Origin of the sequence: Mesorhizobium sp. B2-3-4 (assembly GCF_006442315.1) — a bacterium.
Classification (GTDB): Bacteria; Pseudomonadota; Alphaproteobacteria; order Rhizobiales; family Rhizobiaceae; genus Mesorhizobium.
Genome location: NZ_VFVY01000002.1, coordinates 512,512 through 553,426 on the forward strand (window position 1 = coordinate 512,512; position 40,915 = coordinate 553,426).

The window sequence follows — 40,915 nt, forward strand, 5'->3', positions numbered from 1 at the left end:
TCAGCAATATGGGGCTGGTCGCAATATCGCATGGCGAGCGCGCCAAGGTGCTGCAACTGACCGCAAAGTCGATCATCAGGCAGGTCGACGGCGCAGCCAAGATCATCCTGTCCTCGTCACGGGATACGCTCGAGCACCTGAAGACCGCGCGCATCTTCTTCGAGCGCGGCATGGTCAGGGAAGCCGCGGAAAAAGCCACGTCGGAGGATGTGCAGTTGCTGAAGGCGACCGTCGCCGAGCAGCGCGCTGCGCGCGGCGATTCCGAGGCCTTCATTTCGGCCGACATGAAATTCCATACCCAAATCGCGTCCATCTCAGGCAATCCGATCTACGTCGCGGTCAGCGAGGCCACGCTGGGCTGGCTGAAGGAATACCACACCGAAATGCTGATCTGGACCGGCAAGGAAAAATACACGCTGACCGAGCACGAAGAGATCATCGACCGTATCGAGCACCGGGATGCCGATGGCGCCGAGAAGGCGATGATCAAGCATCTTGAACGGTCCCGTGCGCTCTATGTGATGAATTCCGAGAAGTAGCCTGTTTGCCTAAACGAGCCTGGCAATCGCATAGGGCGACATGACGAGATCGCCCTGGCCAAGCGCGGAAACATCGACCGGGACATGGTCCGCCGTCAGGTTAGCCAGCCAGACGATGGTTTCCCCGGAGGCAGTGCGGCCGGCCAGCGCCAGGACCCGCGTCTCGTCGCTCGTCGTGGCGGAGAGATGCGTCAGCCCAGCCAGCTCACAAAGCCCTTCGATGGCCCGCAGGATCGGCCGCGGCGTTCCTTGCGCGAGGGGTTCGCCTGATCCGGCAACCACGCCGAACGGGCCGGCAAAACTCGAAAGCGTCAGCATTTCCAGTCCCGCCGGCGCAACGCGCGCGGCATAACCGATCGTCCACGCGGCGGCGAACTGCGCGGCATGGCGCGGATCGCGGTTCGCCATGGCAATGCGTTGTCCCTGCGGATTGTCCTTGGTCGCGCCGCCATAGGGGTTCTGGCGCATGGCGATTGTCGATGGTCCGATCCGGTACGGCTTGTTGCCGAAGATCGCCCGGGTGGACCGGGTGATGAAGGGCAGCGCCTCCAGCGACTGCATGACGCTGAGATCGTCCGCGGCATGCACGATCGGGTTGGTGCAGTGGGTGACGAAGTCGAGCAATCCGGCCGGAACCCGCTTGCGGTTGAGCTCGGTGAAATAGCTGAACATGCCGCCGCCGAGGCGGATGTCGGGAAAGGCCCGTCGCGCGGCGGCGTAGACATCCTCCAGCGGCGGGCATGCCGGCCAGGCGCTGCCCGGCGGTGTCGACTGGCGGTCGACCGAGGGCGACACCGCGATGGCGTCGAGCCGCAGGCCGGACTGCCGCACCATGTCGGCAACCTCGGAGAGTTCGGTATCGAGATCGCCGTTGCAGGCGACAACGCATTCGAGCGTTGTCGCCGCCGGCAAGGCGGCGGCGAGCCTGGCATGGGCACGCAATGCATCCATGCCGTGACCGCGCGTCGGATCGAAGTGGAGTAGCAATTGCTGTGGGCCGAGCCCGGCCAGTTCCGGCAGCTTGGCAAGCGACGCGTCGACGTCTTCGGGATAGATGACGACACCGATGTCAGGCAGTCGCGGTCCGGCCTCGCCGAGCTCGATGCGGACAGGCCCGATATCGGCCGTGGCGGCCGGCGTCCTTGCCTCGCCGGCAATACGCAGGCGGATCGTCTGGCGCACCGGTTCGCCTGCCGGCAAGACATAGGGCCACGGCAGCGCCAGCGGCCGCACATAGGTCTTGTAAGAGGCATCCGACCAGTTGCGCTGGTCTTCCATCTCGAATGTGTCGCCCTCCATCCGGCACTCGGCGGTAACGCCGGGCCGCACCTGATGCGTGATGGCGCGCAAATCCTTGAAGGGTTGCCAGGGGTCGATCAGATCGGGCAGTTCCGTCTCCACAACGCTGCCATCGGTGTGCTCGACGGTCACCGGACTGCCGGCGAGTCCGGCGATCGGGTGCAGGATACAGAAGCCGCAGCGGTTGGTCTCGAAGTCGCTGTCAGGCAGCGCGGTGACGTCGAAGCTGAGGCTGCCGTCGGCGGACCCTTCGATCGTCGTGCGGAAGTCGAGCCGGCTACCGCCCGGACCGGCGCAGCTTGCCGTATAGCTGACGCGGAAGCCGTCGTCGCGCTGGTCGATTGTGAGATCCGTCAGAGCGGGCTCATAGGTGCCCCAGTCGCGGTCGCGCACGATATAGGCGATGGCGCGCAGTACTTCGGTGCCGCCATGGCGGATGGTGCGCAGATTGCCGTTGACCAGTTCGGCATTCAGCGCACCCGCCTGCAGCAGGATCGGCGAAGCTTCGGTCGCCCTGGTGCCGTAAAGATCGAAAGCGTCGGCCCTCATTTCAGCAGGGCATCGATCTGCACCGGCTCGCGGCTGGCGGCACCGGCATAGGCGGCTTCGACGAGCGCGAATGTTTTCAGATTGTCCGCGCCCGAGGTTGCCGGCTCCTTGCCCGATGCAAGGCTGTCCACCCAGTGCTTCTGGATCGCCAGCACGCTTTCCTGGATGTTGTGCCATGGCCGCGAGGCCCAGGCGAGCAGTGGCGGCGACACGTCGCTGACGGTGGTGCCGCTCTTGCCAGCGACGGTGAGCTTGTAGCCCTGCGTCAGACGGATCGTGCCGTCGCCGCCGTCGAGTTCGATCAGCGTTTCCGGAAAAGGCTCCACGGCAAGCTTCGTCGCATAGCTGCAATCGACGACGGATGTGGCGCCGCCGGCATGGTCCATCAACATGGTGGCGACGTCCTCGCCGGCAATGGCCGGATTGATGCGCGCCGTGCGGGCGGTGAGGCTGGTCACGTCACCCAACAGGAAGCGGGCGATGTCGAGAATATGGATGCCGAGATCCTCGATGATGAAACGCTTGCCCGTCGCCAGATAGGGCTGGCCGGAAAACACATCATAGCCGGAGCGGAAGGAGATGCGGCCGAAGAAGGGTGTGCCGATCTCACCGCTGTCGAGCACGGCGCGCACCGCCTGGATCGGCGATTGCCAGCGAAAGTTTTCGTGGACCATCAGCGGCACGCCGGCTTCGGCGCAGGCCCTCACCATCGCCTTGGCGTCGGCCAGCGTCGGCGCGAAAGGTTTCTGGCAAATCACCGGAACGCGGTTCCCGGCAGCCATCTCGACCAGCGGCCTGTGGCTGCCCACCGTGGTGGCGATATCGACGAAGTCGAGCTTCTCAGCCGCGAACATGGCGGCTGCGTCGGTGTAGCGCCGCGCCACGCCGAACTGGTCGCCGACGACCTTGAGCCGTTGCGGATCGCGGTCGCAGATGGCGACGATCTCAGCGCCTTCTATGTCGCGCCAGGCATGCATCTGGTTGACGGCGAAGAAGCCGCAGCCGATCAGCGCTCCACGCAATTCAGCCATCCTCAACCCGCCTTTGCCATCTGCATCAGGGTAACACGCTGCTGCAGCCGGCGCTGCGCCTGGTCGACGACAACGGCGACGATGATGACGAGGCCCTTGATGACCATCTGCCAGAAGGAACTGACCCCCATCATCACCAGCCCGTCCGACAGGATGCCGATGACGAAGGCGCCCACGATGGTGCCGCCGATCGTGCCGCGGCCGCCCGACATGGAGGTGCCGCCGAGCACCGCCGCGGCGATGGCGTTCAGTTCGAAGCTCTCGCCGGTCGCCGGGTGCGAAGCCATCAGTTCCGATGAGATGATCAGGCCGACGATCGCCGCGCAGAAGCCGGAGAACATGTAGACGAACATCTTGACCATGTTGACGCGGACGCCCGAAATCCGCGCCGCGCGCTCATTGCCGCCGACCGCGAAGATGTGGCGGCCGAGCGGGGTGTAGCGGGCGAGATAGGCCGCCCCCAGCGCCACCACGATCAGGATCCAGATCGACACCGGCAGTCCGAGCAGCCGGCCGGCGCCGAGGAAGCCGAAGCCCGTGGTGCCGAGTTCCGGCTTGCCGACCAGATTGGGGAAGGTACGACCGTCGGACGACAGCAGCGCCATGCCGCGCGCCACATAGAGCACGCCGAGGGTGGCGATGAAGGGCGCGACATTGAGTCTGGTGATCAGCAGTCCGTTGACCGCACCGATCAGGATGCCGACCGCCAGCGTGATCAGGATGATCTCGACCACGTTGAAATAGACGGTGTAGCCGATCTGCAGGTCGATACCGTTGAGCACGAGATAGCCGGCCACCATGCCGCACAGGCCGACGATCGAACCGACCGAAAGGTCGATGCCGCCAGTGATGATGACGAAGGTCATGCCCATGGCGAGGAAGGCGTTGAGCGCCACATGCTTGGCCATCAGGATCAGGTTCGCCGCCGACAGGAAGTTGGGCGCCGCGATCGAGAAGAACACCAGAACCGCGATCAGCGCGATGAAGGTCCTGAGCTTCATCAGTGTCAGCAGTGCCGAGCCACTCGAGGCCGATGGGGCGGCCGCCTTGGCCGGAATGTCAGTCATCAGCGTTGCTCTCCATCCGAGGGGGCAAGATGTGCGGCGGGACCATGTCCAAGCGCCGACGCCGCGACGATCGCGGCTTCCGTCGCTTCGGCACGGTCGAACATGCCGGTCAGCCTGCCATTGCTCATCACCGCGATACGATCGGACAGCGCCATCACCTCGTCGAGATCGGAGGTGGCAAACAGGATGCCGAGCCCGTCGCGCGACAGCTTGCGCATGGTGCGGAAGACGTCGGCCTTGGCGCCGACATCGATGCCTCGGCTGGGCTCGTCCATCAGCAGCACCTTGGGTTCGGTGAGCAGCGCCTTGCCGATCACCACCTTCTGCTGGTTGCCGCCCGACAGCGAGGAGACCTCTTGCGCGGGATCGGCGACCTTGATCGCCAGCTCCCGAACCATCTGCGTCACCGCCTGCCGTTCCGCGGCACCGCGAATGTGAAACAGGCTGACGAAGCGCGATAGGCTGGCCAGCGTCAGATTGCTGGCGACCGAGAGGATCGACACCAGCCCCTCGCGCTGCCGGTCCTCGGGTATGAGGGCCAGTCCGCGCTGAATGCGGCGCGTCGTGTCGCGCTCCTTCACCTGGCGTCCGGCGATGAAGATCCTGCCGCTGGCATGGCCATGACGGCCCATGATGCAGTCGAACAGTTCACTGCGGCCGGCGCCCATCAGTCCGTATATGCCGAGAATCTCGCCGGCGCGCAGCGACAGCGAGAGATGGTCGACCGCCAGTCCGCCGGTGACGCGCGGCAGGCAGATTTCCTCGGCACGGAAGATTTCGTCGCCCGGCTGATGGCCGTCGGCCTTGGCGAAATCCTTGGCGTCCGAGCCGATCATCTGCCGCACGATCCACTGCGTGTCGACGTTGCGCATCTCCTCCTGGCCGGTGATGCGGCCATCGCGCAGCACGGTGATGTAATCGCCGATGCGGATCAGCTCTTCCAGCCGGTGCGAGATGTAGACGATTGCGACGCCGCGCGCCTTGAGGTCGGCGATCACCTTGAACAGGATCTCGACTTCGGCCGCGCTCAGCGCCGAGGTCGGCTCGTCCATGATCAGGATCTTGGCGTCGAGCGAAACCGCCTTGGCGATCTCGACCAGCTGCTGCTGGCCGATGCGCAGATCCTCGACCAGCATGTCGGGCCGGATGCCGGCTTCGAGCCGGTCGAGAAATTCGCCCGCCCGCCTTTCCTGCGCCTTGCGGTCGATCTTGCCCAGCCGGTTGGTGATCTCACGCGTGGCGAAGATGTTCTCGGCGACGGTCATGTTGCCGAACAGGTTCAACTCCTGGAACACCATACCGATGCCACGGTTCACGGCGTCGCCAGACGAGGAGAAGGAAACCGCTTCTCCTTCGAGCAGGATGCGTCCGGCGGTCGGCTGTTCGACGCCGGCGATGATCTTCATCAGCGTCGATTTGCCGGCGCCATTCTCGCCGACCAGCACATTTACCGCGCCCTTGCGTACCTCGAAGTTCGCCTGTTTGACCGCGACCGTGCCGGCATAGACCTTGGAGACGTCTTCCAGCTTGAGGATGACATCGTGGCCCGAACTCATGGCTTCGGCCCGATCTCGGCCTCCGCCGGCGTCACCAGCGGCAGGTCCTGGCCGGCTTCGATCGTATAGGCGCCGAGCACCTTGGCGGTGCGGCCCTCGAGTGCCTCGCGCGGCAGCTTGGACAGCATCGTCTTGTCGGCATAGGCGTTGAAGGCCTTGCCGAACTGGGCGAAATCGATCTGGTTGGTGAAGTCGTTGAACTGGACGAAGTCGAGGCTGTCGCGCAGTGCCGTGCCGCGCATGGCCGGCCCGATCTGGACGCGCGCATCGGCCTTGCCGTCGCCATCCACGTCGATATCCATCGTGCCCGCGCGCGACTGCGTGTTGGCGGCGACGATCTTGCCTTCGACACGCACCGCGAAGGTCCATGGCGAGTTCGCCTGCTTCTTGGGATTGCCGTATTTGGCGCCGGCCGCCGCCGGATCGGTTTTCGCCAGCGCATGAACCTCGGCGAACGGCCCGGCCTTCTGGCTGAGATAGGGGATGACTTTCGAGGCCCAGATGTCCTCGACCATCTTGTCCGGGTTGAAGGCAGGCGCGCTGTTTTCGCTCTGCGCCACCGGCGTCGGCAATATTTTGCAGCCGCCGAGGCCAAGGCCCGCGAGCGCGGCAAGCGTCAGCCAACTAAAAGGGGTCAGCCAGGTCAATGTCTTCGGCATGACGGTCAAAAGCACCCGGAACGTGAACTCGGGCAATTCCGGGAAAAATGTGAAACGGTTTCCCGTCCGGAATTGCGGCGAAACAAAGAGTTGGGCGAGGGGCGAACCCTGAGGTCGCCCCTCGCTGTCCAATTGCGCCGGGTCAGTTCTTCAGCGCGAAGGTTTCCAGCTTGGCGGCATTGTCGCCGTTGATGAGCACGCAGTCCATCAGCTGCTTTTCCTTCTCGGGCGACTTCTTGTTCTTGATGAAGTCGTTGGCCTGCTCGACCGCCATCTGCGCCTGGGCATAGGCAGGCTGCAGCACCGTCGCCTTGATACCGCCGGAGGTGATGGAATCGCGCACGTCGTTCGAACCGTCGAAGCCGACGACGATGACATCCTTGCGGTTCGCCGCGGCGAGCGCCGCATAGGCGCCCATCGCCATCGTGTCATTGCCGGAAATGACGCCCTTGATGTCGGGATTGGCCTGCAGGATCGATTCCATCTTGGAATAGGCCTCGGTCTGGCTCCAGTTGGCCGATTGCTGCGCGACCATCTTCAGGTCCGGATAGTCGTCGATGACGTCGTGATAGCCCTTGGAGCGGATGCCGGCATTGGTGTCAGATTCCTTGCCTACCAGCTCGACGAAATTGCCCTTCTCGCCCATCAGCTTGACGAACTCCTGCGCGCCGAGCTGGGCGCCCTGGTAGTTGTTGGAGACGATCTGGGCCACCGCGACGCCGGTGGCGTTGATCTCGCGGTCGATGAGGAAGGAGGGGATGCCGGCGTCCTTCGCCTTCTGCACGGCGGCGACCGTGGCATCGGCGCCGGCATTGTCGAGGATGATCGCCTTGGCGCCGCGGCCGATCGCGGTGTCGATCAGTTCGGACTGCTTGTTGGCGTCGTCGTCATGCACCAGCACCAGCGCTTCGTAGCCGAGCTCCTTGGCCTTGGCCTCGGCGCCGACGGCTTCCGCCTTGAAGAACGGATTGTCGTGCGAGGGGGTGATGATGGCGATGAGGTCGGCGGCGTAGGCGGGCATCGCCGTGCCGAGTGCCAGCACGCCGGCGAAGGCGGCGAGCGTCATTCTGCGTGTCAGTTTCATGAAGTCCTCCCGTTGAAAAAATGCCTCGATCGATCAAGGCCGCTGTCTGCGTCTGAATTCGTCAGGCCGCGGAGAATGCGGACCACTTCGGCTCAAGCCGTCGATCGGCCTCTTCAGAGCCGATCCGCGCTCCCGTTCCCCGCCATCCTCCACTCGTCACGGCTTCGAATTTCCAGCGAAGCGTGCCCGGTACGAGCCGGAAACAGCTTAGCCAACTGGTATAATGAGTCAACCACAAATTCAGGTGATATGTACCTGAGAGGGCCGTGCCTTCTGCCACGGGAGCGGAAGGGAAACGCTTTCGCTCTCAGGTGATGCGCTGAATGCTGGCCGCGATCTCTTCGGGCTCGAAGACGCGCTTCCAGTCGTCGCGCATCAGCACCGGCTTGCCGAATTCGATCGCTTTGTTGCAGGCATCCGAGAACACGCCCTTGGTTTCGCCGAAGATGACGGCGCCGAGCACGTTCATGTGGCCAAGCAGGAAGTCGAGCGCCGCCTGCTGGTCGACGCCGCGCGCCACAACCTCGTCGACTGCTTCCTTCATGACGACCAGCAGCGAGGCGCACACGGTTTCCGAAAGGCCGGGCTCGAGCAATGCCATCTGTTCGACGGAGACGCGGTGCGAGCGCATGACCGGCGCCCAGATGATCTTGGCGATGGCCTCGCCCTTGGCGTAGTCGGCTTCCGGTCCCTGCATCAGCGCGCTGACCATGTGCTGCTTGGCTTTGACGCCGCCGAAATAGTCCTTCTTTGCCGCCATGTCGGTCTCGTCGTTGAAGATCGGCGGATGGCAGGGATGGGTGACGAAGTAGGTCAGGTCGGGACGGTCTGGCAAATGGCCGGCGAACGGCGCGGCGGCGTCGAGCACGATGACCATCGTGCCCGGCGCGAGCTTGCTCTCGATGCCTGCCGCGACCTTGCCGATATGGGTGTCCGGCACGGCCAGGATCACCACGTCGGCGCCTTCCAGCGCCTCGTCGGCACCGACCGTGTCGAAGCCCAACCCGGTCTTCAGTCGCTCACGGCCGGCCTCGCTGACCTCGACATGGCGGATCGTATAGGGCGAGCCGCGGAAATTGGTGGAAAGGCGGTAGCCCATTTTGCCGCCGGCACCGAACAGCGCGATCGTCGTCATCTAGCCCTTGCTCCCTGGTCCTTGGACGACGGTCTGACCAATCGTCACCTTGTCTACTGGTATGATCACTCTACCATGACTTGGCAAGAGAAATCGTCACCGCTTTGTCATTCCGGCCGGATCGCGATCCCGCCAGTCTCGGGTTTCACCGCGTCGGCGTCGCCCGCGCCGTTGACGGCGGCTCGCCGCGACAGCACCTGCCGGCCGGCCAGTGCCAGAACGAAGATGACGACGATGCCTTGCACGATGTCCTGCGCGCCCGGCGGCAGGCCGACGATCTGCATGGTGGTGACGATCAGGATCAAAAGGATGCTGGCGAACAGCGTGCCGACGGCACTTGCCGAGCCTCCGAAGATCAGCGTTCCGCCCAGCACCACCGCGGCGATCGACTGCAGGAGGTAGGGCTGGCCCATTTCGAGGAAGGCGCCGCCTATATAGGCGCCGAGCAGCAGTCCGTTCAGCGAAGCCAGCACCGACGAGATGATGAAGGCCGAAGCGATGACCCGGTTGTTGCGGATCGCCGCCAGCCGCGCCGCGGTGCGGTTCTGGCCGACCGCCGACAGCAATTGTCCGAACACCGTGTAGCGCAGCACGAAGGCGGTTACGGCCACGCCGGCAATGGCAATGACCGCCATGATCGGCACGCCGGAGACGCGGCCCGTCGCCAGTGTCTTCAGCAACGGACTGACGGCGAAACCCGATATGGCGCGGTTCGACAGCAGCGTTGCCGTCGCCAGCACATAGCCTGTCGCCAGCGTCGCGATGATGGCCGGTATGTTCAGTCCGACGACGAGCAGCGAGTTCAGCGCGCCGACCGCAAGGCCGAGCAGGATCGCCGCCCCGACGCCGATGGCGAGGTTGGCGTCCTGCCCCTTGATGGTGAGCAGCGCCACGAAGGCGCTGAGCGTGATCACCGAGGCCACGGAAAGGTCGATGTTGCCGCGCCCGGTGGTGACGACGAACATCTGGCCGATGCCCACGACTGTCAGGAACGAGGCCGACAGCATGATGCCCGAAAGACTTGAGAGGCTGAAGCGGTTGGTGACCACCGACAGCACCAGCCAGAGCACCAGCACGCCGATGGCCGACCACACCCAGCGGTTCTTCTGCGCCCAGAGGCTGAAGGCGGCGGCGCCGTTCATTGTTCGCTCCTGCGGTCGGCGGTCAGGCTGCGCAACGTCAGCAGGGCGATGAGCACCAGCCCTTGCGTTGCGGCGTTGAAATCGCTGCTCACATTCAGCGTGCCGAGCAGGGCGCCGATCAACGACAAGGTGACCGCACCCGCGATGGCGCCGACCGGAGAAATGACACCGCCCAGCAGCGAGCAGCCGCCCATCACCACGGCGGCGACGCTGAGCAGCGTGAATGAACTGCCGGAATTGATGTCGCTTGCCGTGTTGATCGCTGTCAGCGACAGACCGGCGGCGGCCGCGAACAGCCCGGCAACGAGGTAGCGCACCAGCGCATAGCGCGTCGGCGACCAGCCGGAGCGGATCATGGCGGTCGGATTGTTGCCGAAGCCGCGCAGCACCACGCCGAGCGGCAGCCGGTCGATCACGAACACCACCAGCGCGACCGCGGCGATGAGGATGATGGAAGTGGGCAGGAAGCCAAGCGACCAGTTGAACATCGCCGACAGCCATTCGGGGCTGGCGCCGCCCGGCGTCGGCTGCAGCGCATAGCCCAATCCCATCCAGATGAAGGAGGCGCCGAGCGTGACGACGATGGCCGGGATCTTGCGTGCCTGGATCAGGCCGCCGAGCCCGGCATAGGCGGCGACCGCCGCCGCCAGCGCCAGCGCGCCGAGCCATGGCTGGTCATAGAGCAGCGTGGCGGAGAGCACGCTGACCAGGCCGGCAAAGGCGCCGACGCCAAGATCGATCTCGCTGCCGCCCACGATGAACATCTGCGCCGCCGTTACCAGCACCAGCGACAGCGCCGGCATCAAGAGCAGGTCGAGCCCGAAGATCGAGGCGACCGCCGGGTTGGCCGAGATCATTACCGCCAGCACGGCGGCGAGGCCGATGAAGGGCGCCGCGTTGACCAGCCGGCGGGCAAGTCCGACGCCGCTGGCGCGGTGCCCGGAACCGACGCCGGCGTCTGCCTGCTGGGCGAAGGATGCGCCGACGACGGCCGATTCCGTGATCGCTTCGCCACTCAGCTCCTTGACGATACGTCCGCCCGAAAACACCAGCACGCGGTCGCAGGCCAGAAGCTCGGCATCTTCGGTCGTGTGCCAGACCAGCGTGCGTCCGCCGCGCGCGATGTCGTTGCAGAGCCTGTAGAAGTCCTGCTTGGTGGCGATGTCGACGCCGCGCGTCGGATCGTCGAGCAACAGGATCGGCGTGTCGGCGACGAGGGCACGGGCGACCAGCGCCTTCTGCTGGTTGCCGCCGCTGAGTTCGAGGATGTTGGAGCCGAAGCGTTTGTCGTCGAGCCGCAGCCGGCCGGCAGCATCGGCCGCGGTGTCGCGGTTGGCGCGCTCCGAAACCAGGCCCAGTGCCGGACGGCGGGCAAGGCTGCCGATGCTGATGTTTCCAAGCACGCTCCACAGCGGGAACACGCCTTCCTTCTGGCGGTCGCCGGCGATGAAGCCGGCGTCAACGCTTCTGGCGACGGCGGCATCCCTGGCGGTATCCGGTTCGAAGATGGCGTGCAGCAGCTCCTTCTGGCCGCTACCCTCGAGCCCAGCCAGTCCGATGATCTCGCCGCGGCCGATCGCGATGTCGTGGCCGAGCCCTGCCGTCAGGAAGCCGGACAGCTTGACCAGCGTCTCGCCGCTGCTCTGCGTGGCGGCGCTGTGCTGGTGGATTGAGTTGGCGTCGCCGCCCATGAGTTGCACCAGCCGGCCGATCGAGGTGTCGGCGGCGTCGCCGCGCCAGGCGGCGCGGCCATTGCGCAGCACCATCACCTGCGTGGCGATGTCGATGATTTCCTGCAGCTTGTGGCTGATGAAGATGAAGGCGAGGCCGGATCTGGCCCGCTCGCGGATAAAGGTCCGCAACTGCCTGGAGCGGTCGAGGTCGAGCGAGGAGGTCGGCTCGTCGAGCACGATCAGCTTGACGCCGGGCGTGGCCGCGGCGCGTGCGATCTCGACCATCTGCCGCTCGGCGATGGAGAGGTGGCCGACTTCGGCATTCACATCGATGCCGTTGGCGGGAAAGACGGCGTCAAGCGCCGCACGGGCTCGCGCCCGGTAGAGTGCCCGCCAGCCAGGCCGGTTGACCGCGTCGCCCGGCGTCTCCAGAAAGAAGTTCTCGGCGACGGAAAGGTTGGCGCACAGCGACAGTTCCTGGTGCACCATGCGAATGCCGCGCCGCTGCGCCTCCGCCGTGTCGTAGTCTACGAAATTTACGCTCTGGCCAGCGAACGAAATCGAGCCCAGCGTCGGCGACGTCGCTCCGCACAGGATGCGCATCAGCGTCGACTTGCCGGCGCCGTTGCCGCCGACCAGGCCGATGATGTCACCGGACGAGACGGCGAGGTCGATCTCCGCATTTGCCAAGGTCGGCCCGAAACTCTTGGTGATCTTGGCCAGCGAGACGACGTCTGGCCGTACGGCCGGCATCGTGGCGGCACCTTCCGGGTCGGCTACGGCAAGATGGGACATTCGTCCTCCGTTTCTGTACGGGCAAGGACCGGGCGCGGCCGTTTGGCGGCGCCCGGTCCTTTGGGCATTCGCGACTTACTTGCTGAGCAGGTTCTGCTTGACCCAGTCGAGCGAATAGCTGGGGCTGATGATCTGGCCGCCCGGCAGCTTTGCATACTCCTTGAGGTTGCTGGCATCGACGGTCGCCACCGGCATGATCATCATCTTGGGCGCCTTGGCGCCCTTGACCAGCGACAGGCCGAGCCAGAACGCCGCCCCGCCAATGCCCGGCGTGGTGTTCATCGACACGGTCTGATAGCCGTTCTTGGCATTCTCCTCGGCCCACCATTTGACGAAGTCGGTGCCGCCGCCGCCCTCGATGATCGGCATCTTGCCGGCATAGTCGCCGCCATACTGGACGAAGGCCTGGGCAATGCCGACATCGTCGCTGCCGCCCTGGCCGAGCACGGCGTCGACATGCGGCAGCGAGGGCAGGACGTTGGCGATCGCCGCCTGCGCGACCGAGGCGGTGGCCTGGCCGTAGACGGTGGCGACGACCTTGATGTCGGGATATTTGGCCAGCACCGACTGCTGCGCGTTGAACATGTCATTGTCGGGCGCCGAGCCCTTCACGCCACGCACCTGGATGACATTGCCCTTGCCGCCGATCATCTTGAAGACGGCTTCGGCCTGGGCCGCCTTGTAGCCCTTGAAGTCGAAGTTGAGCTGGTAGTTGCAGGGCGCCGAAGCAACCGAATCGAAGGAAACGACGATGATGCCGGCGGCACAGGCCTTCTCGATGATGCCGTTGACCGCAGTTTCTGAGGCGGCGTCGACAGCGAGCACGTCGACCTTCTTGAGGATCAGCTCGGCGATCTGGCTGTTCTGCTGCGCCACCGAGCCGTCGCCGTTCATGATGATGTAGTCGGCGATCTGGCCACCCGCCTTGGCTTCCTTGGCCGATGCCTCGAAAGCCTCCACCATCTGGTGGCGCCAGGTGTTGCCGTAATAGGCGTTGGCGAGCGCGATCACCGGCTTGTCCGACGATGCCATCGCCGGCAGAACCGAAACGCCGGCCAGCGCGGCGGCGGCAAACGCCGCCACAATTGCAAACTTCATGGATATCTCCTCCCAAAAGACCGCCCAACACGGTCGGTTGTCTGCCATTCCCTTATAGCGTCTCTTCCGAAAGATGCCATACCATTTACATGTTATACCAGCATACCAAATAGGCAAGCCGATAGCGGAACTCGTTCGATCGGTCGTCGGGAACGAAATGCGACCTTCCGGCCGCGTCTCTCCTTGCCCCTGTCCAGTCGGGCCTGGGTTGGTTCCGGTGGCTTCGGCAGCTTTGCCCAACGGGTTCGTGGCGCCAATCGCCGGTGGACGTTAGGTCATCATATATGTAATGTCAATTGTCGAGCGGGGCTTGTTTGCCGGCGCGACTCGCTTCGATATGCCGAAGAGGAATGACGGAGATGCGGATGGAACCGGTCCAGAAGAAGAAACTGTATGTCGAGGTCCTCGACCGGCTGATGGCGGCAATCTCGACGTCCGAGTTTCCCCCAGGTTCGCAATTGCCGTCTGAAAAGGAACTGATGACGATGATCGGCGTCGGCAGGCCGTCGATCCGCGAGGCGATGCTGACGCTGCAGCAGATGGGGCTCATCCGGATTTCGCATGGCGAACGGGCGCGCGTCATCAATCCGACCCCCGAGGTGATCGTCGACCAGGTCTCCGCGGCGATGGTCATGATGCTGGCGACGAACTCGCGCGGCCTGGAAGAACTCAAGGAAGTCAGGCTCTTGCTGGAAACCGGCCTGGTCCGGATCGCCACGCGGCGCGCCACGGCCAAGAGCCTAGAGCGGCTTGCCGAGACCTTGCGCCACCTGCGCGACGCCAAGGGCGACCAGGCGCGATTTGTAACCGCCGACATGGAGTTCCACGCCGTCATCGCGGAGATGAGCGGCAATTCGATGATCGCGGCGGTGGCCAAGGGCATGCTCGAATGGCTGTCCCGCTTCAAGCGCGATCTCGTGGCCATGAAAGGCGCCGAGCGCCTGACGGTCGAGGAACACGAGCGCATCTACAAGGCGATTGCCGGCGGCGATGCGGAAGGCGCCGCCGCCGCCATGGCCGATCATATTGGCCGCGCCAACGAACTCTATTCGAAACTGGCCGGCGGCAGCGGAGGCTGACGACGAAAAATTTTTTGCCCGAGAAAACTCATGTGATGACATGATATCTTTTTGGTGCTATCGCTCGCCACCTCGAAGATCATCCCAACCGGAAACCCTGCATTGACCGGTCGACTGCGCGCCACCTATCTGATCGAAACCCGCTATCCCGTGGCAATTGCCGCCGCCGCGATGGCGGGCGAGCAATCGAGCGGCACGTTCCGCCCGATACCTGGCGAAACGCCCGAATTGCTGCGCAGGTTCGGCGCCAGGGTCGAATTCATCGAGGATATTGGCGAGGCTGACGGCGAGGCCCTTCCGTTTTCACGCGCGCCCGCAGATGCGGCCGCCGTCAGGCCGCGCCGGGCCAAGGTGGGTCTTTCCTGGAACATCGAGAACACCGGCACCGTGCTGGCCTCGGTCTGGTCGACGGTTCTCGGCAATCTGTTCGAACTGCATCATTTCTCGGCCATGCGTCTGCTCGACGTCAGCTTCCCCGATGTCTTCACGGAAGCCTATCCGGGGCCGGCTTTCGCTGTTGAAGGGACGCGCCGTCTGACCGGCGTCGAAGGGCGGCCGCTGATCGGCACCATCGTAAAGCCGAGCGTCGGCCTCTCGCCGGACGAGACGGCCGCACTTGCCGACACGCTGATTTCGTCCGGCCTCGATTTCATCAAGGACGACGAACTGATGGGAGATCCCCCGCATTCCCCGTTCGGCCACCGGTTCGAAGCGGTCATGGCTGTCATAGACCGGCACGCTGACAGGACCGGGCGCAACGTGATGTACGCGGCCAACATTTCCGGGGACATCGACGCCATGCGCCGTCAGCTTGACCTGATCGAGCGCCGTGGCGGCACCTGCGCTATGCTGGTCCTGAATTCCGTCGGCCTGTCCGGCATCATCGAGATGCGCCGTCATTCCGGCGTTGCGCTGCATGGCCACCGGGCCGGCTGGGGCCTCTACAGCCGCTCGCCTGATCTCGGTATCAGCTATCTCGCCTACCAGAAATTCTGGCGCCTGGCCGGCATCGACCACATGCATGTCAACGGGCTGTCCAACAAATTCTGCGAGCCCGACGATTCGGTGATGGCCTCCGCCCATGCCTGCCTCACCCCGATGTTCGGCCGGGCCGACCGTCCCGATACGGTGATGCCGGTGTTTTCTTCCGGGCAGACCGCGGTCCAGGCGGGCGAGACCTATGCAAGGCTCGGCTCAAGCGATTTCATCTATTGCTGCGGCGGCGGGATCATGGCGCATCCCGGCGGTCCGGCCGCCGGCGTTCGAAGCCTGCATGACGCTTTCGAAGCCGCGGCCGCCGGCATTCCGGCGCGCGCCTATGCCGCCACGCATCCTGAACTCGAAGCCGCGCTGCTGACGTTCGGCTGAACCGGCGCCAAGGCGCGCCATCACCATGGAACGGGAGAAGAAAATGACGATATCCGTAGCGGTGCTTGGGGCCGGCGGGAAGATGGGCTTCCGCGTGACCGGCAAGCTGATCGGGGCGGGCTATGATTTGCGCGCCGTCGAGGTCGGCGAGGCGGGCCGCAAGCGTTTGGCCGAGGCCGGCATCGCCGCCGTCGCCATGGAGGAGGGCATTCCCGGCGCCAGGGTCGTGGTGATGGCTTTGCCGGACAATATCATCGGAGAGGTGACGCGGCAGATCTCGCCGATGCTGGCCAAGGGCACCATGATCCTCGTTCTGGATGCGGCCGCACCCTATGCCGGTGACCTGCCGAAGGACCGGCCGGATCTCACCTATTTCGTCGGCCATCCCTGCCATCCGCCCTTGTTTGGCGAGGAGACGGAGTGGGCCGCGCGTCGCGACTATCATGGCGGCATCGCCAGGCAGTCGATCGTCTGCGCCCTCATGCAGGGCCCGGAAGAAGACTACGCGCTTGGCGAAGAAGTGTGCAAGGCGATGTGGTCGCCGATCATCGACAGTCACCGCGTCACGGTCGAGCAACTGGCGATCCTTGAGCCAGGCCTGTCCGAAATGGTCGCCATGCCTTTCGTCGACACCATGGTCGAGGCGGTCGAGGAGTGCGAGCGCAAATACGGCATCCCAAGGCAAGCTGCGCTCGACTTCCTGATCGGCCATCTGAACGTCGAGATCGCCATGTGGTTCGGCTTCTCGCCGAAAGTGCCGTCCGATGCAGCGCTGCGCCTGATGCGCTTCGCCAAGGGCGTCGTGGTTCGCGACGATTGGCGCGAAGCGCTCTCGCCGGCCAAGGTCAAGGAAGCCTCCGAACTCATCGTTTACGGCAAGGGAGCCTGAGTCCTGCCTTCGCGCATCCTATCGGTATCGACCGCGCTCTTCGACGGCTATCCCCTGGAGTTGGCCGTCGAGGAGATTGCGCAAGCGGGTGCCACCCATGTCGAGCCGGCCTTCATCCGTGGCTATGTCGATTTCGACGAGCATATGTTCAGCGAGGCGTCGGCATTGAAGCTGCGCCGGACGGCGCGAAATGCCGGACTGGGCATCAACGCCGTGTCGGCCCATCTCGACCTGTCGGGGCCGGATGCGATCGGCGCATTGTCCCGGCGCATCGGCTTTGCCGCCGGTCTCGGCGCTTCTTTCCTGATCACCAATGCCGGTCCGGCGGTAAACCGGGCCGCCATCCGCGCGACGATCGACGCCGCTCTGCCAAGCCTGGAACAGGCCGGCATCGTCCTGGCGCTCGAGAACCCCGGACACGGCAGCGGTGATTTGCTCGGCGGCGCGCGGTCGGGGGCCGGCTTCGTCAGGGAAATCGGATCGCGGCATGTCCGCATGAACCACGATGCCGGCAACATCTTCACCTATAGCGGCGAGACGCTGCAGCCCGCGCAAGATATCGCCGATGCCATCGACGTGGTCGGCCATGCGCATCTGAAGGATGTCGTCAGCACCGGTACGGGATGGGTGTTCTGCGCCGTCGGCGACGGCTCCGTCGACTATGCATCCTATTGGGCGATGCTGCCCGCCACGATGCCGGCCAGCATCGAACTGCCCTTGCGGCTGGAACGCCCGGGGCGCGGCGATCCCCAGCGCGGATCTGCACCTGTCGGTCTCGCTGTTATTCGAGACACGCTCAAGCGTTCGCTGACCTTCGTCAACGCGCTGGAGGCCGCGGCGAGCGGCATGGCTTGAGCCGAGTTCGAGCAGGCCCCGGGCAGGCGCCTATCCCCGCTCGGGGAACATCGCCTTCAGCCCCTCGCGCGATGCCTTGGCGACGCCGCGCTCGGTGATCAGACCGGTGACCAGCCGTGCCGGCGTCACGTCGAAAGCCGGGTTTGCCGCCGGCGTTGCCTCGGGCGAGACGCGCACCTGTGCAATTCTGCCGTCTGATGTCTTGCCCCAGACCAGCGAGACCTCGTCGCTCGAGCGCTCCTCGATCGGGATTTCGGCAAGACCGTCACCCACCGTCCAGTCGATGGTCGGCGAGGGCAGTGCGACATAGAACGGCACGTCGTTGTCGGCGGCGGCGAGCGCCTTGAGATAGGTGCCGATCTTGTTGCAGACATCGCCATCGGCCGTCGTGCGGTCGGTGCCGACGATGACCATGTCGACCGCGCCATGCTGCATCAGATGGCCGCCGGCATTGTCGACGATCAGCGTATGCGGCACGCCGTGGCCAGCCATTTCCCAGGCAGTGAGCTGGGCGCCCTGATTGCGCGGGCGGGTCTCGTCGACATAGACATGGACGGGAATGCCGGCTTCGACGGCGAGATAGATCGGTGACGTGGCCGTGCCGTAGTCGACCGTCGCCAGCCAGCCGGCATTGCAGTGGGTGAGGATATTGACCGTCTCGCCCGGCTGCTTGCGCGCCGCGATCTGCTTGATGATTTCCAGCCCGTTCTCGCCAATGGCGCGATTGAGCCCGACATCCTCGTCGGCGATCGCGCTGGCGCGCTCATAGGCGGCCGCGGCGCGTTGTGCCGTTGGCAATGGCTTGAGGAAACGCCGCATCTCGTCCAGCGCCCAGCGCAGGTTGATCGCCGTCGGCCGCGTCTCGTGCAGTTTTTCCCAGACGTCGTCGAGGGCTGCGTCGGAAGGATCGACGGCCATCTGCATGGCGACGCCATAGGCCGCGGTGACGCCTATCAGCGGTGCGCCGCGCACCCACATGTCGCGGATCGCGATGGCGATGGCGGCGACCGTACCGAGCGTCTCGATGCGGAATTCATGCGGCAGCCAGCGCTGGTCGATGATCTCCACCGAGCGACCGTCGTCGCTCAGCCAGATGGTCCGGTAGTGGCGGTCGCCGACGTTCAAATGCTCTTCTCCTGTTCGATCAGCGCGGCGAGATGGTTGACCTCGTCGATGCTGTGTATCTGGCGCCGGTTGACGGCGATGTGACGGCCGAATTTCAGCGCCTTCGCCTCGCAGGCGGCGCGCACATCCGCATCGGCAATGGTCTCGAAATCGGCGTTGTGGGCGAGCCCAAGGATGCGCCGGTGCACTTCGATGCCGGCGAAGCCGAGCAGATCGTCCCAGATCTGGTGCAGCACATTGTCCAGCGCCTGCTCGGAGCCCAGCCTGTCGCCCTGAACCTCGAACAGGCTTTTCTGGTAGAGCATGCCGGTGCGCTCGGTGCGCCACAACACGGAGAATTCGGCGCGGAACACCGCCCAGGTCTCTGTCGTGACATCGAGCAGGTAGGCGCGCATGGCGTCGCGGCTGCCTTTCTGCTCGTGCCCGCTTTGCGAGAAGAAGGACATCCAGAAATTGGCGAGCAACATGCCGACATCGAAGGCCATCGGGCCATAGAAGGCGAACTCCGGATCGATCATCCGGGTCTCGGTGTCGGTGACCATGATCGAGCCGGAATGCAGGTCGCCATGCAGCAGGGTCTCGGCATTGGCGGCGAAGATGTGTTTCAGCCGCTGCGCCTCCACCTTGAGGTCGCGGTCGGCGCGCAGTTCGGCGACGAGGGCATCGAGTTGCGGCGATGTATGCCGGTTCAGTTTGGCATCGAAATAGGGATCGGAAAAAACCAGATTCTCGGTGATGTCGCAAAGCTCGACATTGTCGGCGAACAGCGCAAGGTCGGCCTTGCGCTCCCGGGCCACCATCGACAGGTCCGAGCCGCGGAACAGGGTGCGGGCCATGAACAGGCCGATATCCCTGGCGATGTTGGGCAGTTGCCGGCCCTCGATCAGGGCCCGCCGCAGGATGATGTGCGGCGGCGCCAGATATTCCATGATGATCAGCGCCTGCCCTTCGTCGAAATGATAGATCGCCGGCACCGAGCCGGGCGCCCTGCGCTCTTGCCGGGTCAGCGCGTGGTACTCGAAGAAGGAGCGTTTGAGCGGCAGCGGCCAGCTGTCGCCGACGAGGCGGACATAGGGCAGGGCCTGCTTGACGATGGCGCCGCCATTGGCGCCTTCGACGATGAACACCAGGTTCAAATTGCCGTCGCCGACCTCGCGGACCTTCCAGGCGCCAGTGTCCTTGCCGATCTTGGCGCACAGCGCCTCGTTCGTGCCGAGGCGCGTTGCGAGCGTCTCCACCGACAGTGCTTCGAACGGCAATTTCTCAGTCATCCCTGTCCCTCCCGCCTATCGGCTCCGATCATAAGGGAGCCTGAGCGGCGGGGCCAAGCTAGGAAGCTGTCTGGCAATTGTCAATCGTGTTGACAATTGCCGATATTGACCATAGCGTCATCGTCAGGGAGGAACGCATGGTCGGCAATGCCGTGTTCCGCGTAGAGGGACTGAGGAAATCCTTTGGCCGCAACGAGGTGCTTGGCGGCATCTCGCTCGAACTGCATTCCGGTGAAGTGACCGTGCTGATGGGCGCCAACGGCGCCGGCAAATCCACCCTGGTCAAGATCGTCAGCGGTGTCTACGAGCGCGGTGGCGGCACCATGACGCTGGCCGGTCAGGATTTTGCGCCGAACACGCCGGCGGAGGCGATCCGCGCCGGCGTCGTCACCGTGCACCAGAACATCAATGACGGTGTCGTCGCCGACCTCGACGTTGCGACCAATCTCACGCTCGACCGGCTGAGCGGCCGGGGCGTGCCGACCCTGTTCAATCCCGCCCGCGTGCGCCGCGAGGCTAAGGCGGTCGCCGACCGCATGGGACTGGCCATCGATTTGAAGGCGCGGGTCAGCGACCTTTCGCTGGCCGACCGCCAGATGGTGGCGATCGCCCGTGCGCTCGCCCACCAGCCGAAAGTGTTGATCCTCGACGAGCCGACGTCCTCGCTCTCCAGTGTCGAGGCCGACCGTCTGTTCGCGCTGGTCGACCGGCTGCGCGAGCAGGGCGTGGCGATCCTCTATATCTCGCACCGCATGTCCGACATCAGGCGGCTCGCCGACCGCATCGTGTCGATGCGCGACGGCGTCGTCTCGGGCGCCTTCGATGCCAAGCCGCTCGACTATGAAGGCGCGGTCAACGCCATGCTCGGCCGCAAGGTCCATCTCGACCGGATCGTCGTCAGGAGTTCGGCCAAGGCGGTCCTGACCGTCGACGGCCTGCGCATCGCGCAGGGTGCCAGGCCGATCTCGCTGACGCTTGGCGATGGCGAGATCGTCGCCGTCACAGGCCTCGTCGGCGTCGGTAAGACAGCCCTTGCCGAAACGCTGTTCGGCGTGCGCCGGCCGCTCGCCGGCGCCATGACGATGAACGGCAAGCCTTACGCGCCGCGCTCGGCGGGCGACGCCATCGCAGCAGGCGTGTTCCTGGTCGCCAAGGATCGCGCGACCAGCGGCATCGTCGGCGGCTTCAACATCGAGCGCAATGTCAGCCTGCCCTTCCTCAGGCGCATGTCTAGCCTGAGCGTGCTGAAACGCCGTCTCGAACGCGCCACCGCGCGCCGGCAGATCGAGGAACTGGGCATTGTCTGCCGCTCCGAGAAGGATGAGATGTCGGCGCTGTCAGGCGGCAATCAGCAGAAGGTCATGGTCGCCCGCTGGATGGCGCAGAGCGCCGCGCTGTTCATCCTCGACGAGCCGTTCCAGGGCGTCGACATTTCGGCGAGGCGCGATATCGCCGCCAAGCTGAGGGCAAGCGCTAATGGCCGCGCCACGCTTGTGTTCGTCACCGAACTCGACGAAGCGCTGGAGACGGCGGACCGCATCCTGGTGATGTCGGAGCACACGATCGTCGGCGAACACCGCAATGCCGATATCGACCTCGACCGCCTGTTGGCCGAGGTCGCCGGCGGACCGCTGCACAGCGCTGCCTGAGCGCGGTCGATGGAATTGGAATGGAGAGACCATGGGTTCGAGTTGGGTAAAGACGGCAGCGGCGCCGGGGTGCGCTGAATGACGTTGCGCGACTATGCCATCCGCTATGGGTTCATCGTGCTGCTGTTGGGACTGGTCGCCTATTTCGCGATCGCCGCCGACGGGTTCGTGTCGCCGCAAAGTGCTGTCTTCATCTTCCAGTCGGTTGCCATCACCGGCGTGCTGGCGCTCGGCGTCACCGCCACCCTGGTTGTCGGCGGCTTCGACCTGTCGATCGGCTCGGTCGCGACCTCGGCCATGATGGCGGCGGCCTATGTTATGGTGGTGCTGGAGCAGAATGCGCTCGTGGCGGTCATCGCTTGCCTGCTGATCGGCGCCCTCGTCGGCCTGATCAATGGCTGGCTGATCGTCTACATGCGCGTGCCCGATCTCCTGGCGACGCTCGGCATGATGTTCCTGCTGGTCGGCCTGCAGCGCATCCCGACCGAAGGCCGCTCGATCGCCACCGGCATGACCATGCCCGATGGCTCGGTCGCCAACGGCAAGTTCTCCGACGCCTTCCTGGCGCTCGGCCGCCACCGCTTCGATTTCTTCATCCCGAACCTCATTCCGGTGTCGGTGGTCGTGCTTCTGGTGCTGGCGCTGCTGATCTGGTTCTTCCTCGAATACACGCGCTTCGGGCGCATGATGTATGCCGTCGGCTCCAACGAGCGCGCCGCCGAGCTCGCCGGCGCGCCTGTCAAGGCATACAAGATCTGGGCCTACGTTATTTCAGGAGTTTTTGCCTCGATCGGCGGCATTTTGCTCGCCGCCCGGCTTGGACGCGGCGACATCGCCTCGGGTAATAATCTGCTGCTCGATGCGGTCGCCGCGGCGCTGATCGGCTACGCGGTGCTCGGCGGCGCCAAGCCGAACGCCTTTGGTACCGCCGTCGGCGCGCTGTTCGTCGGCATCTTGCTGCAGGGCCTGACGATGATGAACGCGCCTTACTACACGCAGGATTTCGTCAAGGGCGTGGTTCTGGTCGTCGCCCTTGTCTTCACCTTTGCCCTTTCGGGCAGGGGCCGGAGATAGTTTCGGCCGGATAGGATTTTGGGCTCAACAAGAGTGGAGGAAAACAAGGTGAACATCACAAGAAGACTTCTGGGGAAAGTGGCGCTCGGGCTGGCCGGCGCAACCATGCTGATGCCGGGCGCATTTGCCGCTGACAAGCCGGCGCCGTTCGACAAGCCCGGCGTCAAGATCGCGCTGGTGCGCTATCTCTCGACTGGCGACTTCTTCCAGGCCTATCTCTCGGGCGTCGAGGCGCAGTCGAAGGCGCTCGGCATCGACCTGCGCGTGCTCGACAGCCGCCAGGACGCCGCCCTTCAATCCGACATGGTCGACCAGGCCATCGCGCTCGGCGTGCAGGGCATCATCATCCAGCACGGCCTGACGGAATCGATGAAGGATGCCGCCCAGCGCGCCGTCGATGCCGGCATCAAGGTGGTGGCTTTCGACGTCAATGTCGAAAACCCCAAGATCCCGCAGATCGAACAGTCGGACAAGGACCTTGCCCGCCTCGCCCTCGAACAGGCCGTCAAGGACAATGGCGAAAGCTGGAACGCCGGCTATGTCTATGTCGCCGGCATTGCCCCGCTCGACCGCCGCAACGAGACCTGGGTCGACGTCAAGAAGAAGTATGCCGGCATCAAGGAAGTCGCGATGTTCGGCACGCTCGACAATCCGATCGCCAACTCCGTCGCCAACCAGGCACGCTCGGTGCTGTCGGCCCATCCCGACATCAACGTGATGTTCGCCCCCTATGACGAGTTCGCCAAGGGTGTGAAGATCGCCGTCGATGAAGCCGGCCTGAACAAGAAGATCAAGATCTATTCGGCGGACATCTCGACCTCCGACATCGCGGCGATGCGCGAGCCCGACAGCGCCTGGGCGGCGACCGCCGCCACCAACCCGGCCGTCGTCGGCCAGGTCTCGGTACGCGCCCTGGCGCAGTTGCTCGCCGGTGAAGATCCCGGCCACAACGTCATCGTGCCGCCGACCCTGATCACGCAGAAGGAACTGATCGACAAGGACATCAAGAACATGGAAGACCTGTCGGCCAAGCTGCCGCAGTTCGCCCATGCCGATGTCGCCATGCCGGCCTGGATGCCGAACCCGAACGCGAAGTAGGCGCGGTTATCCAAGATAAAGAGGGCCTCGCCGTTCGCGGGGCCCTTTTTATGACATGGGGCCGATATCAGGGCCTCGCAGCCAGCCGCCTGACTTGGAAGCCGGTCTTGTTCTGCTCGAATCCGGCGCCTCGATAGAAGGCAAGTGTCGCCGGCTCGGTCGAGCCGGTGAGCAGCATGGCCTTGTAGCAGCCATGCTCCCACGCGATCGAGACCGCGCGTTCCAGGAGTGCGCGGCCGAAGCCGCGTTTGCGGCGGGACGCGGCTGTCACCACATTCTCGATCAGCGCGTAGGACATCCCGCCTCTGGTCAGGTTGGGAATCACGATAAGCGTGCAGGACGCCACCAGTTCGCCGCCATGCCAGCCGCCAAGCACGACACTGCCCGGATAGGCTGCAAGCCGTTCGAGGATAGTCTCTGCCTCTTGCGGTGACACGACAGCATCACCGGGGTTGAGGTGCTGGTAGAGAGCGGCCAGCGCAGGCAAGTCGGCGGCCTGGACAGCCTTGATCTCAAGGCCGCCGGACACCTTCTCGCCGGGCGCTGCCGCATTCATGACCGCTACCGCAGCGCCGCCGCGATGTTGCCGCCGTCGACCGTCGTCACATCGGCGGTCGTGCGGTCGGCCAGCGCGTGATGCAGGAAGGCCTGCGCCACGTCCTGCGCCGTCACTTCCTGGCCGAGCAGGTTGCCGGACATGTACTCCTTCTCCGATACGCCACGCGCGCCCGAACGGCTGGCGATCATGGCGTCCGTCAAAAGCCCCGAGCGGATGCGGTCGGCGTTGACCGCGTTCGAGCGGATGCCGTACGCGCCGTAGTCGAGCGCGTACTGCCTGGACAGGAACAGCGTTGCCGCCTTCGGTATGCCGTAGGCGCCGAATTTCGGGCCGGGATTGATCGCCTGCTTGGAGGTGTTGAACAGCAGCGCGCCACCGGTGCCTTGTTCCAGCATGATGCGCACCGCGTTCTGCGCCGCCGACTGATGGGCGAAGAAGTTGAGCTCGAAACTCTTTCGCAGCAGCGCGTCGTCGAGTTCGCCGATCCGTCCTTCCCAGGCGGCACCCGCATTGGACACCAGTATGTCGACGCCGCCGAACACGGCGACCGCTCTGTCGAAGGCTGCGCGCACCTGCGCCGGGTTGGTAATGTCGGCGCCGACGCCGATCGAGTTGTTGCCGGCTTTCTTCGCCGCGTCTGCCGCCTTCTCGCCGTCGAGATCGACGACGACGGCATGAGCGCCATTGTCGGCAAACAGCTTGGCGGTCGCGGCGCCGATCGCGCCCGCGCCACCCGTGACCAGCACAACCTGGCCGGTCAACGGCTTCGGCTTGTTCGAAGCGAGCTTGGCCTGTTCCAGCGACCAGTATTCGAGCGGGAACAGGTCGGCCTTGGACAGCGGATGGAAGTGGCCGACGGCCTCGGCGCCGCGCACGGCCTCGATCCACATCTCGCCGACATCGGAGGCGATCCTGGCATCCTTCAGCGTGCGCCCATGGCCGAACATGCCGAGGCCTGGAACCAGTGTGAGCCGCGGCATCGGATCAAGCATGGTGCGCTTGACGTCGTCGAGCGCGTCATTGGTCTCGAAGTAGGCGCGGTAGTCGCCGGCGAAGGCGTCGACATGGCTCTTGATGACAGCCTTGTAGTCGCCGGCCTTGTCGGCGTCGGGCGCCGGCACCGCCATCGGGCCGGTCTTGATGCGGATCGACAGGTCCGGCGTCGAGACGCCACGCCCCGCAAGGTCGGCGATCTCGGCGGAGTTGATGAAATCCACGATCGCGTCGGAGGTGCGGAAGTCGCTGATCATTCGGTCGAAGCGGCCTTCGCCGCGTGGCGCCGCGACAGCGCCGCGCAGCATGGGCGAGATCGCTCCCGGCGTCGCGAGCTTTGCCGGTAACGCCGCCTTCGTCGCTGCCGGCTTGGCATGCTTGGCGACATAATCCTCGGCGACGTTCACATAGTGGATCATCCGGTCATAGGCCTGCCTGGCGTCGTCGCCGAAGGTGAAGATACCGTGTTTGTCAAGGATCAGGCCGTCGACGGTAGGGTCGGCGTCGAAGACGTCGGCCGCCGCCTTGGCGAGGTCGAAGCCCGGCATGATGTAGGGCACATAACCCATCTTGGCCCCGAACACCTTGGCTACCAGCGGCTTCGAGTCCTCCTGGTCGACAATGGCAAGGATCGCGGTCGAATGGGTGTGGTCGACGAATTTGTGCGGCAGGAAGGCGTGCAGCAGCGTCTCGACCGACGGGTTGGGCGAGGAGGGATCGATGAGGTTCGCCCGCTGCAGCGCCACCATGTCCTCGTCCGAAAGCTTGTCCAGCTTACGCGCCTTGAGCAGGGCGCCCATCTTCACGGCGGGCAGGCCCTGCGGCTCGATGACGGCCATGTCCCAGCCGCTGCCCTTGACGCACAGCACGTCCCACTCATCGCCGACGAGGTCGGTCGCCTTGATCTTGCAGGAGGTGTTGCCGCCGCCGTGCAGCACCAGCTGGGGCACGCCGCCGAGCAGCCGCGTCGTGTAGACACGCAAGGCGAGGTCGCGGCCGATACCTTTCTTGGCGTAGTCGGCAACGAGTTTTTCGGCCACGTCGTCGTTCCACAAATTCTTCATGTTCGCTTCGTCCAGTTGCTGTCTTTTGATGGTGAAACAGGAATGCCGCGACGCCTTGATGACAATGCGTCGGCAAAGGGTTGGTTTTTCAGGATGCCTTTTCCGCTGATGCTCCGGCATGGTCGAGCAGCCGCTGTGCCATGTGCGCGCCGACCACGAGATGCGTGCAGAGGCCTCCGGCGATCGCCGCGAGCAGCGGCTCGAACTTGCTGTCTTCCTGCACGACCATCAGCCGCTTCTCGATGACGCGCAGCGAAGCGAGCCCGGCTGAGATGACCCTGCGGTTGTAGCTGCAGTCGAGCAGCTCGCCACTGGCATCGATGATCTGCCCGGCGATGACGCCAGCCGCGCCGTCCTTGCGCAACGCAGCCATCTCGACCGCCGTCAGCGCGCCGCATTTCACCAGATGGCTTTCGGCATCGACGGCGCCGATGGAGTAGAGCGCGAGGTCGCAGTCGCTGATCCCGGCAAGCTGGTCGCGGATCACCGGCTCGGAACGCAGGCCCTGCGCCAGTTCCTCGGTCGAGAGCACCAGGGGGGCGTAGAAATTGAGGCCCTTGGCATTGAGCCGCCGCGCGATTTCCATCGTGCACTGATCGGGCCGGTAGGAATAGGGCGCGCCGAGATTGCCGCAAAGCTGCACCACGGTCACGTCCTGCAGGTCGGCATAGGACATGATGTCGGCGATGGTGTAGACGGTGCGGCCCCAGGCGACGCCGATGCGGTCGCCTTTCCTGACGAGCTCCAGGAAGACGCTTGCCGCCAGCACGGCGATATCGGTCGAAGGGTCGGCGAGATAGGCGTTTTCGGGCGCAATCCAGACGGCGTCGAGCTTCAGCGCATCTTCTAGCCTGCGCGCCATGACGTCGTCGGTGAAGAGTTGCGTCGAGGTCGAGATGTTGACGATGCCGGTCTCGCGCGCCTTGCGCAGATACATGGCCACGGACGCGCGCGAAATGTTGAGTTGATTGGCCACTTCGTCCTGGCGAAGCCCATGGGCATAGTAAAGCCAGGCCGCCTTGTGGATGAGCTGTTCTGCCGGTCGGATCGCCATGCCGCCTCCTCGGCTGACATTAGTCACGGCTCTCGACAAAAGTCAAATTTGGATGCGCGGGAAGCGATCATCCGCCGACACGGCTCAATAGAGATCACCGTTCCACCAAGCCGGCGCAGCATAGCATTTTCGGCCATTGAGGGGGATGGCCTGATGAGAGGCCTGAGGTTAGAAAGCTCGAAAGGACTTGGGGAGGACGGGATGGCAAATCCCTACGAGCAGGATCTCGACCGGAACGCGGCCAACCATCAGCCGCTGACGCCGCTCACCTATCTGCAAAGGGCGGCCAAGACTTATCCCGATCATGTCGCCATCATCCATGGTAGCCAGCGCCTCACCTATCGCGATTTCTGGCGCCGCTCGCTGCGGCTTGCTTCCGCGCTCGCCAGTCATGGCATCGGCAAGGGCGATACGGTGACGGTGATGCTGTCCAACACGCCGCCGATGCTGGAAGCGCATTTCGGCGTGCCGATGACCAAGGCGGTGCTGCATTCGCTCAACACGCGCCTCGATGCCGCCGTCATCGCCTTCCAGCTCGACCATGCCGAGACCAAGGTGCTCATCGTCGACCGCGAATTCTCGGGCGTCGTCAAGGAGGCGCTGTCGCTGGCCAAGGTGACCCCGTTGGTCATCGACTATGACGACCCCGACTATGCCGCCGACGCGCCCTATCCCAAGGGCGAGCGGATCGGCGCCGTGGATTATGAAGCCTTTGTCGCCGATGGCGACGAAGAGTTCGCCTGGTCGATGCCCGACGACGAATGGGACGCCATCTCGCTCAACTACACCTCAGGCACCACGGGCAATCCCAAGGGCGTCGTCTATCATCATCGCGGTGCCGCGCTGATGGCCTACACCAACACCATTCATGCCGGCATGGCCAAGCACGCGGTCTATCTCTGGACCTTGCCGATGTTCCACTGCAATGGCTGGTGTTTTCCATGGACGCTCGCCGTCCAGGCCGGCACCCATGTCTGCCTGCGCTGGGTGCGGCCGAAGCCGATCTATGACGCCATCGCCGACCATGGCGTGACGCATCTGTGCGGCGCGCCGATCGTGATGTCGGTCCTGATCAACGCCAGGGAAGAGGACAAGCGCGCCTTTGCGCAGACCGTCACCTTCAACACGGCGGCCGCCCCGCCGCCGGAGGCGGTGTTGTCGGGCATGGCCGACGCCGGCTTTGCCGTTACCCATCTCTACGGCCTGACCGAAACTTATGGTCCCGCTGTCGTCAACGAATGGCATAGCGGCTGGGACGCGCTCGACAAGGGGGCGAGGGCGGGCAAGAAGGCGAGGCAGGGCGTGCGCTATGCCGCGCTCGAAGGCCTGACGGTGATGGACCCCGGGACGATGGCCGAAACGCCCGCCGACGGCGAGACCATCGGCGAGGTCATGTTCCGCGGCAACATCGTCATGAAGGGCTATCTGAAAAACCGCAAGGCGACCGACGAGGCTTTCGCCGGCGGCTGGTTCCACTCCGGCGACCTCGGTGTCATGCACGCCGACGGCTACATCCAGCTCAAGGACCGCTCCAAGGACATCATCATCTCGGGCGGCGAGAACATTTCCTCGATCGAGGTCGAGGACGCCCTCTACAAGCATGCCGCCGTCGCGTCGTGCGGCGTGGTGGCGCGCGCGGACGAGAAATGGGGCGAGGTGCCTGTCGCCTATGTCGAACTGAAACCGGGCAGGGCGGCGACGGAAGCCGAGATACTTGAGCATTGCCGCACGCTGCTCGCCCGCTTCAAGGTGCCGAAGGCGGTGGTGTTCGCGGAAATACCGAAGACCTCGACGGGCAAGATCCAGAAGTTCCGGCTGCGGGAGATGGCGAAGAGCCTCTGACTTCGTCATCCTAGGATGAAGCAGCCGCGAAGCGACGTCGCGGAAACCCTGGGATCGATGCCGTGACGTTGCGGCAATGCTCTGGCGGCGTGGAATGGCGGCGCCGAATGGTGTGCCGCCGATCCGTGTAACATCTTGATCCGCCTCATTCTTCGATTGACGTTGCGGTATGGATTTTAGGGTCTGCGCGCGTCGCTTTGCTCCTTGCTTCTCCCTAGAATGACGACTGGGTCAGCGCCATCGGCCAATTGCCAGCGCACTGCGACAGCCATCCAACACTGTCACCATATGTCACCAATTATACGTGTACGTCGATTTCGCGTTGACTCCTCGATGCTTTCGATTTACGAGTGACGAAAATTAAAATTCGTCACTCATCAAACGAAAGCACGATGTCCGAAGCTGCCAACATCTTGGCCGATGCCGCCCGACAGGAGAATGTGACGCGCATTCTCGACTGCGCCGAGCGCCTGTTCCGGCACTATGGCTACAGCAAGACCAACGTTGCCGACATTGCCCGCGAGCTCGGCATGTCGCCGGCCAACATCTACCGTTTCTTCGCCTCCAAGGTCGAAATCCACCAGGCCGTCTGCGGCCGGATGCTCGGCGCCAGCTACAAGATGGCCTACGAGATCATGCATCTGCCGATCAGCGCCGAGGAGCGGCTGCGGCGCTACATTCATGCTCAGTACAAGATGACGATGGAAGTCATGCTCGATGACCAGAAGGTCCATGAGATGGTCATCGTCGCACTCGAGCGCGACTGGGCCGTGATCGACAAACACGTCAACAGCATCCACGATCTGTTCGCGCAGGTGATCCGCGACGGCGTCGAGGCAGGCGAGTTCAGGCAGCAGGATGCTGAAGTCGCCTCGCGCTGCTTCGGCGCGGCGACCGTCATTCTGTGCCATCCGCAGATGGTCGCTCAGTGCCTCGCCAAGACCAACCGGGCGATGCCCGACGAGCTCATCGATTACGCCATCAGAGCCTTGAAATAGCCTCGGCCAGCCGGCCGCCGGTGTCGACAGTCCGTCTCCAGTCGGGAGTACCAAGATGTTTTTGTCCCGTTCCATCCTTCGCAAACTGCCGGCAGCCGGCCTGGTCGTCGCATCGCTTGGACTTGCCGGCTGCTCGCAGGAAAAAGCCGAGGTGAAGGACATCATCCGCCCGGTCAAGGTCGTCGAGATCGCAAAGGCGCATGACACCCGCACGCTGTCCTATTCCGGATCGGTACGCGCCCGCACCGAGAGTGCGCTGGGTTTCCGCGTCAACGGCAAGATCACCGAGCGCCTCGTCGACATCGGCCAGCACGTCGCGCCTGGCGACGTGCTGGCCCGCGTCGATCCCTCCGACTATGAACTGTCCGTCAAGAGCGCGCAGGCAGCGCTCGATGCAGCCGAGCGGCAGGTCGAGACCGTCGAGCTCGCCCGCAAGCGCGCCGAGCAGCTCTTCAACAGGAGTTTCGCGCCGAAGTCGCAACTCGAACAGGCGACGCTGACCTATGACCAGGCCGTCGCGACGCGCGACTCCGCTCGCTCGACGCTCGCCCAGGCCAGGAACCAGGTCGGTTATACCGATCTCAAGGCAGACAGGGACGGCATCGTCACGGCGGTCAATGCCGATGTCGGCCAGGTGGTCGGCTCGGGCACGCCGGTGGTCACCGTTGCCGTCGACGGCGAAAAGGAAGTGCTGATCGCGGTTCCGGAAATGGAGATCGCGCAGTTCAAGCCGGGCAAATCAGTCAAGGCGGGCTTCTGGTCCGACGCCGCGCTGGCGCTCGAAGGCAAGGTTCGCGAGGTCGCCGGCAGCGCCGACCCGCAGTCGCGCACCTTCGCCGTCCGCGTCAGCTTGCCCAACGACCCGCGCGTGCTCCTCGGCATGACCGCCAATATCGAGGCATCGGCGGCCAACGAAAAGCAGCTTGTGTCCATCCCGCTGAGCGCGTTGGCGCAGAAGGACAGTCAGTCCATCGTCTGGACGGTCGATCGCGGCGCCGACACGGTCCACGCCCGCACGATCAAGGTCGCCGAATTCGCCGCCGATGGCGTGCGCGTCGCGGAGGGATTGAAACCCGGTGATGTCGTGGTCGCCGCCGGCACGCAGTTCATGACCGAGAATCTGAAGGTGAAGCTCGCGGGCGGCATGCAACAGCAATCCGCCTCCGCCGAGAGCGACGACGCCAGCCAGCTGCGCTGACGACAGACAGGTCGGCCGCGCGTTCCCGCGGCCGCAGGTTTCCGGGCGGCGTGCCCGAAGGTCGAGACGTCAAGGCCGATGTACCCCCGCATCGATCCTCGCGTCCCACCGCGATGAGTGTCTCCGCGCTCGGAAAAGCTCGCCGCCCGGAAGCCAGTATCGAACGCAGATGATTTCGTTCCGCGCCAGGGCTCTCGCGAACCCATGCGCCGGCAACCAAGCAAAGTGGACCAGCACCGATGACGACCTCCACTGAAGAAAAGCGGCCTTTCAATCTGTCGCGTTGGGCCATTGGCCATCCTTCCATCGCGCGCTTCCTGTTTGGGTTGATCATCATCGCCGGTGCGCTCGGCCTGATGCGCATGGGCCAGAAGGAAGACCCCGACTTCACCTTCCGCGTCATGGTTGTGCAGGCCATCTGGCCGGGCTCCTCGATCCAGGAGATGGAGGACCAGGTCGTCAACAAGATCGAGCGCAAACTGCAGGAGACGCCGCATCTCGACTTCGTGCGCTCCTTCACCCGCGCCGGCAGCGCCATCATCACCGTGCAGATCAAGGGCGACACCAACGCCGCCGAGGTGACGGACGCTTTCTACCAAGTGCGCAAGAAGGTCGGCGATATCGCGGGCGACCTGCCGCAAGGTCTGCTCGGCCCCTATTTCAACGACGAGTTCGGCGACACCTTCATCACGCTGCATTCGATCAGCGGCGACGGTTTCTCCTATCCCGAGCTGAAGAAGTTCGCGATCCAGGCGCGCGACATGCTGTTGACGACGCCTGGCGTCGAGAAGGCCGTCATCATCGGTGACCAGCCGGAGAAGCTTTATATCGACGTCTCGTCCAAGGCTCTTGCGGAACGCGGCCTGACGCTGACCGACCTGCAGAACGCGATCAAGGGCCAGAACAATGTCGACCCCGCCGGCTCCGTCGACACCGGCGTCAATTCAGTGCGCATCTCGGTCGAAGGTGACGTCGCCAAGGCCGCCGATATCAGGGAATTGCGCCTGCGCGCCGGCGGTCAGGTCACCCGGCTGGGCGACATCGCCACCGTCACTTCGGGACTGGAAGACCCCTTCCAGCGCAAATACCGCTTCAACGGTCACGACAGCGTGCAGCTCGGCGTCGTCATGGCCAAGGGTTTCAAGGTCACCGATGTCGGCCAGGATGTCGAGGCGACCTACAAGCGCTTCGAAGAAACGCTGCCCTACGGCGTCTCGGTCGATCAGATTTCCGACCAGCCTGAAGTCGTCAGGGATGCCGTCAGCGAGTTCATGCATGCGCTCGGCGAAGCGTTGCTGATCGTGCTTGTCGTGTCGTTCCTGTCGATCGGCTGGCGTTCGGGCCTGGTCATCGCCATCGCCATACCGCTCGTGCTCGCCGCCACCTTCGCCATCATGTACGAGCTCGGCATCGACCTGCAGCGCATCTCGCTGGGTGCCTTGATCATCGCGCTTGGCCTGCTTGTCGACGACGCCATGATCGTCGTCGAGATGATGGAGCGAAAGCTGGAGGAAGGGCTGGTCAAGATCGAGGCCGCGAGCTTCGCCTATTCCTCGACCGCCTTCCCGATGCTGACCGGCACGCTCATCACCACCGCCGGTTTCATCCCGGTCGGCTTTGCCGCGTCGACCGCCGGCGAATATGTGCGCACGCTGTTCTATGTCGTGGGTATCGCGCTGATCGTGTCCTGGTTCGTGGCGGTCTATTTCACGCCTTGGCTGGGCAACATGATCCTCAAGCAGCGCAAGCATGCCGGCAGCCACCACGATGTCTTCGACACGCGCTTTTACCGCCGGCTGCGCTCTACCGTCGGCTGGGCCGTGCGCCACCGCATCATCGTGCTGGTCATGACGCTGATGACCTTCGCTACCAGCCTGTGGGCCTTCCAGTTCATTCCGCAGAACTTCTTTCCGCAATCGTCGCGTCCGGAAATCCTCGTCGATCTCTGGCTGCCGGAAGGCACCTCGATCAAGGAGGTCGAGAACCAGGCCAAGGCGCTCGAAGCCAAGATGATGGACGACAAGGACAAGCGCTTCATCGCCACCTATATCGGCGAAGGCGCGCCGCGCTTCTTCCTGCCGCTCGACCAGCAATTGCGCAATCCGAACTTCGCCCAGATGCTGGTCATGGCCAATGACGAGCCGGCCCGCGAGCGGCTTATCGTCAAGCTGCGCACCATTCTGGCGCAGGATTTCCCCTCGATCCGCGCCAAGGTCGATCGCCTTTTCCTCGGCCCGCCGACCGGCTGGCCGGTGCAGATGCGCGTCATGGGTCCGGATCGCCAGGAAGTGCGCCGCATTGCCGATCAGGTGAAGGCGAAGTTCCGCGAGGATCCGCTGCTGGGCGCCGTGCATGACGACTGGCTGGAGCCGGTGCCGGCGATGAAGCTGGTCATCGACCAGGACCGCGCCCGTGCGCTCGGCGTCACCTCGCAGCGCATCCGCCAGATGCTGCAGGCCGCGATGTCCGGCGCGCCGCTCGACGACTTCCGCGACGGCGAAGAGACGGTGTCAATCGTCGCCCGCGAGCCGGATGTCAGCCGCAGCCTGCTGTCCTCGGTCGACTCGGTCTATATCCCGACCGATTTCGGCGGCTTCGTGCCGCTGTCGCAGGTCGCCAAGGTCGTGCCGGTGATGGAGCAAGGCATCGAGTGGCGCCGCGACCGCCTGCCGACGATCAGTGTGCGCGCCACGCTGCCCGACGGCGTGCAGTCCAACGACGTCGTCACCAAGATGTACAAGGACATGCAGGGCCTGCGTGACGGCCTGGCGCCCGGCTACAAGATCGAGATCCAGGGTGGTGCCGAGGATTCGGCTGAAAGCCAGGCCTCGATCGCCGCCAAGGCGCCGATCATGCTGGCCATCATCGTCGTGCTGCTGATGATCCAGCTGCAGAATTTCGGCAAGGCGATGCTGGTGCTGGCAACCGGTCCGCTGGGCATCATCGGTGCGGCCGCGGCACTGCTGATCAGCGGCGCGCCGTTCGGCTTCGTCGCCATTCTCGGCGTCATCGCGCTGCTTGGCATCATCATGCGCAACTCGATCATCTTGGTCGATCAGATCGATCAGGACATCGCCACCGGCATGGACCGGTCCGAGGCCATCATAGGCTCGGCGGTTCGCCGCTTCCGGCCGATCGTGCTGACGGCGATGACGGCGGTGCTGGCGCTGATCCCGATCTCGCGCGCCGTGTTCTGGGGCCCGCTCGCCTACGCCATGATGGGCGGCATTCTGGTCGCCACCGTGCTCACCATCCTGGTGCTGCCGGCGGGCTACGCTCTCTTCTTCGGCCGTGAGCCGAAGAAGGTGAGCGCGCCGGCGGGCGAGGCCGTGCAGGACAATGAAAGGCCGCCAATCGCACTCGCGGCCGAGTAGGACAGAACGGGGAGGCAAAGCGCTCTCCGGATTGCGCCCTGCCGGGCATACCCCTAGGGATAGTGCTCGCGCGGTGATTGCCACTGCGCCGGGCTCTCCTTGGGGATTTCTATGAAGCTGTTGCATTTGCCTGTCGTGATCGCCGTGCTCGCGGCACCCGCCATTGCGCGGGCTGGTTCGATCGAGGGGGAGTGGCGGACAGCCGATACATCCATCGCCCGCATCGCTGCGTGTGGCGACCGTTTCTGCATCGTCATGAAGACCGGCGACTGGCCGGGCAAGGAGATTGGCCGGCTCGAGGCGGTGGGGTTTGACAATTACGTAGGCACGGTGACCGATCCGCGTGACAACAAGACCTATTCCGGCCGTGCAACGCTTGCTGGCAACACGCTCAAGCTCACCGGCTGCGCGCTCAAGATCTTCTGCCAGACCGAAGTCTGGTCTCGCCGATAGGCTTGTCGCAAAAAGCAAAAGCCCATCCCGCATTTGGCGGAATGGGCTCGTATCGGATCGTCAGGGCGTGTCGAAGTTTGGACGCGCCCATCCTTCGACCTGCCTCAGATGACGAAAAACCAGTTGGCCAGCAGCATCACCGCGACGCCGGCGACCAGGGTCAGGTAGGGCAGCATGCCAGCCTTCTTGACCGAGAGATCGGCTCCCGCCATGCCGAGGTCGGCCAGCATGTGCTCGGGGAATTTGCCCTTGTCTTGGACATAGTGGCGGAAGCAGAACACCGGGATGATCAAGGCAGCCGTGATCAGCCCGGCCCACAGTGCCATCGGGTTCCACACCTTGGCGCCGGCGCCCATGAAGATGGCGTTGACATAGGCGAAGACCGCCCCGATGCCCAGCAGCCAGGTCGGTGCCTTCCAGGGACGGTTGATGTGGCCGTTGTCGATGCGATGGATCCAGCCGGCATTGAGGTTGAGGAAGTTGAAGATGATGTAGCCGCAGTTCGATACGGCGAGGATGAAGAAGAAGCTCGTCGCGTCGGCCGAGGCGATGGCCAGCACGATCAGGTTGAAGCAGAGGTCGGTCCACATTGCCCGCGTCGGCGCGCCATGTTCGTTGACGTGGCTGAGATAGCGCGGCAGCCAGCCGTCGACCGATCCCTGGTAGAGCGTGCGCGAGGAGCCGGCCATCGCCGTCATGATGCACAGCACCAGCGCCAGGATCATCAGCATGACGAGCAGGCTGTGGATCAGCCTGCCGCCGCCGACCATGCCGGCCAGCGCGTCGGCGACGCCGGAGCCGTCGACGATCGGCGTTGCCAGCATGCCGTTCAGGCCCAGCACGCCCTGGAAGGTGAAGGGCACGAGGATGAACAGAAGCATGCACAGCAGACCGGAGTAGAAGATGGCCTTGAACGTGTCGGTGCCGGGGTTCTTGAACTCCGACGTGTAGCAGACGGCGGTCTCGAAGCCGTAGGTCGACCACGCGGCGATGAACATGCCGCCGAGCGCCAGCGTCCAGCCGGCGATGTTCCAGGAGCCGGGCTCGGGGGCATAGGCGGCGGCAAGCGGTACCAGCGGCGAGAAATTCGCCCAGTCGATCTGGCCGGTGAAGATCGGCACCACACCGACGATCAGCATCGGGATGATGACCAGCAGGCCGATATATTTCTGCACGCTGGCCGTGCCGAGGATGCCGCGATGCTGGATCGAGAAGATGATCAGCATCAGCACAGCACCGATGAAGAAGGTGGCGTTGAAGGTGAAGGACACCGGGCCGAGCGTATGGCCCCACAGCGACCAGGTGCGGATGGCGGGCGTCGCTGCCGCCGTAACCGCGGTGATGGCGTCGGCGGGCGCGGTTCCGGCATGCGCGGCGATATACGCCACCACTTCGGGCGAGGTGTCGGTGAAGATCGGCACCGGCGCAAGCGCGTTGAGGATATAGGCCGCCGCGATCGAGCAGCCCAGCGACAGCACGGGCGTCCAGGCGAACCAGTTGCACCACACCGAAAGCGGCGCGATGAACTTGGAATAGCGCAGCCACGCCGTGGCGCCGTAGATCGAGGCGCCGCCCGACTTGTTCGGGAACAGGCCGGCGATTTCGGCATAGGTGAAGGATTGCAGGAAGCCCATGATCATGGACACCGTCCAGATCAGGAAGGCCAGCTTTCCCGTCGTGCCGGCAATGCCGCCGATCGAGAACAGGACCAGCGCCGGAACGCCGCTCGCCACCCAGAAGGCGCCACGCCAGTCAATATGCCTGAGCAGCTTGCTTTCCGCAGACTGCTCCATGGCCGTGCTTATCGTGCTCATGTCGATGAGTTCCCCTTTTCGATGTTCCCCGCCAGCGATGCCTCGGCTGCGCGAAGCTTGCTCCCCGGCAAATGACCGTCCAACCGCGGTGTTTCCACTCAGTCGTATTTTTTTCTTAAGAGTGAAGATTGATCCGACGCGCTTTCACGTCAAGCGATTTGTGAAACAGTGCACATCACGCTTGCGAAACATCGATCCAACCACCCGCCGGTGGCGGCCGGCGGGAGGTCGGACCAGCCTTGGGAGGCTTTTCAGGGCAGGTCCAGCGGACGCGGTCTGGCGTCTGCTTGAACCGTTCTAGGAGCGCGGTTTGGTCTTCTGCGGATCGTAATGCGCGAAGCCCACGACCCGCGCCGGCAGCCGCTTGGCATGGCCGTCGAGCTTGCCGATCTCGACCTCGGTGCCGATCGCGGCGTGGGTAACGTCGAGCCGCGCCAGTGCGATGTTCTTGTTCAGCACCGGCGAGCGCATGCCCGAGGTGACGACGCCGATCTGGGCGCGCCCGACATGGACGCAATCGCCATGGCCGACGGCGACATTGCCGTCGATGTCGAGGCCGACCAGTTTCGTCTGCGGATGCTCCTTGCGCCGGATCAGTGCTTCACGGCCGATGAAATCATCCGTCTTGGTCTTCAGCGGCACGGTGAAGCCTATGCCGGCCTCGAACGGATCGGTCTGGTCCGAGAATTCGTAACCGGCAAAGATCAGGCCGGCTTCGATGCGCACCATATCGAGAGCCTGCAGGCCCATCGGCTTCAGCCCGTGCGGCCGACCGGCTTCCCAGATGGCGTCGAACACTTTTTCGGCGTCGCGCGGATGGCACCAGACCTCGTAGCCGAGCTCACCGGTATAGCCGGTGCGCGAGACGACGACGGGAATGCCGTTGCCGCCGCCGATGCGCGCGACCGCGAAGCGAAACCACTCGAGTTCCTCTATCGAAGGCTGCAACGGCGAGGTCCAGATGACTTCCTTCAGGATGTCGCGGCTCTTCGGTCCCTGCACGGCGACATTGTGCATCTGGTCGGTCGACGAGCGCACCAGCACGTTGAGGCCAAGCTTCTTGGCCTGCTCGCGCAACCATTCGCCGGACAGATCGTCACCGCCGACCCAGCGGAAATTGTCCTTGCCGAGCCGCAGAAGCGTGCCGTCGTCGATCATGCCGCCATGCTCGTAGCACATGGCTGAATAGACGACCTGGCCGACGCCGAGCTTCTTGACGTCACGGGTCAGCGTGTATTGCAGCAGTGCTTCGGAATCCGGGCCGGTGACCTCGAACTTGCGCAACGGCGACAGGTCCATGATCACCGCATCCTGCCGGCAGGCCCAGTATTCGGCGATAGGTCCTTCCTTGGCGAAGGAATTGGCCAGCCAGTAGCCCCTGTATTCGGCGAAGTTGCGTGTGTGCTTGGCAAAGCTCTGGTGAAAGGCTGTCTCGCGGGTCATTTTCGGTTCCGAATCGGGCGTCATGCGTCTGGCGATCGCTCGCGAGAATTTGTGCTGGCCGGAATAGGTCCGCACGTGGATGTCGGTCAGGTCCCAGCCATTGGCCGGGGTCGTATCGTCGGGGCAGGCGGACGAGACGCAGACGATGTCGGTCAGCGCGCGCAGCAACACATAGTCGCCGGCGCGGGACCACGGCTCGTCCGACACCATCACGCCATGCGCGTCGATCGCCGTGTTGAAAAAGAAGTTGATCGCCATCCAGCCCGCGCGGGCATTCACGCCTTTGCCGGCAAGCGCGCCGTTGAAATTCTCCGAGCAGTTTGTGTGGCCGGGATAGCCGATGTCGTCGTAATATTTCGCGGCACAGGCGAGTGCGAATGCATCGTGGCGGCCGCATGTGTCCTGGATAACCTCGACCAGCGGCTCCATGTCCTGGTCGTAATATTTCGAATGCAGGCCGGGCATCGGGTAGCTCGCACCCATCAGCGTGCGCGTCGTCGTCACGTCGAGCGGATGGTCGAGACCCTTGTCGAGCTTGCGCGCCGAGAAGCACTGGAAGTCGGTGCACTGGCGCCCGTCGACATCGATGATCTGCAGATAGTCGCCGGCCTTGACGAAGTAGGATTCCGCCGTCGCCGACTTCACCCTGAGATCGAGCACGGGATCGGCAAGCGGATCGCCAAGCTGGCCCCTCGTCTTCAGCCGGATCGTGGCGCGGCGCACGAGGACGGTGAGCGGCGTCGCCGTGTCGTGACCGTCGACCAGCATTGGCCCGCCCGGCGCCGCGACCAGCATGGCACCATGACGCGCGACGGTGAAAGTCTGTTCCGTACCAGCCGGCGTGGCGGCGCCAAACACGCGCACCGCCTTTGCCTGGTCGAACTGCACATGCCGGCCCTCCAGGCCGCGCCGCAGCGATGCGATACTGTCGTCGCCTTCTGCGAGCAACGCCTTGATGCCGGCGGCGTTGCTGTTGGATTTCTCGCCGAGAATGCCGGGATCGGTGACGCCTGACTTGTCCCAGGCCAGCAACTCGCAGGCCTGGCCGCCTTCGGTGTTGCGCACGGCGATCGTATCGCCGGCCTCGACCTCGATCAGCACCGCGCCATTGCCCTGGATCGTATAGCGCTCCACCCCCGGCGGCAGCGCGATCTGGCCGGGCCTCAGGATGAGGCTTGGCCTTGGCGGTCCGGCGGCGACAGCGGGGTAGGGCGACTGGCTCATCTCAGCCTTGCGGTTCGAGAAACAAGGTTGCCTGTGTGTAAAATTATTTTAGCAGCAAGAATAGCAGTGCGATGGCGTTTGGCAAGAAGGTGGTGTCGTCATTGCTGTCATTCAGGTAGCCCCTTGCCGATCGGCCTGGTTTGCGAACGTCAGCGCCGCCCCTCATCCGGCAGGGCAATGAGCGACTATCTGTTGTGTCAAGTTGCATTTGCGAACTCCACGCGCGCATCGCGTGCTTTTGCATTGAGGATGACGAGGAGTTTTCGGGCCAGCGCCATGCGAATGACCATTTTGGTTTTGCCAGCCTTTTGCAACCGTTCGGCGAAAGCGTGCAGATGAGGATCGTACCTGGCGACGTGCCGGGCAATGATAAAGAGAATGCCACGCGGCCCGGCGCGACCACCCCGAATGTTACGAGGTCCCTCGCGTTTGCCGCTATCGTTGGCGAAGGGCGCGAGCCCCACCAGTTTGGCGATGGCCTTGTTGGAGACAATGCCGATCTCGGGCACTTCCGCCAGCAGACGGGCAACGGTGCGGTCAGCCAGGCCTTTGAAGAAGCGGAATGTCTTGTCGAGCTTGGCCCACAACGGGTCGTCGTCAATCAGCGAGGCCACCTCGCCAGCCAGCCGCTTCTCCTCGCGCTTGAGGCAGGTCAGCACCGTGGAGAGACTGGCCAGCGTCTCGGCGTCGGTGGTGGCGCTCTTGCGCTGCTTGTTGACGGTGATGTCGCCGGTGACCTGGGAAAGCCTGGAAACCAGGGCTCTCAGTCGCTGCTGCGCGGCACTGGGCGGCGCCGTCGGCACGATCTGCTTGACCGACGCGTAATGGGCGATCACGGCCGCATCGATGCGATCGGTCTTCTCG

31 protein-coding genes (1 of these 31 cut by a window edge) are annotated in these 40,915 nt (G+C 64.3%); 13 read left to right on the top strand and 18 right to left on the bottom strand.

Annotation, left to right across the window (positions count from 1 at the left end):
- Positions 1-539: the 3' portion of a transcriptional regulator NanR gene (locus FJ967_RS06040; RefSeq protein ID WP_140730779.1), read on the top strand. It extends 175 nt beyond the left edge of the window; 539 of the gene's 714 nt are visible here — the last part of the coding sequence; its start codon lies beyond the left edge, outside the window; the stop codon is at positions 537-539.
- A 9-nt stretch (positions 540-548) separates the two neighbouring features.
- On the opposite strand, the gene FJ967_RS06045 is transcribed toward FJ967_RS06040, so the two are convergent.
- The 10 genes from FJ967_RS06045 to FJ967_RS06090 form a co-directional block, all read right to left on the bottom strand.
- Positions 549-2,387, bottom strand: coding sequence for a hypothetical protein (locus FJ967_RS06045; RefSeq protein ID WP_140730780.1), 1,839 nt, complete (start codon positions 2,385-2,387; stop codon positions 549-551).
- Complete coding sequence (locus FJ967_RS06050; RefSeq protein ID WP_140730781.1) at positions 2,384-3,418, bottom strand: Gfo/Idh/MocA family oxidoreductase; 1,035 nt, start codon at positions 3,416-3,418, stop codon at positions 2,384-2,386. Before FJ967_RS06050 ends, FJ967_RS06045 begins: the two co-directional genes overlap by 4 nt.
- Before the next feature lie 2 nt (positions 3,419-3,420).
- Complete coding sequence (locus FJ967_RS06055) at positions 3,421-4,485, bottom strand: ABC transporter permease (protein WP_140730782.1); 1,065 nt, start codon at positions 4,483-4,485, stop codon at positions 3,421-3,423.
- Complete coding sequence (locus FJ967_RS06060) at positions 4,485-6,041, bottom strand: sugar ABC transporter ATP-binding protein (RefSeq protein WP_140730783.1); 1,557 nt, start codon at positions 6,039-6,041, stop codon at positions 4,485-4,487. The genes FJ967_RS06055 and FJ967_RS06060 overlap by 1 nt, the downstream gene beginning before the upstream one ends.
- Positions 6,038-6,700, bottom strand: coding sequence for a DUF2291 family protein (locus FJ967_RS06065; protein WP_140730784.1), 663 nt, complete (start codon positions 6,698-6,700; stop codon positions 6,038-6,040). Before FJ967_RS06065 ends, FJ967_RS06060 begins: the two co-directional genes overlap by 4 nt.
- Before the next feature lie 142 nt (positions 6,701-6,842).
- The gene (locus FJ967_RS06070; RefSeq protein ID WP_015318943.1) at positions 6,843-7,784 is read right to left on the bottom strand and encodes a D-ribose ABC transporter substrate-binding protein; all 942 of its coding nucleotides are present in this window, start codon (positions 7,782-7,784) and stop codon (positions 6,843-6,845) included.
- A gap of 307 nt (positions 7,785-8,091) precedes the next feature.
- On the bottom strand, positions 8,092-8,919 hold the full coding sequence (locus FJ967_RS06075) for a phosphogluconate dehydrogenase C-terminal domain-containing protein (protein ID WP_140730785.1): 828 nt from the start codon (positions 8,917-8,919) through the stop codon (positions 8,092-8,094).
- A 107-nt stretch (positions 8,920-9,026) separates the two neighbouring features.
- Positions 9,027-10,061 carry an ABC transporter permease gene (locus tag FJ967_RS06080; RefSeq protein WP_140730786.1) on the bottom strand — a complete coding sequence of 345 codons (1,035 nt, stop codon included), beginning with the start codon at positions 10,059-10,061 and terminating at the stop codon, positions 9,027-9,029.
- Positions 10,058-12,529: an ATP-binding cassette domain-containing protein gene (locus FJ967_RS06085; protein WP_140730787.1), complete on the bottom strand. Its 2,472-nt coding sequence runs from the start codon at positions 12,527-12,529 to the stop codon at positions 10,058-10,060. Before FJ967_RS06085 ends, FJ967_RS06080 begins: the two co-directional genes overlap by 4 nt.
- A 75-nt stretch (positions 12,530-12,604) precedes the next feature.
- Positions 12,605-13,627 (bottom strand): ABC transporter substrate-binding protein, encoded by a 1,023-nt coding sequence (locus FJ967_RS06090; protein ID WP_140730788.1) that lies wholly within the window; start codon positions 13,625-13,627, stop codon positions 12,605-12,607.
- Between the two features lie 365 nt (positions 13,628-13,992).
- On the opposite strand from FJ967_RS06090, the gene nanR reads away from it, so the two are divergent.
- The 4 genes from nanR (at position 13,993) to FJ967_RS06110 (ending at position 17,818) form a co-directional block, all read left to right on the top strand.
- Positions 13,993-14,706 carry a transcriptional regulator NanR gene (gene nanR / locus FJ967_RS06095; RefSeq protein WP_140730789.1) on the top strand — a complete coding sequence of 238 codons (714 nt, stop codon included), beginning with the start codon at positions 13,993-13,995 and terminating at the stop codon, positions 14,704-14,706.
- A gap of 102 nt (positions 14,707-14,808) precedes the next feature.
- Positions 14,809-16,074 (top strand): RuBisCO large subunit C-terminal-like domain-containing protein, encoded by a 1,266-nt coding sequence (locus tag FJ967_RS06100; protein ID WP_140730790.1) that lies wholly within the window; start codon positions 14,809-14,811, stop codon positions 16,072-16,074.
- 43 nt (positions 16,075-16,117) lie between these two features.
- Positions 16,118-16,963 (top strand): phosphogluconate dehydrogenase C-terminal domain-containing protein, encoded by an 846-nt coding sequence (locus FJ967_RS06105; RefSeq protein ID WP_140730791.1) that lies wholly within the window; start codon positions 16,118-16,120, stop codon positions 16,961-16,963.
- A gap of 60 nt (positions 16,964-17,023) precedes the next feature.
- Positions 17,024-17,818, top strand: coding sequence for a TIM barrel protein (locus FJ967_RS06110; protein ID WP_246675186.1), 795 nt, complete (start codon positions 17,024-17,026; stop codon positions 17,816-17,818).
- 30 nt (positions 17,819-17,848) lie between these two features.
- On the opposite strand, the gene mtnA is transcribed toward FJ967_RS06110, so the two are convergent.
- Positions 17,849-18,943, bottom strand: a complete 1,095-nt coding sequence (gene mtnA / locus FJ967_RS06115; RefSeq protein ID WP_140730793.1) for an S-methyl-5-thioribose-1-phosphate isomerase — start codon at positions 18,941-18,943, stop codon at positions 17,849-17,851.
- Entirely contained in the window at positions 18,940-20,214 is a 1,275-nt protein-coding gene (mtnK, locus tag FJ967_RS06120; protein ID WP_140730794.1) for an S-methyl-5-thioribose kinase, read from the bottom strand. Before mtnK ends, mtnA begins: the two co-directional genes overlap by 4 nt.
- A 137-nt stretch (positions 20,215-20,351) precedes the next feature.
- Between mtnK and FJ967_RS06125 the strand changes: the two genes are divergently transcribed.
- The 3 genes from FJ967_RS06125 to FJ967_RS06135 all read left to right on the top strand — a co-directional run bounded on the left by FJ967_RS06125 (position 20,352) and on the right by FJ967_RS06135 (position 24,035).
- Entirely contained in the window at positions 20,352-21,863 is a 1,512-nt protein-coding gene (locus FJ967_RS06125; RefSeq protein ID WP_140730795.1) for a sugar ABC transporter ATP-binding protein, read from the top strand.
- Between the two features lie 78 nt (positions 21,864-21,941).
- Positions 21,942-22,937, top strand: coding sequence for an ABC transporter permease (locus tag FJ967_RS06130; protein WP_140730796.1), 996 nt, complete (start codon positions 21,942-21,944; stop codon positions 22,935-22,937).
- A 48-nt stretch (positions 22,938-22,985) separates the two neighbouring features.
- A complete protein-coding gene (locus FJ967_RS06135) occupies positions 22,986-24,035 on the top strand; it encodes a substrate-binding domain-containing protein (protein WP_140730797.1) in 1,050 nt (349 codons plus the stop codon).
- Between the two features lie 67 nt (positions 24,036-24,102).
- Here FJ967_RS06135 and FJ967_RS06140 read toward each other — a convergent pair whose 3' ends face one another.
- The 3 genes from FJ967_RS06140 to FJ967_RS06150 form a co-directional block, all read right to left on the bottom strand.
- On the bottom strand, positions 24,103-24,591 hold the full coding sequence (locus tag FJ967_RS06140) for a GNAT family N-acetyltransferase (RefSeq protein ID WP_140730798.1): 489 nt from the start codon (positions 24,589-24,591) through the stop codon (positions 24,103-24,105).
- Between the two features lie 5 nt (positions 24,592-24,596).
- Complete coding sequence (locus tag FJ967_RS06145) at positions 24,597-26,651, bottom strand: bifunctional aldolase/short-chain dehydrogenase (RefSeq protein ID WP_140730799.1); 2,055 nt, start codon at positions 26,649-26,651, stop codon at positions 24,597-24,599.
- 88 nt (positions 26,652-26,739) lie between these two features.
- A complete protein-coding gene (locus FJ967_RS06150; protein WP_140730800.1) occupies positions 26,740-27,705 on the bottom strand; it encodes a sugar-binding transcriptional regulator in 966 nt (321 codons plus the stop codon).
- 201 nt (positions 27,706-27,906) lie between these two features.
- Here FJ967_RS06150 and FJ967_RS06155 point away from each other — a divergent pair, with 201 nt between their 5' ends.
- From FJ967_RS06155 to FJ967_RS06175, 5 genes are all read left to right on the top strand, one after another.
- Complete coding sequence (locus FJ967_RS06155) at positions 27,907-29,547, top strand: acyl-CoA synthetase (RefSeq protein WP_140730801.1); 1,641 nt, start codon at positions 27,907-27,909, stop codon at positions 29,545-29,547.
- A gap of 392 nt (positions 29,548-29,939) precedes the next feature.
- On the top strand, positions 29,940-30,545 hold the full coding sequence (locus FJ967_RS06160; RefSeq protein WP_140730802.1) for a TetR family transcriptional regulator: 606 nt from the start codon (positions 29,940-29,942) through the stop codon (positions 30,543-30,545).
- A 55-nt stretch (positions 30,546-30,600) separates the two neighbouring features.
- The gene (locus FJ967_RS06165) at positions 30,601-31,743 is read left to right on the top strand and encodes an efflux RND transporter periplasmic adaptor subunit (protein ID WP_140730803.1); all 1,143 of its coding nucleotides are present in this window, start codon (positions 30,601-30,603) and stop codon (positions 31,741-31,743) included.
- 239 nt (positions 31,744-31,982) lie between these two features.
- Positions 31,983-35,117, top strand: coding sequence for an efflux RND transporter permease subunit (locus FJ967_RS06170; protein WP_140730804.1), 3,135 nt, complete (start codon positions 31,983-31,985; stop codon positions 35,115-35,117).
- Between the two features lie 111 nt (positions 35,118-35,228).
- Positions 35,229-35,570 carry a DUF2147 domain-containing protein gene (locus tag FJ967_RS06175; RefSeq protein WP_140730805.1) on the top strand — a complete coding sequence of 114 codons (342 nt, stop codon included), beginning with the start codon at positions 35,229-35,231 and terminating at the stop codon, positions 35,568-35,570.
- Positions 35,571-35,674: 104 nt separating this feature from the next.
- Here FJ967_RS06175 and FJ967_RS06180 read toward each other — a convergent pair whose 3' ends face one another.
- The 3 genes from FJ967_RS06180 to FJ967_RS06190 all read right to left on the bottom strand — a co-directional run.
- On the bottom strand, positions 35,675-37,384 hold the full coding sequence (locus tag FJ967_RS06180; protein WP_140730806.1) for an APC family permease: 1,710 nt from the start codon (positions 37,382-37,384) through the stop codon (positions 35,675-35,677).
- Between the two features lie 297 nt (positions 37,385-37,681).
- A complete protein-coding gene (locus FJ967_RS06185; protein ID WP_140730807.1) occupies positions 37,682-40,051 on the bottom strand; it encodes an aminomethyltransferase family protein in 2,370 nt (789 codons plus the stop codon).
- A gap of 197 nt (positions 40,052-40,248) precedes the next feature.
- The coding region (locus FJ967_RS06190) for a transposase (protein ID WP_140730808.1) at positions 40,249-40,915 on the bottom strand (667 nt) is incomplete at its 5' end.

What these genes read in the sequence shown, in the direction of transcription:
- FJ967_RS06045 (WP_140730780.1), bottom strand. Translation starts at nt 2,387, where the DNA reads ATGAGGGCCGACGCTTTCGATCTTTACGGCACCAGGGCGACCGAAGCT.
- FJ967_RS06050 (WP_140730781.1), bottom strand. Translation starts at nt 3,418, where the DNA reads ATGGCTGAATTGCGTGGAGCGCTGATCGGCTGCGGCTTCTTCGCCGTC.
- FJ967_RS06055 (WP_140730782.1), bottom strand. Translation starts at nt 4,485, where the DNA reads ATGACTGACATTCCGGCCAAGGCGGCCGCCCCATCGGCCTCGAGTGGC.
- FJ967_RS06060 (WP_140730783.1), bottom strand. Translation starts at nt 6,041, where the DNA reads ATGAGTTCGGGCCACGATGTCATCCTCAAGCTGGAAGACGTCTCCAAG.
- FJ967_RS06065 (WP_140730784.1), bottom strand. Translation starts at nt 6,700, where the DNA reads ATGCCGAAGACATTGACCTGGCTGACCCCTTTTAGTTGGCTGACGCTT.
- FJ967_RS06070 (WP_015318943.1), bottom strand. Translation starts at nt 7,784, where the DNA reads ATGAAACTGACACGCAGAATGACGCTCGCCGCCTTCGCCGGCGTGCTG.
- FJ967_RS06075 (WP_140730785.1), bottom strand. Translation starts at nt 8,919, where the DNA reads ATGACGACGATCGCGCTGTTCGGTGCCGGCGGCAAAATGGGCTACCGC.
- FJ967_RS06080 (WP_140730786.1), bottom strand. Translation starts at nt 10,061, where the DNA reads ATGAACGGCGCCGCCGCCTTCAGCCTCTGGGCGCAGAAGAACCGCTGG.
- FJ967_RS06085 (WP_140730787.1), bottom strand. Translation starts at nt 12,529, where the DNA reads ATGTCCCATCTTGCCGTAGCCGACCCGGAAGGTGCCGCCACGATGCCG.
- FJ967_RS06090 (WP_140730788.1), bottom strand. Translation starts at nt 13,627, where the DNA reads ATGAAGTTTGCAATTGTGGCGGCGTTTGCCGCCGCCGCGCTGGCCGGC.
- nanR (WP_140730789.1), top strand. Translation starts at nt 13,993, where the DNA reads ATGGAACCGGTCCAGAAGAAGAAACTGTATGTCGAGGTCCTCGACCGG.
- FJ967_RS06105 (WP_140730791.1), top strand. Translation starts at nt 16,118, where the DNA reads ATGACGATATCCGTAGCGGTGCTTGGGGCCGGCGGGAAGATGGGCTTC.
- mtnK (WP_140730794.1), bottom strand. Translation starts at nt 20,214, where the DNA reads ATGACTGAGAAATTGCCGTTCGAAGCACTGTCGGTGGAGACGCTCGCA.
- FJ967_RS06125 (WP_140730795.1), top strand. Translation starts at nt 20,352, where the DNA reads ATGGTCGGCAATGCCGTGTTCCGCGTAGAGGGACTGAGGAAATCCTTT.
- FJ967_RS06130 (WP_140730796.1), top strand. Translation starts at nt 21,942, where the DNA reads ATGACGTTGCGCGACTATGCCATCCGCTATGGGTTCATCGTGCTGCTG.
- FJ967_RS06140 (WP_140730798.1), bottom strand. Translation starts at nt 24,591, where the DNA reads ATGAATGCGGCAGCGCCCGGCGAGAAGGTGTCCGGCGGCCTTGAGATC.
- FJ967_RS06145 (WP_140730799.1), bottom strand. Translation starts at nt 26,651, where the DNA reads ATGAAGAATTTGTGGAACGACGACGTGGCCGAAAAACTCGTTGCCGAC.
- FJ967_RS06150 (WP_140730800.1), bottom strand. Translation starts at nt 27,705, where the DNA reads ATGGCGATCCGACCGGCAGAACAGCTCATCCACAAGGCGGCCTGGCTT.
- FJ967_RS06155 (WP_140730801.1), top strand. Translation starts at nt 27,907, where the DNA reads ATGGCAAATCCCTACGAGCAGGATCTCGACCGGAACGCGGCCAACCAT.
- FJ967_RS06160 (WP_140730802.1), top strand. Translation starts at nt 29,940, where the DNA reads ATGTCCGAAGCTGCCAACATCTTGGCCGATGCCGCCCGACAGGAGAAT.
- FJ967_RS06165 (WP_140730803.1), top strand. Translation starts at nt 30,601, where the DNA reads ATGTTTTTGTCCCGTTCCATCCTTCGCAAACTGCCGGCAGCCGGCCTG.
- FJ967_RS06170 (WP_140730804.1), top strand. Translation starts at nt 31,983, where the DNA reads ATGACGACCTCCACTGAAGAAAAGCGGCCTTTCAATCTGTCGCGTTGG.
- FJ967_RS06175 (WP_140730805.1), top strand. Translation starts at nt 35,229, where the DNA reads ATGAAGCTGTTGCATTTGCCTGTCGTGATCGCCGTGCTCGCGGCACCC.
- FJ967_RS06180 (WP_140730806.1), bottom strand. Translation starts at nt 37,384, where the DNA reads ATGAGCACGATAAGCACGGCCATGGAGCAGTCTGCGGAAAGCAAGCTG.
- FJ967_RS06185 (WP_140730807.1), bottom strand. Translation starts at nt 40,051, where the DNA reads ATGAGCCAGTCGCCCTACCCCGCTGTCGCCGCCGGACCGCCAAGGCCA.